Source organism: Wolbachia endosymbiont of Listronotus oregonensis, from assembly GCF_031205055.1.
Lineage (GTDB): Bacteria > Pseudomonadota > Alphaproteobacteria > Rickettsiales > Anaplasmataceae > Wolbachia.
The window spans coordinates 519,045-576,715 of sequence record NZ_CP102118.1 but is presented as its reverse complement, the minus strand read 5'-3'; the positions used below and the strand labels follow the sequence as shown (position 1 = coordinate 576,715).

General features: G+C 34.2%; 36 protein-coding genes and 5 pseudogenes (2 of these 41 cut by a window edge). 9 read left to right on the top strand and 32 right to left on the bottom strand.

Going from position 1 to position 57,671, the window contains the following annotated elements; genetic code table 11:
• A pseudogene (gene secA / locus NMD99_RS02900) lies at positions 1-1,831 on the top strand (preprotein translocase subunit SecA) (it extends 829 nt beyond the left edge of the window).
• A 3-nt stretch (positions 1,832-1,834) separates the two neighbouring features.
• On the opposite strand, the gene NMD99_RS02895 reads toward secA, so the two are convergent.
• The 8 genes from NMD99_RS02895 to NMD99_RS02860 all read right to left on the bottom strand — a co-directional run bounded on the left by NMD99_RS02895 (position 1,835) and on the right by NMD99_RS02860 (position 9,182).
• Positions 1,835-1,969, bottom strand: coding sequence for a hypothetical protein (locus NMD99_RS02895; protein ID WP_272897552.1), 135 nt, complete (start codon positions 1,967-1,969; stop codon positions 1,835-1,837).
• A gap of 659 nt (positions 1,970-2,628) precedes the next feature.
• On the bottom strand, positions 2,629-3,648 hold the full coding sequence (locus NMD99_RS02890) for an IS110 family RNA-guided transposase (RefSeq protein ID WP_309165827.1): 1,020 nt from the start codon (positions 3,646-3,648) through the stop codon (positions 2,629-2,631).
• A gap of 96 nt (positions 3,649-3,744) precedes the next feature.
• Positions 3,745-4,479 carry an ankyrin repeat domain-containing protein gene (locus NMD99_RS02885; protein WP_309166733.1) on the bottom strand — a complete coding sequence of 245 codons (735 nt, stop codon included), beginning with the start codon at positions 4,477-4,479 and terminating at the stop codon, positions 3,745-3,747.
• 308 nt (positions 4,480-4,787) lie between these two features.
• Entirely contained in the window at positions 4,788-6,350 is a 1,563-nt protein-coding gene (gene guaA / locus NMD99_RS02880) for a glutamine-hydrolyzing GMP synthase (protein WP_253309400.1), read from the bottom strand.
• A 105-nt stretch (positions 6,351-6,455) separates the two neighbouring features.
• Entirely contained in the window at positions 6,456-6,962 is a 507-nt protein-coding gene (locus NMD99_RS02875) for a DUF2924 domain-containing protein (protein ID WP_253309401.1), read from the bottom strand.
• Positions 6,963-7,363: 401 nt separating this feature from the next.
• The gene (gene gatC / locus NMD99_RS02870) at positions 7,364-7,717 is read right to left on the bottom strand and encodes an Asp-tRNA(Asn)/Glu-tRNA(Gln) amidotransferase subunit GatC (protein ID WP_065094978.1); all 354 of its coding nucleotides are present in this window, start codon (positions 7,715-7,717) and stop codon (positions 7,364-7,366) included.
• Positions 7,707-8,633, bottom strand: a complete 927-nt coding sequence (locus NMD99_RS02865) for a ribose-phosphate diphosphokinase (RefSeq protein WP_253309402.1) — start codon at positions 8,631-8,633, stop codon at positions 7,707-7,709. Before NMD99_RS02865 ends, gatC begins: the two co-directional genes overlap by 11 nt.
• Positions 8,634-8,984: 351 nt before the next feature.
• Positions 8,985-9,182 (bottom strand): hypothetical protein, encoded by a 198-nt coding sequence (locus NMD99_RS02860; protein WP_264688305.1) that lies wholly within the window; start codon positions 9,180-9,182, stop codon positions 8,985-8,987.
• A 180-nt stretch (positions 9,183-9,362) separates the two neighbouring features.
• Between NMD99_RS02860 and sdhA the strand changes: the two are divergent.
• A pseudogene (sdhA, locus tag NMD99_RS02855) lies at positions 9,363-11,156 on the top strand (succinate dehydrogenase flavoprotein subunit); the annotation flags it as partial.
• An 11-nt stretch (positions 11,157-11,167) separates the two neighbouring features.
• Here sdhA and NMD99_RS02850 read toward each other — a convergent pair.
• The 8 genes and pseudogenes from NMD99_RS02850 to ychF form a co-directional block, all read right to left on the bottom strand.
• The gene (locus tag NMD99_RS02850; protein WP_309166727.1) at positions 11,168-13,033 is read right to left on the bottom strand and encodes an ankyrin repeat domain-containing protein; all 1,866 of its coding nucleotides are present in this window, start codon (positions 13,031-13,033) and stop codon (positions 11,168-11,170) included.
• Positions 13,034-13,146: 113 nt separating this feature from the next.
• On the bottom strand, positions 13,147-13,440 hold the full coding sequence (locus NMD99_RS02845; RefSeq protein WP_309166725.1) for a hypothetical protein: 294 nt from the start codon (positions 13,438-13,440) through the stop codon (positions 13,147-13,149).
• 313 nt (positions 13,441-13,753) lie between these two features.
• The gene (locus NMD99_RS02840) at positions 13,754-15,997 is read right to left on the bottom strand and encodes an ankyrin repeat domain-containing protein (protein WP_265016411.1); all 2,244 of its coding nucleotides are present in this window, start codon (positions 15,995-15,997) and stop codon (positions 13,754-13,756) included.
• 436 nt (positions 15,998-16,433) lie between these two features.
• A complete protein-coding gene (gene gmk / locus NMD99_RS02835; protein WP_253308926.1) occupies positions 16,434-17,042 on the bottom strand; it encodes a guanylate kinase in 609 nt (202 codons plus the stop codon).
• Entirely contained in the window at positions 17,026-18,831 is a 1,806-nt protein-coding gene (locus NMD99_RS02830; RefSeq protein ID WP_309166928.1) for a pentapeptide repeat-containing protein, read from the bottom strand. Before NMD99_RS02830 ends, gmk begins: the two co-directional genes overlap by 17 nt.
• Complete coding sequence (locus tag NMD99_RS02825; RefSeq protein WP_265016412.1) at positions 18,824-20,017, bottom strand: ankyrin repeat domain-containing protein; 1,194 nt, start codon at positions 20,015-20,017, stop codon at positions 18,824-18,826. The genes NMD99_RS02830 and NMD99_RS02825 overlap by 8 nt, the downstream gene beginning before the upstream one ends.
• A 421-nt stretch (positions 20,018-20,438) precedes the next feature.
• A complete protein-coding gene (locus tag NMD99_RS02820) occupies positions 20,439-20,699 on the bottom strand; it encodes a hypothetical protein (protein ID WP_410543502.1) in 261 nt (86 codons plus the stop codon).
• A pseudogene (ychF, locus tag NMD99_RS02815) lies at positions 20,692-21,785 on the bottom strand (redox-regulated ATPase YchF). The gene NMD99_RS02820 and the pseudogene ychF overlap by 8 nt, the downstream one beginning before the upstream one ends.
• Positions 21,786-21,903: 118 nt before the next feature.
• On the opposite strand from ychF, the gene NMD99_RS02810 reads away from it, so the two are divergent.
• Positions 21,904-23,010: a hypothetical protein gene (locus NMD99_RS02810; protein WP_309166721.1), complete on the top strand. Its 1,107-nt coding sequence runs from the start codon at positions 21,904-21,906 to the stop codon at positions 23,008-23,010.
• Between the two features lie 82 nt (positions 23,011-23,092).
• Positions 23,093-24,265 (top strand): CCA tRNA nucleotidyltransferase, encoded by a 1,173-nt coding sequence (locus tag NMD99_RS02805; protein WP_253309262.1) that lies wholly within the window; start codon positions 23,093-23,095, stop codon positions 24,263-24,265.
• Here the strand turns inward: NMD99_RS02805 and NMD99_RS02800 are convergent.
• Positions 24,249-24,995, bottom strand: a complete 747-nt coding sequence (locus NMD99_RS02800) for a hypothetical protein (protein ID WP_309166719.1) — start codon at positions 24,993-24,995, stop codon at positions 24,249-24,251. The genes NMD99_RS02805 and NMD99_RS02800 overlap by 17 nt on opposite strands.
• Before the next feature lie 82 nt (positions 24,996-25,077).
• On the opposite strand from NMD99_RS02800, the pseudogene NMD99_RS02795 reads away from it, so the two are divergent.
• Positions 25,078-26,308: pseudogene (locus NMD99_RS02795) on the top strand (IS256-like element ISWpi15 family transposase).
• 23 nt (positions 26,309-26,331) lie between these two features.
• On the opposite strand, the gene NMD99_RS02790 reads toward NMD99_RS02795, so the two are convergent.
• From NMD99_RS02790 to NMD99_RS02780, 3 genes are all read right to left on the bottom strand, one after another.
• The gene (locus tag NMD99_RS02790; protein ID WP_309166717.1) at positions 26,332-27,948 is read right to left on the bottom strand and encodes a hypothetical protein; all 1,617 of its coding nucleotides are present in this window, start codon (positions 27,946-27,948) and stop codon (positions 26,332-26,334) included.
• Positions 27,949-28,083: 135 nt separating this feature from the next.
• Complete coding sequence (locus NMD99_RS02785; RefSeq protein WP_309166716.1) at positions 28,084-28,617, bottom strand: HK97 family phage prohead protease; 534 nt, start codon at positions 28,615-28,617, stop codon at positions 28,084-28,086.
• Between the two features lie 617 nt (positions 28,618-29,234).
• On the bottom strand, positions 29,235-29,429 hold the full coding sequence (locus tag NMD99_RS02780) for a hypothetical protein (RefSeq protein WP_309166715.1): 195 nt from the start codon (positions 29,427-29,429) through the stop codon (positions 29,235-29,237).
• 710 nt (positions 29,430-30,139) lie between these two features.
• On the opposite strand from NMD99_RS02780, the gene NMD99_RS02775 reads away from it, so the two are divergent.
• From NMD99_RS02775 to NMD99_RS02765, 3 genes are all read left to right on the top strand, one after another.
• Positions 30,140-30,337 carry a hypothetical protein gene (locus NMD99_RS02775; RefSeq protein WP_155968442.1) on the top strand — a complete coding sequence of 66 codons (198 nt, stop codon included), beginning with the start codon at positions 30,140-30,142 and terminating at the stop codon, positions 30,335-30,337.
• Between the two features lie 305 nt (positions 30,338-30,642).
• Positions 30,643-31,542 (top strand): DMT family transporter, encoded by a 900-nt coding sequence (locus tag NMD99_RS02770; protein WP_265016739.1) that lies wholly within the window; start codon positions 30,643-30,645, stop codon positions 31,540-31,542.
• Between the two features lie 47 nt (positions 31,543-31,589).
• Positions 31,590-32,897 (top strand): UDP-glucose dehydrogenase family protein, encoded by a 1,308-nt coding sequence (locus NMD99_RS02765; RefSeq protein WP_309166710.1) that lies wholly within the window; start codon positions 31,590-31,592, stop codon positions 32,895-32,897.
• A gap of 17 nt (positions 32,898-32,914) precedes the next feature.
• Here the strand turns inward: NMD99_RS02765 and NMD99_RS02760 are convergent, their stop codons facing one another.
• The 12 genes from NMD99_RS02760 to NMD99_RS02705 form a co-directional block, all read right to left on the bottom strand.
• Positions 32,915-33,922 carry an MFS transporter gene (locus NMD99_RS02760; protein ID WP_309166708.1) on the bottom strand — a complete coding sequence of 336 codons (1,008 nt, stop codon included), beginning with the start codon at positions 33,920-33,922 and terminating at the stop codon, positions 32,915-32,917.
• A gap of 277 nt (positions 33,923-34,199) precedes the next feature.
• On the bottom strand, positions 34,200-35,243 hold the full coding sequence (locus NMD99_RS02755; RefSeq protein ID WP_264687714.1) for a threonine aldolase family protein: 1,044 nt from the start codon (positions 35,241-35,243) through the stop codon (positions 34,200-34,202).
• A complete protein-coding gene (locus NMD99_RS02750) occupies positions 35,240-36,289 on the bottom strand; it encodes a threonine aldolase family protein (RefSeq protein WP_264687713.1) in 1,050 nt (349 codons plus the stop codon). The genes NMD99_RS02755 and NMD99_RS02750 overlap by 4 nt, the downstream gene beginning before the upstream one ends.
• Before the next feature lies 1 nt (position 36,290).
• Entirely contained in the window at positions 36,291-38,066 is a 1,776-nt protein-coding gene (locus NMD99_RS02745) for an ABC transporter ATP-binding protein (protein ID WP_264687712.1), read from the bottom strand.
• On the bottom strand, positions 38,067-39,056 hold the full coding sequence (locus tag NMD99_RS02740; RefSeq protein ID WP_264687711.1) for a phytanoyl-CoA dioxygenase family protein: 990 nt from the start codon (positions 39,054-39,056) through the stop codon (positions 38,067-38,069). It lies immediately after the preceding gene.
• Positions 39,057-39,060: 4 nt separating this feature from the next.
• A complete protein-coding gene (locus NMD99_RS02735; RefSeq protein ID WP_309166704.1) occupies positions 39,061-40,737 on the bottom strand; it encodes a WG repeat-containing protein in 1,677 nt (558 codons plus the stop codon).
• Positions 40,698-43,025: a glycosyltransferase gene (locus NMD99_RS02730; RefSeq protein ID WP_309166702.1), complete on the bottom strand. Its 2,328-nt coding sequence runs from the start codon at positions 43,023-43,025 to the stop codon at positions 40,698-40,700. The genes NMD99_RS02735 and NMD99_RS02730 overlap by 40 nt, the downstream gene beginning before the upstream one ends.
• Positions 42,982-43,935, bottom strand: coding sequence for an NAD-dependent epimerase/dehydratase family protein (locus NMD99_RS02725; protein ID WP_182183380.1), 954 nt, complete (start codon positions 43,933-43,935; stop codon positions 42,982-42,984). Before NMD99_RS02725 ends, NMD99_RS02730 begins: the two co-directional genes overlap by 44 nt.
• A gap of 94 nt (positions 43,936-44,029) precedes the next feature.
• Entirely contained in the window at positions 44,030-44,809 is a 780-nt protein-coding gene (locus tag NMD99_RS02720; protein ID WP_309166699.1) for an NTP transferase domain-containing protein, read from the bottom strand.
• 120 nt (positions 44,810-44,929) lie between these two features.
• Entirely contained in the window at positions 44,930-52,354 is a 7,425-nt protein-coding gene (locus tag NMD99_RS02715) for an ankyrin repeat domain-containing protein (protein WP_309166697.1), read from the bottom strand.
• A 372-nt stretch (positions 52,355-52,726) separates the two neighbouring features.
• The gene (locus tag NMD99_RS02710) at positions 52,727-53,806 is read right to left on the bottom strand and encodes an ankyrin repeat domain-containing protein (protein WP_174516910.1); all 1,080 of its coding nucleotides are present in this window, start codon (positions 53,804-53,806) and stop codon (positions 52,727-52,729) included.
• Between the two features lie 95 nt (positions 53,807-53,901).
• A complete protein-coding gene (locus tag NMD99_RS02705) occupies positions 53,902-56,502 on the bottom strand; it encodes an ankyrin repeat domain-containing protein (RefSeq protein ID WP_265016747.1) in 2,601 nt (866 codons plus the stop codon).
• Positions 56,503-56,931: 429 nt separating this feature from the next.
• On the opposite strand from NMD99_RS02705, the pseudogene mutL reads away from it, so the two are divergent.
• A pseudogene (gene mutL / locus NMD99_RS02700) lies at positions 56,932-57,671 on the top strand (DNA mismatch repair endonuclease MutL); it runs 1,056 nt beyond the window's last position.

The window sequence follows — 57,671 nt, the reverse complement described above, 5'->3', positions numbered from 1 at the left end:
CAGTGTTCCTTACTGAAGATGGTATTTCACGAGTGGAAGAACTACTCAGGTCATACAATCTCATTCCTGAAAATTCCTCGCTCTATGATACTGACAGCATGATAATGACTCATTATATAGACCAAGCATTACGTGCACATAAGCTGTTTACTGCTGATAAAGATTATATAGTAAAGGATGGCAAGGTAGTGATTATTGATGAATTTACTGGGCGTATGATGGAGGGCAGGAGATATTCCGATGGTCTTCATCAGGCACTTGAAGCGAAGGAGAATCTTGAAATTCAGCATGAAAACCAAACTTTAGCATCGGTCACATTTCAGAATTACTTTCGTATGTACAATAAACTTTCCGGAATGACTGGAACAGCAGCAACAGAGGCAGAAGAGTTTCGTGATATATACAGACTAAATGTAGTAAAAATTCCAACCAATGTACCTGTAAAAAGAGTTGATATTGATGATGAAATTTATGGCACAGGAAAAGAAAAATTTAATGCTGTGTTGAAGTTTATAGAAGAATGCCACAAACGCCTTCAACCGGTCCTTGTTGGCACGGTAAGCATCGAAAACTCTGAGAAGCTTTCTGCGCTTTTGCAAAGCCATTCTCTTAAGCATTCAGTATTGAATGCTCGTTATCATGAACAAGAGGCGTACATAATAGCACAAGCTGGAGTGCCAGGTAGTATCACTATAGCAACTAACATGGCAGGACGTGGAACTGATATTCAACTCGGTGGAAACGCTGAAATGATTGCAAAGGTAGAGCTAAAGAAGATAAAAAATGCTGATGAAAGAGAAAAAAAATACCAAGAAATAGTCGAAAGAGTAAAAAAAGATAAGGAAATTGCTATAAAAGCTGGTGGTTTATGCGTGGTTGGAACCGAAAGACATGAAAGCAGGAGAATAGATGATCAATTACGCGGCCGTTCTGGTCGTCAGGGGGATCCTGGACTTTTAAGTTCTTTTTATCGCTTGAAGATGACCTAATGAGAATATTTGGTTCTGATAGAATGAGAAGCTTTTTACAAAAAGTAGGGTTAAAGAATAACGAAGCTATTCATCATCCATGGATCAATAAGGCACTTGAGAAGGCGCAGAAGAAAGTTGAAGCTAGAAACTATGATGTGCGGAAGTCTTTGCTTAAGTTTGATGACGTAATCAACAACCAACGTAAAGTTATTTTTAAGCAGAGAAACAATATCTTAGGCAACGAAATTAATGATTTACTTGAAGTATATAGCGAAGTAAATGAGAGCATAGTAGAAGGTATAATCCAAAGTGGCTATTATGAGGATTATATTGAAGATATAGTCAAAGAATTCCATACAAAGTATGGAATAACGCTTGATAAAGAAGATTTAGCAAAGTTTTTAAACAAACAAGAAGCTTTGAATTATATAAATGATAAGATACAAGAATTTTTTACTGAGAAAGAAAAATATTTCAACAGTCAGCACACTACAGATTTGTGGAATACGATCGTGAAGCAAATGATGATAATGACACTTGATCATTTATGGAGGGAACACCTTTCAACTTTAGAAAGCTTAAGACAAAGCATAAGCTTACGTGCCATGGGGCAGAAAGATCCACTGAATGAATTTAAACGCGAAGCTTTCTTGATGTTTGAGTCAATGCTTGAAAAATGGAAGGAACTCACCATTCATCGCTTAGCACACTTTAAGTTGGCAGACAACCAAGAGATAGGCAATAGGTTACATTCTGCTAGAAATAGCAGACTTTCCAAAGTCTCAAGAAACGACAAATGTCCTTGCAACTCCGGAAAGAAATACAAGCACTGCCACGGCGCGGTTACTGTGGTAAATTAGTAACTATGGTTGTACAGTTTGTTTATTTCCATCAACATTACTGCAGCTAACCTCACTTAGCTTACTGTTTAATGAATGCTCTGATGACTTATACGCAACCCCATAGGAAATTCCACCAACGATCAGTGCAGATGCCACAGTAATTCCAACTATTGCTAGTGCAGATAATGCAGTAGCGTAAACGAGTCCTAATGGAACTACAACAGCAGATATAACAACCCCAACGGCTCCTGCTTTTGTAGCTTTAGGCCTATGTATACATGATGGGTCTGCACCATAATTTAGCAGAAGTTCTCTAATTGCATAAAAGTCAATAATAATTTTTTATATCATTAAAAATATTTTCTGACATCAAGCCTGGCTATAGTACAAATTTTATCTGCTATTATATTATCTTACTCAACTACAAATCGCTTTATTGGCAAAAAAACACCTGTACTAAATTTTTAATGACCTTTCTAAATCAATATAGTTAATGAATATGTGGATAAGTACGTCCACACACATTAAAAGTACTTATTCACATATTCATTAAACTCATAAAAATTAAGGTGTCATACTTTCCTCATAATCCTAGTGATTTTACATAAGTTAAAGTAGCATGCTTCCAAAGTTCTCTCCGCGGTCCAATATGGCTAAAACTTTAGTTCGCCAAGCCGCACTATACTTGTTAGGCGGAAGTGGACGGCAACATGTTTCGCACGAAGTCTAAGCTTCACTTTCTGCTCTTGCTTGTCCCTTCCATCGGCATTACTATCTTCACTTTCAATAAAACTATTGTTCTATACTCCTCTTGTTTATTGATAACAAAATTCTGTTTTATCAACCAACATCCTGTGCATAATTACAGCTAATTTTCTCGCTACTGCTACAATTGCTTTTTTCATCCCTTTTTTCTTTGCTAGCTTTAATCCCCAGCTTTTTAACTTAAATTTCTTCTTATTGACTACAAGTAAGACTTGTGCAGCCTCATACAACATACTTCTGCACTCCACTGGTCCCATTTTTGATATACTGCCATGATGATTAACCTCCCCAGAAGCGTACTGCCTTGGTGTCAATCCTATATAGGCTCCAACTGTATAAGATGTTTCAAATCTATATGGATTATCTATTGCAGCTTTAAATGTCATTGCTACTATCATACCAACTCCTGGGGTAGTAGTTAACAATTTGCAATCTTCGTCTTTTTCGCCTTGTCCTGAAAGTATTTTGTCAAGTTTTCTTATTGATTCTTCTATTGTTTCCAAACTACAAACTAATGCTTCTATTGAACTCCTACTGATTTCATCCAAATTATTCATTGCATCTTGTATTCTTAAGGCAAAAATTTCAAATTTTGCTCCTTTACCGAGCTTTATTCCATATATCTTCAATAATCCTCTTATTGTTCCAATGATTTGCTGCTTGTTGCATATTAACTGCCTTCTGCTTCCAAGCGCTACCTTAATTTTGCAAGATTCGTCTGATTTTACCAATACTTCTTTGTATAACCCAGCTCTCATCATTTGTGCTATACCTCTTGCATCATTTTTATCATTCTTATTGATCCTTGCAGATAATGCTGCTGCCATATGTCTTGCATCTACACAAATTACTGGTAATCCAAAATTCCTTAATTCTTTGCACATTGATATTGATAGCTGTCCACTTTCTATCCCTATCACTTCATATTCTTTGTCTTGGCCAAGCAAGCACTTAGCTATTGCATCACTCTCACTTGCAACAACTTCTTCTTTAATAATTTTTCCTTTCTCATCAACGATACTGATAAAAGTTTCTTTGAGTGAGACATCTAATCCGCTATAATATTTCATGAGACTACTCCTACTATAAAAGTTTAAATTATTTTTGAAGAACTTATTCTACTGAATTTGTTACTTCGCGCCAAAATAATGGAGTATGTCTCTCCATTATTCAACAGCAATTACAGTATGTTTTGCCATTTCTGGATATTTACTATGCCAAGCACAACTCAAAGGGGTATATCTATTTTTATTTTGTAGATTGATATTAGCTCCATTTTTTAGTAGAAGTTTCACTGTCTTTATATGCCCGTGCTCAGCAGCATAATGCAAAGGAGTTCTTCCACCTTCATCTTGTAGATTGATATTAGCTCCATTTTTTAGTAGAAGTTTCACTGTCTTTATATGCCCGTGCTCAGCAGCATAATGCAAAGGAGTTCTTTCACCTTCATCTTGTAGATTGATATTAGCTCCATTTTTTAGTAGAAGTTTCACTGTCTTTGTATGCCCGTGTTTGGCAGCATAATGCAAAGGAGTCCCTTTATCTTCATCTTGTGCATTAACGCCTGCTCCTTCTTCTAGCAAAACTTCTACTACTTGTGTATGCCCATGCTGAGCAGAATAATGTAAGGAGGTTTTTTCCCATTCATCTTGTACATTAACATTAGCTCCGTTTTTTGTTAAGTATCTTACTACTTTTTCATAGCCATTTTCAGCTGCTATAAGTAATAAATTGCACTTGAGTATTATAAACGTGTAATTTATATCAAATTCGCTTTTTTTCCACTCATCATATATAAGTTGATTTTCCTGCTGCAGCTTATCTTTAATTCTATCAATTAAATTTTCCTTACTCAGATCTGGACTACTGTTGACTTCTTGTAGTATTAACCTTAATGTCATTTCCTTCTCCAAGATATAAAATTTTATTATGGCATATGAAGTGGATTATGTCAATGAAGAACTAAGAAACTGGTTCTTCTTTTTTCTATAGCTTTAGGTTTACCTACAATTTGAAAAACAACAAATTCGTCATTCCGCCGCAGTATCTCTAGATCCCGCTAACACGTAGCGGGATGACGAGTTACTTAACGTCATACCGTGATTTATTCACGGTATCTCAACCGCTAACAAAGCGGGATGACAGCAATCCTACGTCATACCGCCGCGGTATCTCTAGATCCCGCTGCGGGATGACTAGACTTTTTGATTTACTCCCACTCAATGGTTGCTGGTGGTTTAGAAGTTAAGTCATAGACAACTCTATTTACTCCGGAAACGTTATTAACAATTATACTGCCAACATTCTGTAAAAAGTCCCAAAACACTAGCGAATGCTGATCCTTATCTTCAAATGGAAATGCATCAGCCGTCATACCATCGGACGATGTTACAGCCCTTAAAGCACAAACATATCCGTATGTACGACCATCTCCCATGACGCCTACAGTTTTTATTGGTAATAATACAGCAAAAGCTTGCCATATCTTATCGTATAGATCGTAATTTTTCATCGTATTAATATATATTTCATCTACTTCTTGCAATATTCGCACCTTTTCTTCATCGACTTCACTTATAATCCTCACTGCAAGTCCGGGTCCAGGAAATGGATGTTGAAATATTATCTCGTCTGAAAGCCCAATTTCTTTTCCAAGTAGCCTTACCTCATCTTTAAAGAGGTAGCGTAAAGGCTCTACTAGCTTCAGGTTCATCTTTTCTGGCAACCCACCAACATTATGGTGAGACTTAATTGTACTAGTGTTGTCTGAGGCATGCCCTGACTCAACTACATCAGAGTAGATGGTACCTTGCATCAAAAAATCCACATCACCTATTTTTTTTGCTTCTTCTTCAAACACTTCAATGAAAGCGTTACCGATAATTTTTCGCTTTTTTTCTGGATCAGTTATTCCCTTTAACCTACTCAAAAATAAATTTGATTTATCAACGTAGTTTATCGGAATTTCTTTCAACATAGCAATGGTCTGGTTCTTGCGTAACAACCCAGTATCGATAAAAATACAGTTCAATTGTTTTCCTATAGCTTTATGTGTGAGAGCCGCTGCAACACTTGAATCAACCCCACCACTTACTGCAGCGATTACTTTTTTCTCTCCTACTACATTTTTGATTTTTTCCTTCTGCTTTTCAATAAACGATTTCATTGTCCAGTCTCTCTCGCAATTTGCAATATCCAAGAAGTTAGAGAGCAATTTACTGCCATTTGTTGTGGGCCTCACTTCAGGATGGAACTGAGTACAGTAAATCTTCCGCTGTTCGTTGACAATTATTGCAATTGTTTGATTTATCACACCTGATGCGATAACAGTAAATCCCTGTGGTATAGTATCAACACTGTCCGCATGGTTCATTAATACATCCACTTCAGAATTAACATCCCAGGTATCCTTTATAATGGGGGATTCTTTTAGTATCTTGATTTTAGTTCTGCCAAACTCCTGTTTGAAACTCTCTTTTACTTTTGCTCCAAAATAATGACAAATGAGTTGCTGTCCATAGCATATTCCAAGTATAGGAACGTTTGTTGCCTTATTAAGTTTTATAATTTCATGTACTACTCTACTTGTTTCAGAACAATCATCATTTACAGATTGTGGTCCTCCAGAGAGAATAAACCCATTGAATTTTGATATTGTTTCAAAACTGATGTTGCTTGGAAATATTTCGCAATACACACCCATTTCCCTGACTTGTCTTGCGATAAGCTGTGTAAATTGTGAACCAAAATCAATAATGGCAATTGCTGACAATTTGCTCCTCCATATTATTTAAAAGTGATATCTGATAATAAAGAAAATAAAGAAGTAAGTAAACTAAGACCTCTTAAAAGCTTTGATGTATGACTTAAACGTTAGCTATGATTTATTTTGAGTTGACAGAAACTTTGCACGGCGGTGACTCAGAGTCCTCAGTTTTTCTTTGGGGTCAAGGCATACTTTAAAAAAATCCCAACCGTTGCAACTTTTACCGGTAATTCTTGTGCCAGCCGTAGAAGGAGCACTATATTCTTCCCCATTGTAAATAAACTTTCCCTCATTACTGACTGTAACTTCATACATTTTCTTTTTATATTCTCCAACAAGTGTTCTACCTATAAAAAGAGCTTTAATAACTTTTTGATTTTGCGTTAAGCCATCATCATCAACTTGCACAATTTCTTTAGGTTTATCTATTTTGAGCTCATTTAGTGGCTCATTACCCACCATATTGTTTAATACTTTATTTATTATATATGTTACTGCCTCATCTTTGACTTCTTCTACCCTTTTATCTACATATTTTTCTACTTCACTACGCACATGCCTTTTCAAACTTTCAAGCAAATCCTGTAAGTCGAGTAAAGTTAATTCAGATGTTTCCATAAAAACCCCCAGTTTTATTATCACGTATCAATAATACATCTAGTATACTTAAAATATCTTTAAGAAAGGCGACTCTGACCCTCAGGTAGCTAATGTTAACTACCGATATCGTACGTGAACCAAAATCAATGATGGCAATTGCTGACAACTTACCCCTCCATATTATTTAAAGCAATATCTGATAATAAAGAAAATCATGGGGCAAGTAAACTATAGCTAAAGTGGCTTAGGTTTACCTACAATTTGAAAAACAACAAATTCGTTATTCCGCTACTTGTTAGCGCCGCGGCGGTATGACGTAGGGAAACCTTCTTGGGTTAGCTATATCTGTTTTGCCACTCTGCTGAACGGATACTTTGAAAGTAGATCTATTATAGAATTGATATGAGCCTTATTTTACCCTAATCGTTTATAACCTTTGGCACTACGAAATACCCATGCTCAGGTTTTGTATTGGACAATATCTCTTCTTTAATGTTTTGAGAATTTATAACATCATCGCGTACATGAATGTCCTTGTCTATACTGCCATAACGCATAGGAGAAACACCTTCAGTATTAACTTGTAATAAAGTATCATGTATCCAATCCAGCATTGTCAGTTCTTTGGAGTAGTGATCAATCTCGTCATTTGATAACTTAATCCTTACAAGCTGTGCAATTTTAAGCATTTCTTCCTTGGTAATTGTTATTTTTCTCTTATTTGCAAATTCTATTAGTGAAGTAATAACGTCTTCTGTTGACTTAGCTGGCATCTTTACCTCCTTGGATGAAGTGAGTTAAAATATCTACGACCGAAACAACTTCTATTTTACCAGTTTTTTCAAGTTTGTGAAGTATAGTATCCGTAATCACTAATTTATCTAAAGAAGAGGAAGAAATTTTTTCAACTGCACTTCCTGAAAGCACGCCATGTGTGATGCATGAAATTACGGACTTTGCTCCGCAATTTTTTAAAGCAAGGGCTGCATTACACAATGTTCCACCAGAGTCAACTATATCATCAACAATGACACAATTTTTATTCGCAACTTCTCCTATTATGTTCATTACTTGAGATGTGCCTGCTTTCTCCCTATATTTATCTACTACAATAATCTTATCACTTAACCCTATCTTGTACTTTTCCTCTAAAGTCTTTGCAAAAGCACGTGCTCTGCCAATTGCTCCAACATCAGGTGCAACAATTGCCAAATTTTCCGTGTGTATACAGTCAACAAATGCTTCAAAGCAGTTCAAATTAGTTATCGGTACATCAAAGAATCCTTCAATTTGACTTGAGTGCAAATCAATCACTGCAACACTACTTGCACCTGCAGTTTGAATAAGATTTGCAACTAATTTGGCATTTAAAGCAGATTGCATATCATTGTTCTTGATAATTCTATCTTGTCTGCTATATCCATAATAAGGAATAATTACTACTATCCTTTTGGCTCCTAATCTATTTACTGCATCAATTATAAGCAGAAGCTCCATAAGGTTATCATTCACAGGGGGAGAAAGAGATTGTACTATGTATACTTCTTGATTATATAGATCATTTGCTACTTCTACATTTACCTCGCCATCGGTAAACTTTGATATCCAAGCAGAGGATGGTTGAACATCTAGCCGGTTAACTACTGATTCCCCTAATTCTTTACTAGCATTACCTATTATTATCTTCATAATATACCAATTGAGCTTGTAAGATTATACAGAAATTATGAAATAATTGAAATGTAAGTTTCTTTATCTAGCATTCTTGTCGGCAAATTAGGTACCTCTTGTACAATGACCTGTCATTTTCACGCATTGTTTCAATATACAGACCCAAATTGAAACAACTATACAAAATCCTGCTTATGTTTCAAGATAAATGACTTTAATGAAATATAATTTACCTTACCACTTCGTTTTGATTCTCCAGTTCAACATAGGATAAATTACTCATACATTCTCCTAGTATTTCCTCCTTTTTATCATTATCTAGTCCACTGCTAAACCCCTGACACTTTTTCTCAAGAGCTAAGCGTGTAGCTATCTTACTGTTTCAGACGATAATTCCGGCAACTCATTACGAATCTTTTCCTGCTCTTCCTCAGAGAAATTGCCAAGGTTTTCCCTGGCCATTTCAGAAAATTTTTGAGTAATCGTTTCTTTTATCATTCCACCAACTTCCTGTTTATTTAGTGTAATAACTACCGATGGATGCAAGCCAGATAAAGACTCAACCATTTTATTGTATGTTCCACCTGAAGTAAGTAAAATAGCGAGGTTTAAATGGCATTAAGATCAAAATTATTGGATGAAAAAGTGGTTCACTAATAATGAGAATTGGTATTAGCTATAGAAAACTTGTATAGATTTTTTCTACTTCTGTGATATCATAAGCCTGTAATGATAAAATAAGCAAATATGGATAAGTCAGCGTATGAGATCATAGAACATGAGTATGATGTGGTAGTAGTGGGTGCAGGTGGAGCAGGGCTCAGAGCAACGCTTGGGATGGCTGCAACTAATTTTTCAGTTGCCTGCATTTCTAAAATTTTCCCTACACGAAGTCATACAGTTGCAGCACAAGGCGGAATTAGTGCAGCTTTAGGTAATATTGGTGAAGACGATTGGCGCTGGCATGCATATGACACAATAAAAGGTTCAGACTGGCTTGGTGATCAAGATGCAATAGAATATATGTGTAAAAACGCTGCTAAAGCTGTTATTGAACTTGAAAATTTTGGCGTACCTTTTTCTCGTACAGAAGATGGCAAAATATACCAGCGCTCTTTTGGTGGAATGACAACTCACTTTGGTAAAGGAAAATCAGCGCAGCGCACTTGTGCAGCGGCAGATAAAACTGGGCACGCAATCCTTCACACTCTATATCAGCAGTGTCTTAAATTCAACGCTGAATTTTTTGTTGAATACTTTGTGATTGATTTAATTATGGATAGCGAAACCGGAGCATGCTGCGGAGTTCTTGCTTGGTCGCTATGCGACGGCACATTACATAGATTTCGCGCACATTCGGTGGTGCTAGCAACAGGTGGATATGGACGTGTTTATTTCTCTGCAACAAGTGCGCATACCTGCACAGGTGATGGTAATGGCATGGTGGTGAGAGCTGGGTTACCACTTGAAGATATGGAATTTGTACAATTTCATCCAACAGGAATATATGGCTCAGGGTGCTTGATGACAGAAGGGTGCCGTGGAGAAGGGGGGTACCTCGTTAATTCTCAGGGCGAAAAGTTTATGGAACGTTACGCACCAAAAGCAAAAGATTTAGCTTCCCGTGATGTGGTAAGTCGTGCAATAACAATTGAAATTAGAGAGGGAAGGGGAGTTGGACCGAAAAAAGATCACATGTATTTAACTATAGCGCATCTTGATCCGGAAGTAATAAAACTCAGATTGCCGGGCATCAGCGAAACCGCAAGAACTTTTGCTGGAGTTGATGTCACTAAAGATCCAATACCTGTTATTCCAACTGTTCACTACAACATGGGCGGCATTCCAACCAATTATCATGGAGAAGTGATCACGCTGAAGCAAGGTAAGGAAGAAGTGGTAGATGGACTATTTGCAATTGGAGAAGCTGCATGTGTCTCTGTGCACGGTGCAAATCGACTTGGTTCTAACTCACTTCTTGATCTTGTGGTTTTTGGTAGAGCTGCAGCGCTCAGAGCAAAAGAGAAACTAAAATCCGGTACACCACATAAAAAATTGAGCTCAGATTGTACAGATTGGATAATAGATAGGTTTAATAAAATGCGATTTGCTTCTGGGAAGCTCAAAGTAGCAAAAATACGCAGCGAAATGCAGAACACTATGCAAAAGTACGCATCAGTGTTCCGTGTTGCTGAAGTTTTAGAAGAAGGTAAAAAAGCTATAAAAAAGGTAGCAAAAATGATGCCTGATGTTTCACTTGAGGATCGCAGTATGATATGGAACAGTGATTTAGTTGAAGCACTGGAGCTTGCTAACATGATCCCACAAGCGGTTATTACCATGGAATGCGCAGCCAATCGAGAGGAGAGTAGAGGTGCTCATGCTCGTGAAGATTTTCCTGAGCGTGATGATAAAAACTGGATGAAACACACCATAGCGTGGCTTGAAGAAAAGAAAGGTCAAATTAACGTAAAAATTGATTATAAAAAAGTGGCTGAAAAAACTCTGAGCGATGAAATTGACTTCATCGCTCCGGAAAGAGGGTATACTAGTTATATTGTTAACCCATCTGCGGGAGATTTTGTTGATGTATCTTTCATTTCACTTTTTGGATTTCTTGCACGCTTTGTCTGTCGGTCATTGTCAGTAGAGTTCTTTGTTTTATTAGTTAGTTTTTCAAAACATTTCTTAACACCACTAAACCCTAAAGTGAGAGCAAGACATGTAGCTATAGCAATAGCTGCGAGGAATAAAGCGGCAAGGGCCCCAATGTAACCCTGAGAGACACCATATGCTACAGCTGAAATGAAAATAACCGTTGTTATGAATATTAATGTTTGACGGGTTCTCTTTGCTGGATCTATGTACTTTCCAGCAGCAGATACTGCTTTTCCTGTAGTAGATGCTGTTTTTTCTATAAAAGAACCTGCTTTTTCAATGCCAGACTGACATTTTTTTGAAGCAGTTTTACAGTGGTATTTTTCCTCGAGTTTCTCCTTTAGCTCTCTAACCTTTTTTTGTGCTTCTTGTGTAATTCTTGGATATTCTTTTAAATTAAGTAAAGTTAGATAATACTTTTTAGTATCAAATGTTTGACCTTCCAACTCTAGAGAACAGGGATCAGCGCCCATTTCTAGCAGCATTGCACAAAACTTTGTTGTATTGCTACAACTAACTGTTGAATCAAAAATTGTTCCTTGCTTTAGATATTCAATTTTTTCTTTCCTTGCTTTTGTTTTTAGCACCGCTTGTAGAGGCGTGTCTTCTTTCTGGTTGGTAGCATTCATAGCTTCTCTCAATTTATCTTGAGATATCACTTCTTTTTCTACTAAATTCAAAATCAACTCCAAATATGCAACTTTTTGCTCTCCTTTAAGTAAAGCAATATGATGTAAAGCATTGTTGCCATTTGTGTCTTTCAGGCTAATATCCGCCCCTTTCTGTAGTAACTCCTCAAAAAGTTTTTTATCATTATTTTCAATTGCTGAATGTAATGGATTACTATCTGGAGTATTTATGGTATACCCTATAATTTCTTTAATTTTTGTTTCTGTATTGGTTTTTATTTCTGGTTCTAATTCAGACTTCTTTACTGACTCTGCCAATTTTTCTAAGAAGTTAAGATAATATATTTTTTGTTTTTCGCTTAACTCCTGTAATTCTTCTTTAGACAACTGCAAATCATCAATATTTGCTCCTAATTTGAGCAATTGTATAGCAGATACTATTGTATTGTCGTAGTGTGGTATAAGTTTTTTAAAAGGTGTTAAAGTTTTTCTAGGTGTAGTCTCAAAACTATGTTTTTCTTTTGTTACTTTACTAAGTAACAATGCTTGCAGTGGTGTTTGACCGTTGCCATTTTTATCGTTTACAGCTTTTTCAAGTTGTGCTTTAAGTTGCTCTTTTCCTTCCTCTTTTCCTTCCTTCTTACTCACATCTAGTACTGTATTTAAAAAATCAAACTTTTGTTTTTTCTCTAATTGTGTAACTATTAGGTGTAAAATATTATTTTCCTTTTCATCTTTTGCACTGCTAATATCCTTACAACCTTTCAGATATTCTTCAAATTTCTTGCGATTTCCATTTTTAATTGCTTTGAATATTGGCTGTTCCTCATCAGTATATTGAACATTGCTGTTCGTTATCCCGTTGGTTTTCTCCACTTCTTGGTTTTCATTTGCTGTGTAGGAAATTGGTATACCCGAAATGTGGTCTTTCTCATCAGCAGGATCATCTTCAGCTTCGCTACTGTTGCCGCTTTCGATTCCACTGTCTCCATTGTCAATCGTCATCCCGTTGTCTTTCTCTACTCCTTGCCCTTCACTTATTGTGTTAGCACTACTGATTGAATGCTTCTTACTAGCGTTATGATCATCTTCAGCATCGCTACTGTTGCCGCTTTCGGTTTCACTCTCCATACTCCCTCTACGACCAATTTCATTTTGATCAACGTTATCAGGATGATCTTTTTTGCTGCTCTTGTTAATAGCTTCTGAAATTACTTGTTCTATTTCCTCTTTTTTTGTTGGGTCTAGTTTTTTTGACTGTTTGATTTCTTTTTCAATGCTGGAAGGAAGTGTTGAGTATAATACTTATAATATTTTTCTTGTTCTTCAGGTGATTCTCCTAATTTGGTTAACACTTCGGTTAATATCTTAGGACTAGCCCCTTCCTTGAACAATCCCTTGCATTTGTTGAGAGTCTTGTCTTTCCCAACTTCTGGGTGTAGGTGTTTGTGCTTTCCTTTTGTTACTTTTTTCGTTATAATGCTCAATAATTCATTGTTGTGTACTAACTCACTAGATGTAGAATTTTCTTTTGTCATACCAAAGCCTCACTAAAAACTAACTATTTGTGTATCTTTGTAGTTGTAAGTGTCAACAATTTGAGATTGAGAACTAACAACTAAAAAGCTAGATTTAAATTTTAAAATGTTGTATATGTAATTGAAATACAGGCAGAAGAGCGTTTCTGCTAGTATCATAGTTAAACCTCACTTCAACGATTATCTACTATTTTAAATGTTTAGTTTTAAGAAAGGATAAATATTGGTATATAGCTAAAGTGAACAGGTGCAAAATGTGCTATACCGCGGCGCTAACGAGTAGCGGAATGACGGCATATCAAATTGTAGCTAGCTATAGAACGTTCCCTACTAGCTTATTCATGAATTGACGTAGTATTGATACATCGCTCATTTTAGTAGCTGGGTTTTCTGTATATTCTGATTGACTTGATGATTTTTGTACCTCTTGCTCTTCTAAATCGTTGGACTTATTTTCTATATCCTTAACAGAGTTATTGCATTGTGTATCATTTTTTGGTGCGTTATCTTGAAGTGTAAGTTGCTTTTCTTCAGTAAACTTTCCTTTAATTTTTCCAAATCCTTCATAAATATTTTCTAAATTCAAGTAAATAAGATAACAAACTCCAATAACTGCTATAATAGATGAGGCAGTTGCAATTGTAATACTTCCTTGAGAAGCGCTGAATATTACCGCACAGGCTAAAGCAGTAAATACAAGCGTTGTCACTACTTTACAAACAACATTATTGACATACTTCACAATATCGCGTGCTTTTAACTTCTTGCCAAAATTGCACTTCAGTTCAGTTCTCATATCATCTGGAATAAGCGCTCTACCCATTGATTTCTCTATTCCTTTTATAATTTTATAATACTCTTTGCTCCATAATCTTTCGGGTAGTATTAACTGCTTTGGGTCAACACCATTTTGCACTAATTTTACACAAAACTTGATCGTGTTATCACGGCTCTTAGGATTGACCAAATTATGTTTATCTTTTGTCGTCTTAGTAATTAGCGCTACTTGTAGTGGTGTGCGTTCTTTTTCGTTAGTGGCGTTTGCAGCTTTACTAAATTTCTCTTTTTCCACCGAATTTAAAATCAACTCTAAACATGTAACTTTTTGTTCTCCTTTGAATGAAGCAATATAGTGCAGAGCATTTTTTTCATCTTTATCTTGCACGGTAATATCTGCACCGTTTTGTAAAAATAACTCTAAGGCTTTATATCTATTTGTTTTTTCAAATTTCTTAAGTGATCGGTTCTCACTCTTCTCTTGTATGCGCTGGAGTACCAGATGGAGCGGTGTTTGCCCTTCTTTTTTATCATTTACAGCTTTTATAAATTGTTCTTTTTGGCTTGCTTCTAGCAATATATGGAGAAGTTTAAGTTTTTGTTTTGTTTCAGGTTTAACAATCAAGTGTAAAGCATTATTATCATCTGTGTCTTTAAGGCTAATATCTGCCCCTTTTTGCAATAGTTCTTTAAAAAGTTCTTTATCATTATTTTTAATTGCTAAATGTAATTGATAATTATCATTACTATCTGGAGTATTTATGGTACGTGGTATAATTTCTTTAATTTTTGCTTCTGTATTGATTTTTATTTCTGGCTTTAATTTAGATTTCTTTCCTTGCTCTGCTAATTTTTCTAAGAAATTACGATAGTATGTCTTTTGCTCTTCTTTTAAGCCTTGTAATTCTTTTGTAGATAATCCTAAATTATCAGAGCTGGCTCCATGCTCTAACAATTTTGTAAGAAACTTAAGTGTGTTATCATTATTTTGGATCGTATGAGACTCATGTTTTTCTTTTGTTATCTTGTTAATTAGTGCCACCTGAAGAGCGTCCTGATTTTCACTATTAATGAGTTGTGCTAAATCTTCCTTGGTGACCGTTTTTATTAGGATACCCAGAAACTTGCATTTCTGTTTCTTTTCGAGCGATGCAATAAGGTGTAAAATATTATTTCCTTTTTCATCTTTTATGCTGCTAATATCCGTACAATCTTTTAGATATTTTCTAAATTTCCTGTTATTTCCATTTTTGATCGCTTTTAGTAATTGAACATTATTATTCGTTATTCCGTTGCTTATTTCTACTTCATGATCATCTTCAACATCGCTACCGTAGCCACTCTCTGTTTCACTGTCCCTACGATCATTTTGGTTGTGGGTAAAACAATATTTGCTATTATAAGTAATTTCTGAAATTGCTTGCTTTACTCGCTCTTTTGTTTCATTTGGTGTTTTTTTCGATCGTTCTATTACTTCATCTAGCACTGGAAGGAAGCATTGGACATAATACCTATAATATTTTTCTTGTTCTCTAAGTGATTCTTCTAATTTAGTTAATACTTCAGAGCTAGCACCTTCCTCAAATAACCTTTTGCACTTCTTGAGGGTTCCATCTTGACCTCTTGGTTTTTCACGCTTGTGTTTTTCTTTTTTTACCTTTCTCTCTATAGTGCCATACAATTGCTCGTCTTTTCTATCCTGCTCTCGCTTTTTATTTTTATCTATGCATTCGTCTAACTTATCTGCATTAGTAGCTAGTGCGCTTAGATCTATACCCATACTAAAACCCCAATATTAAAAGCTATTTAAGTTGTCAGCACTAAACTAACAACCAAGAAGTTTGACTTTTAAATTGAGCTAAACGTTGTATATGTGATCAAAATATAGGTGGAAAGGCAGAAAACTAGTTTCTATTAGAAAATCTGTTATCATAGTCAAATCCTCACTTGAACAGTTGTCTACTATTTTAACCATTTAATCTTAAAAAATAATAAATATAGCTAAAGTGAGTAACTGCAAAACGTGCTACTGGCTAAAATATAGCTAAACTGACTTACGACAATTTGAAAAACCGTCATTCCGCTACTCGTTAGCGCCGCGGCGGTATGACGGTCCGCTACGTGTTAGCGGAATCTATGCTGAGATACCGCGGCGGTATGACGGTTCGCGGCGGTATAGCTATAGGATAAGAAACTATAGCTGCAGATCGATGCTTTTATAAATCTTCCAGACTTGGTTTTTCTTTTAGTTTTTTAAGTCTTTCTTTATTTAGTATGGAGCTTATCTCTTCTACACTTTTATCAATATCATCATTGATTATTACATAATCATATTTATCACGTTTGCTTATCTCTTTTTGAGCTTCGGCTAATCTGCGCTCTATTTCATCCGCACTGTTGCTATTACGCTTTTGCAGGCGTAACCTCAGCTCTTCCATTGAAGGGGGAAGTATAAAAACACTTACAACTTTTTTTCTCATGAGCTTGAATAAGTGAAATGCCCCTTGCCAGTCTATGCTTAGTAAAACGCTTATTCCACTGCTTAAGTTTTGCTCTATAAAATCTCTTGGTATACCATAAAAATTCTCAAAAACTTTGGCGTATTCAAGCATCTGACCAGCTTCGCATAACTCGTGAAATTTTTCTTCGGTAACGAAAAAATAGTCTTTTCCATTTATTTCGCCAGAGCGAGGCTTGCGCGTAGTCGTAGAAACAGACCTAACTAAATTAGTTGATCGCTCAAGTAATTTTTCTGATATAGTAGTTTTTCCAGCTCCAGAAGGAGAGGATAGAACCAATAATATGCCCTCACTTTTTATGGTCATTTTTCTTTGCATTTTTTAACATGGCGCTTTTTGGATCAGAGTTTAAAAAGCTAGAACCTTCTAAATTAGAATTTGATAAGTTGGTGCCAATGAGAGAAGAGTTATCAAAGACAGTATAGCGCAAATCGGTTTTTTCAAGATTTGCCTTATTCAAATTAACGTTTACAAACTTTGCTCTACTCAATGTTGAATTAGAAAAATCAGCATTTTCTAAATTCATATTCTTAAATTCAAAGTAAGAATAATTTACATTAAATTTTTCACCCTGTGATATTTTCTCTTGCAAATCTCCAATTGAAGTTATAGCATTTCCTAACCCTGCAAGTTTTTTCTGCCCTTGATTGTCAATCAAAATTGAATTATCAAACTTGCAATCTGTTAAATGAGCATCAGCAACTGAACTTTTATATATGCTTGAAGAGTGAAAAGACATATCACTAATTGTTGAATTGCTCAAATTGCTAAGAAAAAAGCTAGTTTTCCTAAAGGCATTAGCGTGAAGCAAAGAAGATCTGAAATCGCTTTCAATAAAATTTGAATTAGTTACTTTTAAATTGGACCAGCTCGAATTATCAGCTAATAAATTAAAGAATGTTGAATTTTCTATTTCACTGGAATCAATATTATGGTGAAAAAGTGTACTGTTATAAACTTGAGAGTCTTGGATTTTTATCTTATACATTGAAGTTGTAGAAAGGTCTGAATCTTCTATCTTCGCAGAGGTGAATAGTGAATGGTCAAAAAATGAGCCATTCATGTTAGAATTCGCAACTTTAGTATTATGAAACTTTCCGTGACGAATGTCAGCATTAGAGACATTAACTTGATGCAGTTCACTAAAACTAAAATCAATATTGGATAAATCAGCATCCTGAAGACTTGCTCCAGAAACATATACATGTTTTATCTTGGAACCATTTAGTATAGATTGAACAAAACTTGAATTATCGTCATTCACATAGGAAATTTGTGTGTTGCTTAAATTAGCTTCGTCGAAGTTACTGTTAATTATGATAGAAGAATTAAGGCAGGCATCGGAAAGATTGCTACCTGTAAAGTCTGATTCTTTTAACTCTGCACCATATATGTTAGCATTTTTTAATGAAGAAAATTGTATCTTTAATTTATATGCATCCACTCCAAAGAAACTTGCATTATCAAGGTTATTTTTCTGCATAACAGTATCGTTTATTTCACTATCATTAAAATTTACGTAGCTAACATTCGAGTTTGATAAGTTGGAGAGATTCATTTGCACATTCGAGAAATTAGTATGCAAACCAATTACGTTGTGCATACTTACTTTTTTGAGATCGGAACTGATAAAATCAGCATAACTAACATGAGACTGATCAAATACGATATCTGTTAAGTTTGCAGAAACAAATTTTGTAAAACTCAAATTTGTACCTTTTATTTTAATGCCACGTAAATTAGCATTGGAGAAATTAGCACCACGTAAATCAACATCAATGAAAGACACGTCGGATAAATCGGTGTTAGAAAAATCAGCACCAATCAGACTTACTCCATCAAAAACAGATCCACTTAGGTACAATTGGCTAAAATTAGCTCCATTTAAGTTAGAGCCAAAACCTTTCTTAAAATCTTCTGGCACGCCCTCTTTGTGGCACTGCACCAAAAATTCAGCAAAGTCTTTTTTACTGTAAGATACGTATTTTGCATCATGTAGAGCGTTTAAAAAATCACTAATCTGATTTTTTTCATCATTTGTTTCGTTTCCATAACATAAATGACCAACTAAAATTAATATCAAAAATCTAATCATCTTGCTTATCGCACTGCGACTCATTGTTTTCTTTCGTTTTCACAGCCCAATCGTAAATTGCTGAGCTTTCTTTATTGTCTATTTTTCTATCCTCCAAAAGGTGTGGCATCATTTCGGCAATCGCATTTATTATATTGATCTGCTTTTTTTCGATTGCTATATCAATTGGGGATTGAAAATTATTATTAACTACTCTAAGATCAGCGCCTTGTAATAAGAGAAAGCGCACTATGTCTACCTCACCTTGTTTAACTGAATAAATGAGAGGAGTATCACCCAATTTATTTCTAAACCTTAGTATCTCTTGAGTTGTTAATCCAATTTTTTCTAGCTTACTCATTATTCCTCTTAAGCAAGGTAAGTTATTTTTCTTAATACAGTAAAAAAATTGCTTACTGTAATCATCAATAAATACAGTTGTAGGAAGATGCTCATTAAGGCTATCATATTGTCGTTTATATATTGACTTGCTTTGTATATCTTTATGACCCCATTCTTTTATTGGTTCTCTGTTTAGCTTTGTCCATTTTTGTAAATTTTTCTTTTCACTTTGCTCTTCTTCATCTTTTTTAGTTATAGGTTTTACTCTATTGCGGTCCTTAGAATTATTGTTTGTTTCTTTCACTTTTTTTTCTTCAAACTGATTCTCTACTTTTTCTTTTTTTCCCTCTAATAATTGACTCGCATCACTTTTTGAAAGTTCATTATCTTTTATATCAATCTTCTGATCAGCTTGTAGATTTTTTTGCGGGTCAGTTGTATTCTCATTTAAATCAGCACTTAAAGGCAAAGGCTCTGGTTTCAAATCTTTATTCACTTCTTTATTGGCCACATTTGGTAAATTTCGAGCAAATTCGCCTGTACTTTCTTCTAGCTGGTCATTTGGCAAACCTTTATCAATCCTTTCACCTTCACTTATAGTTTTTTCAACCACAGAAGCTTTATTCTCGTTGTGTTGCAGCTTCTCTTTATCGGTTACTCTTTTGCTCTCAGCCTCTTGTGTTTGTTTAGCATCGACGTTGCTTTTCAACTCATCTTTTTGATTTGTCCTATCTTGCTTCCTTACACCTACATTTTCGTTTTTATGAACTGATTCAATTTTCTTTTCTTCAAATTGCTCTACAGCAAATAGGCTCAGTGATCCAAATACAACAACTAATAATACAAAGTATAAAATACTCTTCATAAATATTCCAAGCATAAGCTTAATTAAGATGATACTATAATCAAATGATTAATCTACAGTAAAAAATGCCTTAGGATTTAATTTATAAAAAAACAATAGATTTTTTGTATCTGTTCAGGGGCATCGCAAATATTGAAGCAAAGTGGTCAGTGCTTACTGTACGAACATTGTGATTTGAGAGCAATCTCCGCTAGGGAGGATGTCATCCCAGTGCCCTGACTACTTGGATCCAGGAATTTTGATTAGAGATTAAGTTGGTGAGTATAAAAGTAGCTAACCTTATGTTAAAACACAATATTTTTGGTGAGGGGTTGTATTAAAAGCTGGATTCCAGTGTCGAGCACTGCCGTCATAAAGGAACCAGTGTCAGCTACTTGCATGACACCCTGACAACCGTCATCCCGCTACTTGTTAGCGGGATCTATGCTAAGAGATACCGCGAATGAATCGCGGTATGACGTAGGACTGCTGTCATTCCAGTCTGGAATCTAGTCTTTACTGGGAGAAGAAACTCTCCTTCTACAGTGTATCCGTTTAGGGGAGGTATCTGTTCAGATGCATGGCTAATGTACAAATATTGAAACAAAAATTCCAGTGCTCCCTTTCTTGTCATCCCAGTGCCCAGACACTGGGATCCAGAAAACTTAACTTTAAATAAGTGGCTGCATAATAAACTACACATTAAACCTAAAGTGCATTATATCACCATCTTGTACGATATAATCTCTGCCTTCAAAGCGAATTTTTCCTGCGTCTTTGCAAGCTGATTCACTTCCATACTTTATGTAGTCTGCAAAGCTTATAGTTTCTGCTTTTATGAAGCCTTTCTCAAAATCAGTGTGGATTACACCTGCTGCCTTATCAGCTGTTGATCCTATTTTTACTGGCCATGCCCGTGCTTCTTTGGGGCCCACAGTAAAGAAAGTTATCATACTCAGCACTTCATACATAATACGCGCTACCCCATCAAGGCCTGATTCTTGTAAGCCAAATTCTGATAAAAAACTCTGTTTTTCCTCTTCACTATCAAGATTTGCAATATCTGCTTCAAGTTTTGCTGAAATGCAATAAAATTTGCTTTTATTTTCCTCCGCCATTCTCTCTACCTTTCTAGATAATTCATTGCCAGTTATAACATTTGTATCTTCAACATTGCAAACGTACATAACGGGCTTTGTTGTGAGCAATTGAAGCGACTTCATCTCGGCTTCGTCCATGTTTTCCAAACTTCTTGCAGGTTTACCGAGTTTTAAAGTAGCTAATACCTCTTGCATTAATTCAAGTTGTCTCTTTAGCTCTTTATCACCTTGTTTTGCTTTCTTTTCCAATTGAGGAAGCCTTTTTCTATGCTGTCAATATCAGCTAGGATTAATTCCATTTCCACCACTTCAGCATCTGATATTGGATCTATTTTACTGTGTACATGGCTGATATCGTCATCCGTAAAGCACCTGAGCAGATGCACGATGGCATCAACTTCTCTGATATGGCTTAAAAATTTATTGCCGAGTCCTTCACCTTTGCTTGCGCCCTTTACAAGACCTGCAATATCCACAACTTCTAATTGATTATAAATTATCTTCTCTGAACCGGCAATTGCTGCGATTTGTTTCAAACGCTGATCTTTTATCGAAATCTTGCCTATATTTGGCTCGATTGTGCAAAAAGGATAATTTGCAGCTTCGGCTGCACTTGACTCTGTAAGTGCATTAAATAAGGTTGATTTTCCTATGTTTGGTAACCCAACTATACCACAGTTAAAGCTCATATTTGCTATTTAAAGCCATAATTATTGCACAATTTAAGAATTTCTGCTATACTTAATTAGTTACTTATTGACAGTTTTGTTGGTATAGTAATATATAGCTTAAATTAAGGTAAAAATTATGCTTCAATCTAGGGAACGGAAATTACCAACTAATAGCCAAGTAGTTAAGTATAATACTGCGGGCGATGGCAATTGTTTTTTTCATGCTGTGTTTGGTGATAATAGCTCTGGTCCATATAAAGCTGAAAGAGTGCAAGATATGAGAATGGAATGGCACAAATTTTTAAGTCAGTTTGAGTCATTGGATGATGCAAGTATGCCAGCTCCTTTAAGAGATCATCTAGAAAATGTTTTTAATATGTTTTTAAACAAGCCAGGGGATTTAACTGGTAAGTCTGATAGAATAAAGGAGTTGGTTGAGCAAACAAATAGGAAAATTAAAAATGCTGAAGGTAATGTGAAGAGGTTAGTAAGTAAAGCTGTTAGCAAATTTAATATATCGCATGATCAAGCTATGCGTGATTTAAGAGAATATGCAGAGGCCCTTGGTGAAAATGAGTACGATGTCCAATATAACAGTGAATTTATTACACGCTCATTTCTTGACAAACCTGAACTCTATCAAGCCTATCTAGAAGCAATAGAAAGTAAAAGTTATTTTCCTTTCATTGGAGAAATTAGTATGTTAGCTTCTTTAGCTAACATTGAAATTAATGTCTACTACAAAGATAATAATAGCGAGGAGCAAAAAAAGTTTGAGCCAGATCCACAAATGATAAATAATGATGATCAGTTAAATCAGGTATTTAATCGTGAGAGTTATAAATTAAATGACGAGTTATGGGGTAGTAAAGAGCGAGAAACAATATATCTTGGAGGGAATCATTACTCTAGAGCTGAAATTGTAACTCAAGAATTAATAAGACAGCAGCAAGAGCAAGAAGACTTTCTATTAGCAAAAAAACTTCAGGTAGATGAGATCTTGGAATATTGTAACGTTTCAAAGGATATCTCTGAGAGAGCAAAGGTTGAGAAGAGATTTGATGAGTTATTGGCAGAAAATGCTGATAGAAAAATTGATGTTGTTGTAGGGCAGTGCGTTAGTGATATAAAGCAATACATAGAGCGCTCTGAAGAGCAAGACTCTTTGAACCCATCGTGTGGTATTGAAGAAACAAGGGTGGAAAAAGCATTTCATCATCAGCAACCAATACTTGTAAAGTAAATTTTCATAGCCCTGTATATTTTTATATAGGGCTTTTGCAAGCATTTCATATAATATGAACTTGCAGTACATACTAACCTAAATGCAAGTTGACCATGAAACTAGTTTAATCATCGATGCCATAGAGAAATTTGGTGGTGAGGCTAGGCTTGTCGGCGGGTGTGTGAGAGACTCAATTTTGCAGCGTGATGTCCATGATATTGATCTCGCTACCAATTTGCTTCCTGATCAGGTGATGAAAGCGCTAAAACTCCGTAATATAAAAACTATTCCAACTGGCTTAAAACATGGAACTATAACTGCGATCTTAAATCAGAGGTCTTTTGAAATTACAACATTAAGGCATGATGTGAAATGTGATGGCAGGCATGCGAAAGTAGAATTTACTAATAATTGGCAAGCTGATGCTTCAAGGCGTGACTTTACATTTAACGCTCTATATGCAGATAAGCATGGCCATATATATGATTACTTTGGTGGTATAGAGGACTTAAAGGCGCGAAGGTTAAACTTTATAGGCAACGCTGAAGATAGAATTGAAGAAGACTATCTACGTATTTTAAGAGCATTTCGTTTTCATGCAAAAATATGTGTCGGAGATTTGAGTGATGAAATACTAAGCGTATGCAAAAAGCATTCGCATATGATCCAAAACCTCTCTGGAGAGAGAATAAGAGATGAAATACTTAAATTGCTGGAGTGCAATGATCCTTTTCCAACACTTAAGAGCATGCAAGAATCTGATGTTTTGCAAAAGATTATCCCAAAAGAAGTAAAATGCGAAATTCTGTCTTCGTCACTTCTTTTCGGCACTGATGCACTAGTAAAATTAGCGTTACTCCTTAGGACCACCAAAAATGACAGGCTAAGTCTTGGAGAATATGTAAGCAAATTTTTACGTCTTTCAAACAAGCAAAAGAAAAAGCTGCTATTTTTACTATCCAACGATATCAAAACAGAACTTTCAGAAAAAGAGCAAAAAAAATACATATCTTTATTTGGTAGAGAATTATATTGTGATTTAGTAAAAATTTGTGGTGTTGAGTCTGGAGAAAATGTTGATAAATACATTTCGTTTGCTAATACATTCAATATTCCAAAATTTCCTTTATCTGGCGATGATTTAATAAGTATAGGTCACCAGCCAGGAAAAAGTTTAGGTAGGAGCTTGGAATTGCTAAAACAACATTGGGAAGACAGCTCCTACACTTTAACAAAAGAGGAGCTGGTGCTTTATGCTAAGAGCCTACTCTAACTGCTTTCCAACTGTTCAATGAATGTATGCTTGCAATATTAGTGTGACTCATCGAGGAATTAGGTGTGTATTCTTTTTTAGCTTTTTCTGTTAATTGGTATTCGTTTACTCCTCCTTGAGTTTGATTACACATTTTCTGATCTGGAGATAAAAATTTATCTCTTATACTTGGTGTCAGTTGTAACTCTTGAATCTTATTTGAAAAACATTTCATTTTAGCCTCTGTTAATTTTCCTGTAACAATTTCTTTAAGTAATTCTCCTGAGTCGTTATTATTATTATTCTTGCTATTAAAGCTGTGCAAGATAGAGTCTACAATCTTATTTACCCCTTCTTGTTTGTTAAATTCTAATTTTTTTACACATTTTACAACAGAAGATGACAACTTGGCTTTTAACGTGCCATCTCGTGGTTCTTTACCTACATTTTCTCCAATGTTACAATGTTTGTTGACAACTTCTTTAACCTTGGCTTCTATGATCTCCCTTGCGGATTGTTTTAAATTACTTTCTAATAATTTAAGTAATTCTTTACTTTCAAATTTTCCACTATTTTTATTTGATAGAGATTTTATGGTTTCATCAAGCACGTTATGGCAAAAGTGCTTTTCTTTAAATTCAGGAAAACCTTTTTTTAACTCCTCGTTTTTCCTAGATAAAAAGTCATCAAGATTCTTATCCCTAAAAAGCTTATAGAAAACCTTTGAAACGTTTGACTGAGTTGATTTCATAGAATAATTAGGGAGTGTTAAATAAACTGTGTCAAACCGAAAAAAAAGTAATAAATTGATATAAAAAAATGGAGGTTTGACAATGAGTCAGAAAGTAGTAAACAGAACTACCGGTTTGGTAGATTATAAAGAATTAGAAACAAATATCCTGTCGTCTATACGAGAAGGAAGACCGTTGACAGGAAGAGATGGAGCATTAACACCGTTTATAAAAAAGTTGCTGGAGGTAAGCCTGGAAGGTGAAATAGAAAACCACTTGTCGGCTGAAAGCGAAGAGAATAATCGAAGAAATGGGAGGAATGCAAAGACTTTACGTACAAGCGCAGGGTCATTTGAGCTTTTGACGCCAAGAGATAGGGAAGGAAGTTTCGAACCACAAATAGTCAAAAAAAGGCAAACAAACTTACATCCAGAGCTTGAAACGAAGATTTTGAGCACATTTGCCAGTGGTATGGGCTATAGAGATATAGTGTCACATGTTGAGGAAATTTATGATCACAAAATATCGGTGGCAGAGATATCAAGTATTACTGACAAATTGCTACCAGTAATCAACGAATGGCGTAGTCGCCCGCTGCAGTCTGTATATCCGATAGTTTTCATGGTTTTTTAAAGTCAAAGAGGACGGGCATTGCGTAAGTAAATGCATGTATAACATATTAGGCATAGATCAAAATGGCAAAAAAGAAGTATTAGGTTTTTATTTGGCTGAAAGTGAAGGAGCTAACTTCTGGTTGGGAGTGCTAAATGACCTCAAAGAAAGAGGAGTAGAAGATATCCTTATTGCCTGCGTTGATGGGCTGAAAAGCTTTCCTGCAGCTATAAACAGTGTCTTTCCTAATGCGGAAGTGCAGATGTGTATAGTGCATCAGATACGCAACTCACTGAAGTATGTGGCCAGTAAAGATGCGAAGAGTTTTTTGAGCGATTTAAAGAAGGTATATCAAGCTTCAAGCAAGGAAATTGCCGAGAATTATCTGTTGGAATTGGATGAAAAATGGGGCACAAAGTACCCTATGGTTATAAAATCTTGGCAGAATAATTGGGAAAACTTGTCTGGTTATTTTAAGTATTCTGGTCCAGTTAGGAGGATAATCTACACCACCAATCCCATAGAGGGGCTACATAGGCAAATTAGGAAATTCACTAAGACCAAAGGCTCATTTACCAGCATAAATGCCTTGTATAAGCAGGTATATTGTGCTATAAAGAAGGCAGAGGAAAAGTGGACGATGCCTGTACATGATTGGGCATTAACTATCTCTCAACTTGATGTTTTCTTTCCTGGCAGATTGAAAATTGAGTTGAACTAAAAATGCGGTTTGACACAGTTTATTTAACACTCCCAATAATTAAGTGATTTTTTAGTAGATGCTGGCTTTAAGCTTATTATACTTGATCCTTGAGCTTTTGTCTGTTCTTGTGTATCTTTCTCTGTTAACTTCCCATTTTGTTGTTCATCTTCAGCTGTTGAATTTTCAACTTGCTGTATTTTCAACTCGTAATTTTCTCCAAGTGTGTCTGTATGCGCTTTAACAGATGACATTGCAACACTTCTTACTTTTTCTAATTCTACATTCAGATGTTCAACTTGCTCTTGTAACTTTTTATTATCCCCTTGTGAAGACTCTAATTTTCTCTCCAATTCTGCCTTTAGTCTTTCTATTTCTTCAGCTTTATTTCCTTCTAAGATCTGCTTTTCTTCTTCAGTAGCGTTTAGCTGACTGATTAAAATTTTTAATTTATCTTCTAAGTCAACTTTTTTTCCCTGTAGTTGTTGCTCTTGATTATTTAGTGGTAGTTGCTGCGCTAACAATTCCATCACGCTCAAAGAAGTTTTATTTAAGGTATCACCTATTCCAGCTAACTCCCATTCTTTACTTCCTTCTAAGATCTGCACTTGTTCTTGCAACCTAGCAATCTCATTTTCTGAGCTCTTTTTCTCTACTTCAGCAGTTCTTAATTGACTTCCCAAGCTCTCTAATTTGCGTTCTAACTCACGCTGACTTTCCTCATGCATTTTGCGTTCTTCTTTCATAGCTTTTAACTGCTCCTCTTTTTCACTATTTAAAGCATTAATTCTGTCTTTTAATTCAACATCTTCCTTTCTTTCTTGCTTCAATTCTGTTTCTTTTTGCTGTAGACAATTTATCTTCTCCAATTGTTCTGTTGACTCCTTCTCTTTTACAGATAAATTTTCCTTGAGTTTTGTTACTTGCGCTTGCAAATCTTCATTGTCTTTCTTAACAGCCTCATTTATATCTTTATTTTTATCGATAAGTGATTTAATGAAAGCTTCTTGCTCTCTTATTCTTTTCTCTTGATCAGATATAGTGCGCTGTTGTTCGTTATTTTTAGCATCCATTTCCTTTTTATCTTCATCTAATCCTTCATTTAACCGCATTAAACTATTTATTTTCGTGTCTTTTTCTTTCACCTCTACCAACTCTTCTTTGCATTCTGCAAGTTTAGATTCCAAATCCTCATTTTCCTTTTTTAAGAAGGCATTTTGTAAACGCTCAAGTTCTAGTTCCTGACTTACACCTTCCTCCTCTATGCTTACTTCTTCCATACTATCGTATTCTTCATCAATGAGTTCATCATTTACTATAGTATCAAAACAACTCTCATCAGTGAACTCACTATTTTCTTCAGTTTGAACCTCTCCATCCTTACTTATTACTTCACTCTGGCTCCCTTTTTCTGCAACCTCAGGTTTTAAGTCAGCTCCAATATTTTTATCCGTTGTTTCAACACATTCGGTCTGCATTGTCGTATCTTGAAATGTTACTTTATTAGATAGAATATTTTCCGCCCATTTGTTCCATTTCTTTGGTAGTATTCGTCCAATCGTTTTTAAGTACAACCAAGCAAATACAGTAGACCAACTGTATTTTTTTTCCTTTCGTTTAACATTAATTTCATAATTAACCGTATTGTTAGTATTTAGCATAAAATTACCTTATTTTTTAACTTCGATTTACAGAAAATTTTAACAGTAGTAAAGTTATATATATTAGTATAAATGTTAAATAAATACTAACGCAGGTATCAAATTATGGTAAAGTCTTTGCCCGCCTAATACACTTTAAGCAGAAATGTACATGTCTGTAAGTACAGCATTTGCTTTTTCTATCGCTCTTGCTAACATTTCCTGTTCATTGTTCTGATCTTTCACATTGATTACCTGAGCAGCTAAGTTTGCAGGAAAAGTGACCAAACTGACTTCCCATAATTCCACTTGTTTTAACACTCTAGCTCCGCTTTTATGATCAACATCATACTCTATAGGTATATAGCCGATGGAAAGTCCATTGATTACTCCAGTTTTGAGCATTAAGTACGCTTCCTTTGCTTTTTGGATGCCCAAAAGTAAGTGTGCGGTTATATACAGGCCAACATCATTTTCGCAAATATCTATAATATTACCTATAGGTTCACCTGGATTGTGCTGCCAAAGGAGTTTTATTTTATTTCTGTTTAAATTTTCCTTAAATGCTCCGGGTAAGATCAGGTCATTTTGTTTATCAACTATATTAAAAACGCTAGCATAACCAGAAAATACACCGTTTTCTCCTATGCTTTTTATTGACAATGGTGAATAGAGAAATTTCTTATTCATAAAGCCTCCTGTAGTATTGGGAATTTTGTTTGCACAATGCACTGCAATGTCAAATCTATTATATGCAGTTCTCTAAAAAGGGGAAGCACTTTTCTTAGTTACTAAAAACGCTAACTGGAATCCAGATTGGACACTGGGTTATAAAAGTATAGCTTCTACATCATACTGCCGCGGTATCTCTAGATCCCGCTAACAAGCAGCGGGATGACGGTTGTCAGGGTGTCATCCCAGTGCCCAGACTGCAGTTCTCTAAAAAGGGGAAGCACTTTTCTTAGTTACTAAAAACGCTAACTGGAATCCAGATTGGACACTGGGTTATAAAAGTATAGCTTCTACGTCATACCGCCGCGGTATCTCTAGATCCCGCTAACAAGCAGCGGGATAACGAGATGCCACCGCGAACCGTCATACTGCCGCGGTATCTCTAGATCCCGCTAACAAGCAGCGGGATGACGATTGTCAGGGTAGCTGTCATCCCAGTGCCTCTCTATAATGTCATCCCAGTAGCCCCTATAATGTCATCCCAGTGCGTGACACTGGGATCTCATTTTACTTTATGACGGTGTCATCCTAATACCTTCCCCTGTCATCCAAGTAGCTAACACTGGGATCTCATTTTACTTTATGATGATGTTATGAAAGTAGCTGACACTGGGATCCAGAAGACTTAATTTCAACCAAATAATAAAGGCTAGATTCCAGACTGGAATGACATCATAGGGGCACTGGGATGACAGCAGTCCTACGTCATACCGCGATTCATTCGCGGTATCTCTTAACATAGATCCCGCTAACAAGCAGCGGGATGACACCTCTCTTGGGCTCTTTTAGCTACAAACGTTAAGAAATTTACCAAACGAAAAAAAAGGCAAAAGAAGCCCTAGTCATTGTCTATTTTCTGTATTGGCGTTTTTTAAGTCTTAAACACTGCAATTTAGCTGCTTTTAAGTGCAACTAACCTTAACTAAAATGTTTAAGAAATTTACTAAGCAGAAAAAAAGGCAAAAGAAACCCCGTGGTAATTAGTGTTCACTCTCTAATCCTGCAAATTGGCGTACTATACTGTCTTAAACGACTTATAAGCGCGTTTCAGCTTGTGTGGGTAAAAACCCAGAAATGTTGTGAAGACATAAGGTGCACATAGTGCAAAAAATTAAAAATAAGACGCCAACTACGTTGTTTTCTTGCTGTTTAATCTGCACAGATGAAGATAACTGAATACCTTCACTATCATGATATGTATAACAATGTTACAAAAAATAATATCATAGAATTCAATAGGATAATTCCTAGAAAACCCCTACATACTAAAAAAAGCAAAATGCTGTTAAAATGAGCTTAAGAATAAATAGCAAACATCTAACATAACAATTCTATTTGTAAATCAGGTGAGACTTATCCTATAGAAAGCTTTCGAACTACGCAAGCGTATCTTTTGCCTTTAGTATTTCTTTAAACCTGCTGCAAAAGAGTAGGAATGGTTATAAAATAGGGAGGTATAGCAAGAGAATAGAGAGGGAAGATGAGCTTAAACTACCATAATCTAAAAGAACATCCGAGAAATTTTCGAGATGTAACAGGTTTGAAAATAGAAGAATTCGAAAAGGTTGTAGAAAAAGTGCGCCCAGAGTGGGAAAAAGTTCAAGAACAGAAGAAATGCCATGGAAGAACGTCAAGATTGCCTGTATTGGAAGATAAAATACTCTGTATAATTCTATAGACCTGCTGCAAAAGAGGAGATATTTAAAGAGAGATGTAGCAAGAGGGAAGATGAGCTTAAATTATCAAATCAACGTTATTCTACTTTACCTCACTAGCATTTTCCTTACCTTGAACCTTACTATTACTCACAAATATAAACATTCGTTACGTAGTTCTTAATATGTCTACAGAGACGAAATTTCCCGAATTATTTATAATGGACCCTTACGATCACATTCTGGGACGTACATCAGAAAACTTTTATATTATTAGTTTTGTAGTAAAATTATATGAGTACATCGTATCTATTAAATCAGAAGCTTTATGGATTACAGATTGAGAGCTTATTTGTTTGGGGTTATCTGGTTTATACTTAGCTTACTTAGTAGTGTAGCTAATGATACTATATCAAAATATCTAAGTTTACATCTTCAGAGTTTTGAAATAATTTTTTTCCGCTTTCTGTTTACCACTATTACCCTTGTACCTTTTATGTTTTACTATGGAATAGAAGCTTTTAAAACAAGTCAAATATCTATTCAAATAACTAGAGGAGCACTGTTGTTTTGTGGAATGGTCTTATGGACCTATGGATTGAGTACTTTCCCCATAGTAACTGCAACGATTATAAGTTTTTCTATACCATTATTTGTTATATTTCTTGCAATCCCTTTACTAAACGAAAATATAATTTGGCAAAGATGGATAGTAACTATTATTGGTTTTGTTGGTATTGCTATTACTATCAAAGCTCATAGTGAAGACTTTAATCCTAAAATTCTTATTTTTATTGTATCTGCATTAATCTTTGCTATATTAGACATACTTAATAAGAAACTTGTGATAAAAGAGTCAGTAATAAGTATGTTATTTTATTCAGCTCTAATGACAACTGTTTTTTCTACTCCACCTTTGTTATTTTATTGGCATATGCCTTCCTTGTTGGAATTAGTATTACTGCTGATTTTGGGAATTAATTCAAATCTAATTTTGCTCTTTATGTTAAAAGCTTTTACTCTTACTGATGCTACTGCACTTGCACCTTATAGGTACATAGAGCTAATAATTTCTGCAATAGTAGCATACGTTATATTTAATGAATTACCTGATAAAAGTGCTTTATATGGTACTTTGATATTAATACCATCAACCTTATTTATAGCTTATTCGGAAGGTAAGGCAATTAAGAAAAATAGTGTAACAACAAAAGTTTATAATTGTTAATGGTATTTATTTTAGATGCTAAGCTATATTTTTAAGGTGATAATAAAATGCACATAACTATTATAGGAGTAGGGTATGTAGGATTAGTATCTGGTACAATGTTATCGGAGCAGGGCCATAAAGTTGATTGCATTGACATAAATACTGAGAAGATTGAACTTTTGAAATCAGGGAACATTCCTCTATATGAACCTGGATTAGCAGATTATTTAGAGAATAATATAAAGTCACAAAGGATAAGATTTTTCGATTCGTATTTTCAAATAAATCCCAATACAGAAGTAGTATTTATAACTGTAGATACTCCATCAGACTCCCTAGGAAATGCAAATTTAAAGAATGTATATAATGCAGTAAGTGAAGTTTCTGAGAGAGTTAATCAAGATTGCTTAATAGTGATAAAGTCAACTGTTCCTCCTGGTACTGCAGAAAATATATATAATTATTTATCTAATAAGGGCTATAACTTTGATTTGGGGGTTAATCCAGAGCTTCTCAAGCAAGGCTCTGCAGTATCAGATTTTTTATACCCAGATAGGATAATAATAGGAGTAAAAACTAAGCTAGCTAGGGCAAAACTAGAAGTTATATATAAATCATTTATAGATAAGAATATTCCGTTAATGGTCACTGATACAGTTACTGCTGAAATGATTAAATATGCTTCTAATGCTTTTCTAGCAACAAAGGTTGCTTTTATCAATGAGATGGCAGGTTTATGTGAGCTATTAGGAGTAGACATTGACCTTTTAGCTAACAGTATGGGAATGGACCATAGAATAGGTAAGGAGTTTCTCAAAGCTGGTCCAGGATTTGGAGGATCATGTTTTCCTAAAGATTTATCGGCCTTAATAAGGCTTGCTGAAGATCACAATGTCAAGCTACAAATTTTAAATTCAGTTAAGGAATCTAACTATAATCATATAACAAACATTGCTAAAAAGGTAGAATATCTATTAAATGGAGTCCAAAATAAAAAAATAGCAATATGGGGGCTAACTTTTAAGTCTGGTACTGATGATGTAAGAAATAGCCCAGCTATAGATATTGCACAATTGTTAGTGAATAACAAGGCTAAAATTACTGCATATGACCCAATGGGGATGGATAATGCTAGGCAAGTTCTAAAGGATATAGAGTACGCGGACAATGCTATAGGGGCTGCAAGGGACGCGGAAGCCTTGTTATTGTTAACGGAGTGGAAAGAATTTAAAAATCAAGATTTTGCAAGTTTAAAGAGTATTATGACTGCACCTAATGTTTTTGATTTCCGTAATTTATTAGATAGCGAGCTGTTACTAAGATATGGTTACCATGTTTATTCCTTGGGTAAAAAATCTATCTACAAAGTTTAACTGTTGAGAAATATTTTTTACACCGCTTTACTTAGTTTTTTAAGGTCTTTGCTTGATAATATGGAAAAGCAAACGAGTGCAACAACAGAGCAAATGGAAAAAAATGAAAACATAATACTGTTACCACAGTGCTTAACAAGTACTCCTAAGAGCACGCATGAAAATATTGAACTTGCAATATACCCAAATAATCCTGTTAAGCTTACAATTGCACATACATTATTTTGTGAAGCAATTTCTACAGCTATAACACCTGTCAGTACTTGAACTCCAAATATAAAGAATCCTGATAAGATTGCACCAAGGTTCATAAGAATTATGTTTTGACCAAAGTTCATTGCAATAAAAGTGAGTGCTATACCCAACATGTAAAGTAATGCCAGCAAGCTTCTATTTTGAAAGAAGTACATATCACTAATTCTTCCTGTGATTAAAGTTCCAAGGATTCCACCTAAATCATATACACCTGTTATTAGTGAGGATTGTACAAGAGAAATTTGTAATTTATCCCTTAAAATTATAGGAAACCAAAAGAAGATTCCCATTTTTATAATATAAGCACAAAAAGTAGCACAACATAGAAACCATATGGAACTTGTTACCTTGATACCTATTTGAGATTTATGCACCTTATAATAGGTAGTAAAGTTGGCACTTTCTTTGTAATATGCTTTTAATATTATATAAATTCCAAAAAGTAAGCATAAGAGACCAGAGTACAAAAATGCACTCTTTGCATCATACATTTTTATTATACTTGGTAATACAATTAAAGTAATACAAGAACCAAGTTGCTGAGATGCGCTCATAACTCCCCATGATGATGCAATTGAAGAGAGGCTAGAGTTTGTAACCATAAACTTGGTAATAGCTGGCCAACCTAACCCTTGTGTCCAAGCTAATAATATTAATGTTAACAGTAATAAAGTTAGATTATTATATGATAAAGTTATACCAATGGTTAATAATCCAGTTGCAATATTGCATAGCCCAAACATAAATAGTGGATTATTTTTGGAGTCCATGACTATTCCATTAACGAATTTTGATACTCCATAAAAAAAGAAAAGCAGGCAAAAAAATAGCTTAATTTTACATGGTCAGTATCTATTAACAGTGGTAGAGCAATTGGTATACTTTGTCTTGATAAATAAAGCAGCATATATCCACAGAAGAATAGTAAATATTGAAAGAAGACAAAGTTCACACCTATTCCCAAATAGCTCTATGCAGATGCCAGCATAATACTATATTGGTATAATATTATTTGACAAGAAGTTTGCAAACAATTAGTGCAGAAAATTACTTACTTAGTATCTTTCTTATAGCAGATACAGTAATATTAATATCTTCATAGCTTATATCTCTATGTGTTATAGCTCTGATTTTACCTTTGATGTTAGCCATTCTAATTCCATAATTTGTTATTAGTACGTTTATTAATTCTTGAGTAGATATACAATTATTACGTAATGAGAAATACGCTATATTAGTTTTGTATAGGTCAATATCAATTATAACTTGATCTATGGAGTCTAGGCCTTCTATAAGGTGCTGCATTTTTTTATGATCTTCTTCTAAAGAATTTACATTATTACGTAGAGCATATAAACATGCAGCTGAAATAATGCCAGCTTGGTGCATACCTCCGCCAATTTGAAACTTATAGTACCAAGCTTTTTCAATAAACTCTTCACTTCCAAGCAATATTGCGCCCATTGGAGCACCTAATCCTTTACTAAAATCAATGAATACCGAATCAAAATAACTTGCATACTCTTTTGGAGATATTTTAGTATGAGCACAAGCGTTGAACAGTCTTGCTCCATCTAAATGAGTGAATACGTCATTCTCTTTGCAGAGACTTGAGATCTCTTGAATATATTCTAAAGGCCACACAGCTCCACCACCAAAATTTGTCGTTTGTTCGATAGAAACAAGCCCAACTCTCGGAATATTTCTTAAACTAGGACGAGTAATAAACTCAACAATTTGTTCTCCAGTAAATATTCCTCTCGTACCTTTGATTGGCAAAGGAGTGGCATGTGCCTGGGCTGCGATCAAGCCAGATTGTACTATGAGCGGATGTGAAGTTTCATCAAGCAGCAAGTAATCACCAGGTCTTTGAATGTGTACTTTATAAGCAATTACATTGGACATTGTTCCTGAAATCAAAAAGATTCCTGCAGGTTTACCTAATATTTTACATGCGGTTGCCACTAATTCGTTCACAGTTGGATCTTCACATGCAGCTTCGTTTCCAACTTTTGCTTTAGCCATCGCTTCCCTCATTTTAGCTGAAGGGTCAGTGTTTGAATCGCTAAAGAAATCTATTTTTATTCTCATATTAAATTTAACACAACCTCCTTTATAATTTCAGCAGCTTTCATGATGTCTGTTTCCTTTGTGCCAAGATGGGTAACTGCTCTTATATGAGACTCGAGCCAAGGAAAAAGTAATAAACCATAAGCTTGGCACTTACTCAAGAAAACCTCATTAGTTACATTTAGTGCTTTTATACTAAAGCTTACTATATTAGTTTCTGGATAAGGTAGTACCAGTTTTATGTGTGGAATTTCCTTAATCTTGTCTGCAAACAGTTTGGCGAGTTTATTGTCTTCTTTAAGCCTAGAAATATTGTTCTGTAGTACATACTTTGCTGCATTAGCACAATACCCTATCTGATGATAACCACTACCTAGCCAAACCTGTAGCTTTTTAGCCCTTTCAATTATCTCTCTTTTACCCATAAGCATTGAACCAAAAGGAGCGCCAAGTCCTTTAGTAAAAGAAAAGCTCATTGTATCCACATATTTAGCATAATCTGCTAAAGCAATATTTGTTTCGATATGAGCATTAAATATTCTTGCACCGTCTAAATGAAGATTTACATTGTGAGCTTTTAAAAAGTGATATAACTCGACTTGTTTTTCAAAAGGATAAATTTTACCATTAAACCCATTTATACTATTTTCTATAGAAACAAGACTCACCTGAGCAAAAATTTTATACCTCGGCTTAGAATTAATAGCACATTCTACTTCAGCAACATCTAAGATTCCGCTATTATTTCTAATACAATTAAATACGATATTATTTACTTTTGCATTGCCTGCACTATCGAAAAAATTAACGTGATAATTATAATGAGTTATTAGTTCATCACCAGGACTTGTTTGACTGGCAATGGCTAATCTATTTGCAAGCATACCGCTGGTTACAAATAATGCCTCTTCTACTTTGAATAATTGTTTGCAATATTCTGATAAGTCATTACAGCTTTTGTCTTCACCATAAGCAAAATCTCCAACAGTTGCATTACTTATTGCATGTATAACGTTGGAGCTCTGCAGAGTTGTAGTGTCACTTCTCAGATCAATAATTTTTTCCATCTTATTTTTTGCCATTCAAACAACCAATTTGAGCATTCCAAAGTTCCTTGTAAAGACCTTGCTTAGAAACTAGTTCAGCATGTTTACCATCTTGGACAATTTTTCCTTTGTTAAATACTAGAATTCGGTCCATGTGTAAAAGTGTAGAAATACGGTGTGCTATAGTAATCGTAGTTTTATTTTGCATCAGTTTAAATAAACTCATTTGAATTGTTTTTTCTGTTATAGAATCTAACTGACTAGTTGGTTCATCAAGAAATAATATTGGAGCGTTTTTTAAAAATGCCCTTGCTATTATTATTCTTTGTCTTTCTCCTCCAGATAGTTTGATGCCTTTTTCTCCGACTGTAGTTCCATATTGATCTGGTAGAGTCATAATGAAATCGTGAATACCAGCCAGCTTTGCAGCTCTCATTATTTCTTCGATAGTAGATTGAAGTCTACCATATATGATGTTTGCTAAAATAGTATCATGAAATAACAATGGGTCTTGAGGTATTACAGATATTTGTTGCCTCAAAGAACTCTGTGTAACTTCTGATACTATTTGATTATCAATCTCTATATTACCTTTTTTAACATCAAATAGCCTTAGGATTAAGTTTATAAAAGTAGATTTACCACCTCCAGAATAACCAACTAGACCTACCTTTTCGCAAGGATTAATGGTAACTGAGAAATCTTGAAATAATGGCTCCTGACCTTCATAAGAAAAAGAAACATTGTTAAACGTTATTCTTCCACTTAATAAATTTAATTCTTTAGCATTTTCCTTATCTTGAATTTCTGGTACGGTATTCAAGATTGGCAATGCATCTGAAACTTTGCCGAAATGAGTAGAAAATTGGGTAAGATTTCTAGTTAGATGGTTAAGAAACTCTATAATCGATATATTAATTCCAAGTACAAGGGCAATATCTCCTATTGCGATCTTGTTCAATTGATAATCATGAATTAAAAAATACAAGTTTACTGCTTGGAGTATATCAAATGAATAGCCATATATAAACCAAAGCCAAAAGTATGCCCATTGTAATTTTCTCTCTGCAATAGTTCTTTTCTTGCATATTTGAAAAAATTTGTGTCTCTCATGTGCTTGCTGAGAAAATAACCTTACTGATATAACATTTAAAATACTATCTGCTATACTAGCTATTACTTTTGAATTTTGTTTAGAGTAATTATCAGCTAGTTCAGTAAGTACACGAAAGCTGAAAATCGAGACTAAAATAAAAATGCTTACCCAAGTGAATGTAGCGATTGCAAACTTTATGTTTACTAATGATAAGGTATAAATAGCTAAGACTAATGCTATACTGTAACCGAAAAAACAATCTATAAGCAATCTTATTAACTCTATCACACTATCCATTAAGCTACTGACCTTATGTACTAAGCTTCCAGATAAATTGTTCTGATAATAGGAATGGTCTTGTTGGAGTAGCCTACAAAAAGATATATCAGCTATTTTTTGACGCATTAAGGTAAACATTCGAATGTCAACAAAATAGCCATAGAATCTAAAAGCAGTAGTGATAAGTAATGCCATGCCAAGATAAGCGCTTACAGGTAATAAAAGATTTTCAATTACATTACCTTCCTGATATTTTACAGCTGTATCTAGAATATTTTTTACTAAATACTTTCTAAAAGACAAATCAACAGCTACCACCAGAGCAACTAAAGACATTATAAGTACATTAAGCTTGAATTTAGATACTATATTCAAGATGAACATCAATACACATTTGAAGCTATCAACTCTACTTCTGTTCATTTACAATGCTAGCTCCACTACTTTGACTTTTTTATTGAGAAATACAAGTAGTGAAAACCATAAATTTTTGTATATTTTTCCTGAGATGTCTCCAGCATCATGTAGTGCTGATGCTTGATTTAGAATAAGCAGCTTATATAAATCTCGCTTAGCCTCAGTAGTGTCGATCTCAGAGATATTTTTAGTTGTGTCTGCAATAAAGGCTAACCAGCTCTTGATAAGTTCTTCCATGTTTTTTGCTTTTATACTTTCCTGGTAGCCAAACAATGACAAGCATTCTCTCAGTATAGATTCTGTTAACTCACCACAATTGAGTATACCAAAAACTGAAGGCTGAGGTTTTGGCACATAGGGAAGGTCTTGATCTTTTATAATCCACCTTGTTACATAAGCAAATCTATCTTTAGCATCTGTATTCTTATCACTACCATGCCATAACCGGGAATCAAAAACTATTGCATCTCCTGCTGAAATAGGTAGTGACTTAATTTTGTAATTTTCTCGGTTATTTGAGTGCTGATCAAAAAAATATGGGTACCAAAAATCAACTAAAGGCTGTATTTCCCATTTATGACTGTTTTCTATAATTTGTAGTGCACCTGAAGTTTCACTGACATTATTCAAAGCTAACCAAACGGAAAAGTGGTAAGGATCATTAAAACTATAGGAGATGTCTTGATGGAAGGGAACTGCATCTATTAAATCAGCAGTTTTACATATAACATTTGATTTTTTCTGCAGTATCTGACACTGAAGTGATTTTTCAAGGTAATTTTTAATAATTTTATCTAATGCTTGAGAGATAATTCTAGTTACTTGAGATGACGTGCCCCATCTGCCGGTACAGTTTAAGTAGTCAGAAGTTGAAACACTTAGTTCTTGGGATAGCTTTGATATCTTATTTGTTATATCACTTAAAGACTGAGTTATTAGCTCTAAAGGAACCAGATTTTTGATAATAAAAAAACCATTTTTTTGTAATGTTTCCATATGATTAACACCTGACATCAATAACTGATAAGTAATCTGTTAAAGGTATAACAGCAAAAATTTTGAATCCTTTTACTTGTTTGAGTATTTTTTCCCAATCCCTTAATGTTCTTAGTTTACCTCCTGTTTCAACCATTACATTAATATCTACAGAGCCTCCAGCTGGAGAGCGGTAATCTAAAATAGTTTCTATCAATAAAATACGAGATATTCCTTTGACCAATTTTAAATAAGATAATACTTTATCATCATCATAATGCTGTAGAAAGCGGCAAAAGACACCTAATTCATAATTTGTAGCTGATAGTTCTTCCTGAGTTATAAGTTTGACTTTTAAATTTTCTACTAACTGTCTTGGCACTTTATGTTCGTTATATAGGCCTATGGAACCTTTATTGTGTATATCAGAATAAGCAAGAAATAAAGAGTGTACACCAAATAGCAATATATTCTTAGCACCATCTATATTAATCCTAGAATTAAACTCTTTAGTATCAAACCTAGAATATCCTAGCAATGCTTGGTAAAACGCTATTTTCTTATCTTCTGATGCTTCTCTTTCCTTAAAAGATTCAAATGAAGAGATTGACTTCTGTTTTAGTATATCGGCAATCTTTAACCAATTCTTTTCAGCGGCAACTCTCGCCCACATTATTGATGCTTTTGGCAAAAATGGTATTTCCTTAAAACACTTACCTTTTAATGATAGTTGCCACAAGTCGTTGTTCTTATCATAATCAATAAACCCTACTTCCCACAACGCCCTTAACAGCCTTTCTAGATTTGGTACGATAATGTTTAACTTTTGAGATAAAACCGGCATAGTTGCAGGTAAAATATTTAACAAATCAAGTTCAATAGCAACGCTTGTTAGGTACGTTTTCCAAAAGGCTGAAAGTTCTGCAGAAATCCTATGCACTTGAGATTCTTTACCTAAATCAAAAATACTAAACTTTACATTTCCGGTAATATCGATTTGTCCTAACACACCTTCAAAAGTTTCAACTTTTGCCATGCCATTATAGAATGCTTCTACCATTTTAAATCTCTGCTGGTAAACAGGATTACCATTAATATCTATATGAAACCAACCATGTTGATCTTCTGCAATAGAATATCCTTTATGAAAAACATTAAGTTTTTTATACCATTTATTATGTACTAACTTTCCATGATGATTAATATGTGTAGCTTTACCATCCTTATAGACTACAGCGATACCATCCTTAAAATCTCCAACATAATCATATTCCTCCTGATAAATCCTGTTGCCATTTAAATTAATATGAAAACATTTATCATGTCTTCTAACTATACAAGCATCTTCCTGATAATTTCCAACCCATTGATACGACTGTTTATATACTCTACATCCAGATGAATCAATATGGTAACACCCTGTATCATCTTCTACGGCTGCTCTATTGAAGTAGAATCCAAAAGTTTTTAGAAATCTATGATGATAAACTGCTTCTCCTCTTACATTGATATGATAAGCACCTGTCTGATCATAAACCGGTGCAAGACCGGGCTCATGAAATTTACCAGCCTTTATAAACCTATTTTCATACAAAGGATTTCCTAGTAATTCGTGAAAACTCTCACACGGTGAAATTTTAATAGATTTAAGATTATCTTTGATTAATTGATCAAAGGTTTTCTCATGTTGCATGTTTTGCATAATTTATAATTTAAATAATTCTTTTGTAAGCTTAGGTACTCACTACTCTGCCATATTTCCTCGAGTTTAACCTCATTAACATTACCAAAATTTCCTAATGTCTTACGGAGTTCATCTGGAGCACAGCAAGGACTAAACTTTCCTTCATTGTTTATCCATGCTTCTTTACCTAAAAATGGGCATTGACCACCTGGAGCCAAATCCTTAATACCTTCTTGAGAAAGGATTGTGAAATTTTCTAATTTTATCTTTTTACCATTTGGCAATAGCATATTATCTCTAAGTTCGTATAACCTTCTCACCTCCGTGTTCCATCTACTAATTGCTAACTCATCTCTTCTCATAGATAGATCCTTAATTTCCTCAAAATGTGCCCAAAGATGATGTCCTTTAACTCTATCTATGCCGTTTTTTATGGCCATCTTAACTATGTCATAGAGTTCATGTAAATTACTTTCCAAAAATGTTAATTGTAAAGTAACGGTACACCTTTCACCTGTATCGCTAAAGTATTTATCTCTAACTTCAAGGAAAGTTTTTAAGTTTTCTGTCACTACTTCCCATTTTGAACCTTTCATGATTCTTTCATGAGTTTCTTTAGTTGCCCCATTCCAGGAAATCTTAACATCAGATAAAATTGGTACCAATAGTTCAGCCCATTTTCTAGCTCCTTTAATGGGAAAAGAACCATTGGTCGTGAGGTTAAGCTTCAGGCCGAACTCATGGCACAAATTGATTATTTCATCAAAGCTTTTGTACATTAAAGGCTCACCCATAGTAGAAGGAATGATTTCCCTTAAAGGTGTACCAGCTGCTTCTTTAATTACTTTTCTGATAGTTTCTATTGATAGTATCTTAGGTTTTATTCCTTTAGCTTTCTTCTCTTCTTTAACTTTACTGTATGGTGAAAAACATTCGCACATTATACAAGAAAAATTGCAGTAATCTGGATTAGTATCAAAAGTAATTCTCCAAGGACCGGGTTTAACAGCTACTGATTTGCCTTTCTTTTCAATAGCATTACGGTAAATCTTGTTAAGTTTTTCAGTATGCTCACTTATAGAAGGTATATTTCCATTTTCAGTATAAGGATAGCCTTTTTGGGTAAGTTTATTGTATAACTCCTGATTTGTAGATAGGACTTGCATTTTTTCTGATAAACTACTTGCATCTCTGTGCTTAAACAATAGTCCATCTCTTACATATTCTGCCATGCCACCATAATCGGCTGTTATAACTGGTATTCTAAGTTGCTGTGCTTCATGTATTACTAACGGTGAATTTTCACCCCAAATTGAAGGAAAGACTATTGCATCAACTTTATTAAATACGTCAGTAACTATATTCTTATTATCATAACTTCCCATCCACTCTATTCTTTCTTTAACAACAGGTGAAAACTGATTGGCAATCGCTTTTAAGGCTTTAGTTTCTTCTCTTGCTGCTCCCCAAATTCTAAGTTTTACTTTAGATGATAAGTGAGAAAAAGCTTTCAATAATAGATCAATACCTTTTTCGGGAGTATGAGTACCAATATAACCGAAAATAAACTCTTTTTCTTGTGCTCTATTTCTATTCTTAAGACGATTGAGATCAAAACCATAATCAAGATAAGAAATTTTGTTTATCGGAACATTAAAATCCTGAGTAAATTTGTCCATCAAGAATTTCGATGGGGAAATAAAGTAATCTATATAGTCTATTATTTTCCTTGTGTGCTTCATTCTAGTTGCAACCCATTGTTCCCAATAATTTATGTCTAAATTCAGGAATTCTTTATCTCCTGTAAAATATCCTTTGTAACATTGGGTTGCACATTTTTGATCCTTTTGTCCATCACAAAGCCGTAACAAATCTTCAGAATTGCGTTGAATAAACCTTCCTCTTGGACACATTAACCAAAAGTCATGTAGCGTAAAAATTGTAGGTATATTTTCTTTAAAAGCAATTTCTGGTAAAGTAATTGATAGATGATTAAGATGACCAAAATGTATAAGATCTGGCTGAAAGTTATCTATTACTCTTTTAAATTGTATATCTACTTCTTCATTGATAAATTTGTAACGATATTTAGCTATGGGTATATTAATTAAATGCAGTAAGATTCGAGAATCACTACGATCTAGGACTGTAGTGTAATAAAAATCAGGTAAAAAGCTATTTTCATACCTAGTAAATACTTGTACCTCATTGTTATTTGCTAGTTCATGAGCAAGAGTTTGGCTATAAACCTCTGAACCAGCACTATAATAAGGAGGGTAACCATGAATAACTTTTAATATTTTCATATATTACCATATCTATATTGTTAGGATATTCTTGTGTATTGTTTTGTAGACTTTTTATAAATTTACTTAATCCTACTTCTAATGAATGTTTTGGAGACCAACCAAGTAGCTCTTTAGCTCTAGTAAAATCACCATAGAACTTAGTTACGTCAAAATTTCTTGGAGGATAAAAATCAATTCTAGAATCACTTTTCGTGACTTTTAATATTGTTTTTGCTAAGTTTTCTAAAGTACATGGGCTATTAGTAGTAAGATGAATAGCAGGAAGAGAAGATTTTTCGCTTTGTAAATATTTAACAGTTAAGCATATACCCTCTATAACATCATCCAAATAGGTAAAATCAAAAACACATTCTTTACCTTCTATTTTAATTGGATCACCTCTTAATGCATTAATACAGAGTGCAGGAATTACTCTACTGTTATGATCTAGTAAACCACCGTATACATTTGAAAAGCGTAATATTGCTACATTAAAATCTTTTGAACTTGTTATTTGTTCCTCAATAAATGCTTTACCTTTGGCATAATTATTTATTGGATCGATACTAGCAGATTCTGTAACTGGCAGTTCCTTCTGCTCTCCATAGACTTCCCTACTACTTGCATATATAAACCATGGTTTATTTGAAAGTGACTTACATAACCCTAAAAACTGCATTGTACCATCAACATTAATTTTTCTACACAGTTCAGGATAAAGTTCACCATGTATAACTCGAGAAATTGCAGCCAGATGAATAATTCCTGTACACTTAGCAAGTAGTGGTACTATATCTTCTGAAAAAAAACTGAGTGGATTGTTGTGAAACCTAATATCACAGCTTATTACTTCATGGCCCTGGTTTTCTAACTTTTTCACCAAGGTTGACCCTATCAAACCTGCAGCACCTGTTATTAATATCCCCATGTATACCCTCTCACTACAACTAGGAAAATTTGTCGTACCAATTATCTTACAAGTAAGAATCAAAAGGTATTATAAAACCAGTATAAAACAAATGTCAACTTAAATTAATGAATAAGAAAATGTAGTTATGAAAGAAAAGTTGGCCGCCTTTTTTTTGAAAATAGTGTTCGGCTTTAATCAAATCCTCTTTATTATTTACTCCCATTGCTTCTCTTTCATCAGAAACTACATAACCTACACTCAAGTTATTGTTTGCTGCAATGGGTACTATATCATTAAGACAATATTCATTGGTCGAATTATTAAATTTTATTTCTTTTACTAAGGTAAAAAGATCTTTAGCATATGAAACTATTATTCCAGAGTTTGCAAGAAGCATTTTATCTCCATTTTTTAGGATTTTTTGAACATTTCCGTAATTATCAATTACTAATCTTCCATATTGTTCATCTTGACTATTGAATCCAAGAAGAACTAAATTATTATACTTTAAACAATCAGTCATTTTCATAACTGTATCACTAGATATAAAGGGAGTGTCTCCATACTGTATTAAAACTATGTCTTGATCAGATAACTCCTCCAGATTTTCTAGAGCAATTTTAACTGCAGTGCCAGTACCTGTAATATCTTCTTGAATTATTAGTTTTATATTGTATTGATCGATTATACTTTTTAGGGTATCAAACTTTTCTAAATCTTTTAGAAGGGAGTTGTTAACAACAATTGATAAGCTTTTTAGACTCAGCAATTTTGCATTAGAGATTATATGTTCTAAAAGAGTAAGATTTCCCACTTGGTGCAACGCTTTTGAATATTCAGAATTCATTCTACTGCTCTTTCCTGCTGCTAATATTATCAAAATGTTACTCATACATGACTTAGGGATTGATTAGATAGTAAGTTAATTTATAATTAATAAGATGTAAAGCCCACTATAATTTTCTAAATGATCTAGATCTTGGCACCCTCATTAGAGTTTCATTTAAGAGAGCTATAACTTCAAACTCTTTACTCTATTTTCTACGCTGACATCTTGTAAACTCTGATCTGGACTTTTTAATATTTCTAATAATCTACTTGCAAGGTTTAAGTGTTTATTGATTACTGCAACCTGGACTAATGACTTGCCTTGATCATCACGAGCATTTGTTACAGCTACGCGCTCATCGGGTTTTATTGCTTTCAGCTTACTGATAATTTCAACATTACCATTTTTTGCATTCTCAAACAGCTCTTCTACTAATTTCAATAGGTTAGTAATATTTTGGTCTCGAGAAAGATCAAGTGGTGCTTTACCTTCTTTATTCTTGATGTTATAAATTGCACCATGTTTTAATAAAGATTTTACAACTTCCAAGGAGCCACCTTTAGCTGCAACATGAAGTGATGTAGTACCACTAGAAGTAGTTTTAGCATTAACAAAGTCATTTAATTTATCACGACTGATATGTTGTAACAGAACCTCAACAATTTCTTTGTAACATTTGGAAGTAGCAGTGTGTAATGGTGTATTACCTTTATTAGTAACTTGACTAACATTAGCTCCATTTGTTAGTAAGATGTTTACAATATCTATGTGTCCATTGCTAACAGCGTAATGCAACGGTGTTCTTCCATCAATATCTTTATCGTTGGCATCAGCTCCATCTTTTAACAGACGCTGAACAGTTCGTATATCACCTTTACTAGCAGCAATGTTGATATCTTTCTGCAGATGCTGGAGAACCTCTGATGCTTCGCTACCCTCAAGCTTAAATCTAAAATTAATCATCTCTATCTTTTTTAAAATATCTAAAACACTCGGATGACTTGGTCCAAAAACAGCTTTTCTTTGATCAAAACTTTCTCTGTAGACTTTAAGTGCGCTGATCCATTTCCCTTGAGCAAAAAGTACATTTGCTATGTTGTATTGAGTATTCAAGGTTTCTGGGTGATTTTGTTGTAAAGCTTTTTTCTGGATATTTAAAACCTCTTGAAAAGCTTTCAAGGCTTCATGATATTTATTTTGATTGAAGAGTACCCCAGCAATGTTATGTAACGTTCTCAAGGTATCAGCATGATTAATACCTAAAATTATTTTCTTCTTTTCAAAAACCTCTTTATAGATTTTTAAGGACTCTTCGTATTTACCTTGGTTAGCTAGTACCATTGCTATATTATTTTTGGCACTCACAGTGGCTAGATCATGTGTACCTAGTGTTTCTTTCCTCTTTTCAAAAACTGCCCTATTGATATTTAACGCTTCTTCATATTTTCCCTGTTTATCTAATACTAATGCCATGTGAAACTGAGTATTTAAGGTATCTGAATGATTTGACCCTAGTATTTCCTTTTGTCTCTGATAGACTTCTTGATAAATATTAAAAGCTTCTTCATCTTTCCCCTGTCTATGCAGCACTAAAGCGATTGTACTTCTTGTACTTAAAGTATCCTTATCGTTTAAATCCAGCATTTCTTTTTGTTTCTGAAAAATCTCTTTAAGCATATTTAAAGCTTCTTGGTAAATTCCTTGCTTATATAGCACTTTGGCTATATATGTCTGAATATCTAAAGTACCAGGATTGTCTGGTCCTAGTATTTCTTTTCTTCTTTCAAATGCGCTTCTGAAAATACTTAAGGCTTTTTGGTAATTGCCTTGATTCAAGAGCACTAAAGCTGTATCAATCTGAGCGGATACGTCACTTTGCGATATCTGCTTCAACTGCTCGACTTTTGAAAAGTTACTATGTACTGCAGCAACTACTAACGTTTTGTTCTCTCTATTACGAGCACTCATCACTGCTTTTACTGTATCAATATCCTTTATCTTATTTAGGTCATTAATAACTTGAGCATTACCATCTTTAACCTTTTTAAATGATTCACTGACTAGTTTAAATAAGCTAGTTATACTTTTATCCACAGTAAAATCTGATGGTGTTTTCCCACTGTCAGAGACAGCATTGTATACTGCACCATTAGATAATAGGGCCTTTACAACTTTTAAGTGAGAGAACTTAGCAGCATAATGCAGAGGAGTAAACCCCTTGTTACCAACCACATTAGGATTAGCTTTATTTTGTAATAGAATATTGACAACTCCATCATAGCCCTTCCATGCAGCATAATATAATGGTGTTACACTATCAGCATTTTTGGCATTAACAAACGCTCCTGCTTTAATGTAATTCTCAACCTCTGAAGAGCTATTACGTTTTACAGCCTCAAATAATTTCTCAGTTGATGCTAATAGATTGATAACGTCTTTATCGTTAGTCATTTCTAATGGTCTTCTACAAAGCTTGTCAACAGCGTTATAAACTGCACCATTTTTTAATAAAACTTCAATAACGTCTTTATAACCAAAATTAGCAGCAATATGCATAGGGGTTAAGCCATTAGTATCTTTAGCATTAACGTCAGCACCTTGTGCTATCAAATACTTTACAACTTCTAACCGACCTTTCATTGCAGCATAGTGTAGTAATGTCTGGTTAGCTGTACCAAGCTCATTAATACTCAACCCCTTGCTAAGGAAAAACTCTACGGTATCTTTATAACCTTCTCTAGCTGCAATGTGTATAGGCTTTGATCCAGAGGCATTTTTAGCATTAATATTAGACCCTTCATCTACTAGACATTTTACCATTTCCAAGTTACTTTCCTGTGAAGCAATGTGCAGTATAGTCCAATCATCATTGCCTTTAGCATTCATATCTACTTTTTTATACTGCAGTAACATTTTAACCACTTGCAAATGACCATGTGCAACTGCTAATTCTAAAGGTGTTCTGCTCTTATTGTCCTTAACATTAACTTTTGCTCCATTACTTAATAGGACTTCAATAACATTAACATGGCCGTGTCCTGCAGCTATATGTAGTGGAGCACCTTCAACATTTACAAAGTTAACGTTAGCCTTGTTTGCTATCAAAATTTCAGCAACTTCTTCATGGCCTTCTTGTGCCGCAAGATATAATGGTGTTGTACTATTAATAGTCATAGCATCAACATTGGCTCCCCTTGCTATCAGAGCATTTACTATTTCCTTGTGGCCTCTTTTAGCAGCCAAATGTAATAGTGTAGCATCTTCAGGACCTTTCATATTAGTACGGGCCTTGTTTTTTAGCAAAATCTCTACAATATCCCTATAACCAGCGAGCACTGCTAATGATAAAGGTTCACCACCTTCTGCATTAACACTAGCTCCATTTTCTACAAGAACTTCAACGATTTCCTTATGATTATGCTTAATAGCAGAAAGCAATGGTGTTAGGTTGTTACTCTTAACATTAACATTGGCTCTATTTGCTACCAAAATTCCAACGATTTCTTTATAACCTTCCTCCACAGCTACATGTAATGGTGTACTACCTGCAATACCTTCCATATTAACTTTGGCTTCATTTTTTATTAAAAGGTTCACAATATCTTTGTGACCCCCTACAATAGCTGCATGTAAAGGTGTAAGACCATAATTAGCACTAGTATTGACTTCAGCTTTACTTTTGATTAGAAAAGCAATAGCGTCTTTATGTCCACTTAGAGCAGCTACATGCAATGGCGTCATGCCATCATTAGTTCTAGCATCAACTTCAGCTTTATTTTTTATTAGAAGATCAATAATATCTTTGCTACCATTCATCGCAGCTGCATGTAATGGTGTACTACCCTTAATGTCTTGAGCTCTAACTTCAGCTTTATTTCTTATTAGGAGTTCAATAATATCTTTGTGACCTTTCAGAGCAGCTACATGTAATGGTGTTAGATTATTATTGGCTTTATCATTGATTTCTACTCCATTTTTTATTAAAAGCTCAGCAACTGCCTTATGACCACTCTCTGCTGCATAGTGTAATGGCGTAGCATTATTTTTATCTTTAGCGCGAATGTTAACCCCATGCTCGAGAAGAGCAACAACTATCTTCAAGTGGCCACTCTGCACTGCAAAATGTAGTGGGGTTATACCTTCCACAGTGGCAATACTAGCATTTGCCTTATTTGTCAGTAAAGCCTTAACAATTTTCTCATGTCCATCTTTTGCTGCGTAGTGCAAAGGTGTGTTATTATAGGTTTTGTCAACAACATTAACATTAGCTCCATGCTTCAATAAAATATTAGCTATCTTTTCATGACCGTTTTCTATTGCATAGTGTAATGGTGTACAACCATCTATAACTCTGGAGTTAACATCGGCTCCTTTGAGAATTAAAGCATTCACTACTTCTAGGTGGCCATTTAGTGCTGCTGTATGTAATGGTATTCCCTCCTTATCGTTTCTTGCATTAACATTTGCCTCATTTTTCAGTAAAAAATTAACTAGCCCTAGATAACCACTTTCTGCAGCTATATGTAGTGAAGTAAAGCCACCCATAGTTTCGTTGATGTCAACATTCGCTTCTTTTTCCAGCATAATCTTAGCAACATCAATATGATTGTTTTTTATTGCATAGTGTAAAGGTGAAAAACCAGCTATATCTTTGGTATTAGTATTAGCATTATTTTTTAGTAGAATTTCAACAGCATCTTTGTGACCATTTTTAGCTGCAATATGTAGTGATGTTTTGCCACTATTATCTAGATCATCAACATATACACCTGTTTTTCCTATAAAAAATTCCACAATATTTTTCCTTCCATATGCAGCAGCAATATGTAGTGGGCTTTGACCATTAATATCTTTAACATTAACGTCTAAATTTTGATTAAGAACAAATTTTATAATTTCAAGACTAGGTCCCTTAGCAGCAAAATGTAATGTAGTCCATGAGTTAATACTTCTAGCATTGATGTCTGCTCCTTTTTTGAGATAACTCTTTAAGTCTTCAAGATTTCCTTCTTCCAACGCAGCAAACATTTTTTCCTGATTAGTAATAGTGATAAGGTTTTGATCGTATTTATCTTTCAGCTTGGAAGGATCATCTCTTACCGACTTGCCAATTTTCTTCTTACTTTTTATTACATTTTCTGAAATAAGTTTTTTAGCGTTCAAGATAACTGCTATTGAGGGATCAGATAACAATACATCAACTAAGGTATTATCGTGTGCTAAATGATTACGCAAACATTTTCCAGTTAATAAAGGAGTGTTATCATCTAAAAAAAGTAGATTGTTTTCTAGATGCTTCTCTGATCTACCTAAAATTGACATTATATCCAGAACAAGCATTTCTACTACTGCTTGCAACTTTTTATTCCTCTTGTAGGAAGGAAGCTTTTCAGTTAACTTGCCACTTAATGCGTTATTCCTCAAAATACTTTTCAGTTCAGATAACTTCAGTTCAAGCTGGTTATTGTATTTTTCTTCTGTTATGTTGTAAGCCTTCCTTTGTTTATGTATAGGAATAAACGAACCTTTCTCATTCAACTTGTTTCTTAATTCCTCAATCCATTTAAGGTCACCTGTTCCAAGTTCAGCAATGTAAAAAATCTCACAAGTTAATCTATTTACTTTATCAAGGTTGTCATCCTGTATTCTTGACCTAACACTATGAGAAATTTTCATTGATAGTTCGGCTATTTCTTTAAGATTGTGAGACTCTATTTGGGAAGGAATATTCTCTAGTGTTTTATTAGCAAAGAATTTTATTCCTCTAATAACATTATGGTCAATCTTATTGTCATTCAAACCAACATCTAAGCTCTTTAATGATATAAACGCCGTAACATAATCAGTTCTGATATTTTTTGATTTAGTTTTTGCAAAATTGATTATGTTATCAATTTTATTAAACAGCTCCTTTTCATAATTCGTCTTTTCAGTTATATTATTGCTTAATTCTTTTATGAGTTTTTCAAGCTTATCATGTTCCATCACTTTAAAACTCTCTGTAATCATTTCATCTAATTCAACGTTACTAAATATTCCAGCAACTTCTTTTATCTCGTCTAAGTTTTCACTACTGGTAATTTTCTTTAGCAACATTATGACTATTTTAATCTTGTTATTGTAAAGAATATCAGTAATTACATTATCGATTCTTTTAGTATCATTTTGAACACCAATAAAAAAGTTAACATCTGTATTTTCCTCAATCTCTGTTCTTTTAGAGAGCGAGTAAGCATGTGATAGTGAATTACGTAAATCTATAATGACTTCTCTTGTGTTCTTTGGTAATGATAGTAGAAGAAGCTCGCTTGTAGTGCTAGATAACTTGGGAGATTCTAGAGTGTTTTTTAAATATTCACCAATAACCTGTAAAACCCTTGTAATAATTAACTGTCCTTCCCTTTCTTTAGGATTAGCTGATAATGCCAACTTTATATAATCACTTATTTTCTCTAAAGAATGAATATCCCTAATTTGTTGATAATCGCTATACAACTCTCCAAATTGAGGATAATTGCTAACGATCTCTGCAACAACCCTCTCACGTTTTAACTTCGGGAGATCAGCAAATTTACCAATGTCCACACCTTCTATAATATCTTTTTCTTCTTTAAGTTTCTTTGCAAAATTTTCCAAGTGGTCTAGTATTTTACTTTTATTCAATGTGGCATTATAGAATAGATTCATTTCCTGTCGTTTTATGTGAGAAGAAACAAAACTGATCAAACAAAATTCCATTTCTTCCCAAGGTAGTCTATCGTAGGTTGATTTCAACTGCCGCTTTAATATATGAATATTTTGTGCAATAAATTTTGCTATGAATAAAAACTTTTCATCTACTTTTTCTGTGTTTGAATACTCTGCCTTTAACAGGCTAATATTTTGAAGTACTAACTCAATCCGCTCTCTTATGTTATTAAGATAACTCTTCACATTCTGATCTTGTCCAGAAGCACTAGAGAAAAAACGGAGGTTTATCAACTTATTTTCAACAAAAATTTCTATCTCTTCTGACAAGAATACGTTCTTTAGTTTTAATTCCTCATAAGCTCGTGAAAGAATTTCATCTAATTCCCTGAAATGAACAGCAAAATAATTACCTAGCCATTTATTAATGAGTGTATCAAGAAGTTCAACATTACCTGAACGTATAGCATAATAAAACGCATTATGGCATGTTTCATCCTCATCATCTGGTAATATAGTAGTTTCTCTGATGCCAACAGATAAATTACTGAGAATTTTACTATTATTGCCAAGTAGGTATTCTAAAATCTTTACCTTATTGTGTTTACAAGCTAAGATAACTAAGTTAGTACTCTTAACAGGATTGTTAGCATTATCATAATAGTCTCTCAAAGTTACTTGATCTTCTGCATCACTTATGTAATCAATAAAATTGCTTAATTTTTTTAAGCTGTCGACATTACCATCTGATATTGCCTCTTCGAGTTCAGTTAAAACCAGGAGATAAAGTTCTTCAGCTTTTGCTTTTCTGCGGTAGAGCTTTTTATATTCTCTAATAAACTCCTCTTTTGATGTGTAAGAACGTGATAAAAACTGTTTATCTTCTTGATAAAAACTGGTTTGTTGTTTAGGTACATGCATAAACCCTCTCTGAGATATATTTACACCAGTATTAGAATAGCAAAGTTTACTTAATATGGCAAAAATTAAAATAGCATCTTTTGTTAATAAAATATTTTTGAGAGAATATCTACTAATCCTGCAATTTCAGGACGAAAAGCCTTCACAACATTTGATTTTGGGTGTGGGAAATGTGTTGGTTGTTTAAATTTTTAGTAACACCTACTAATAATAACCCGTTTGAAAACAACAAAGAGAAATGATGATCAACTTACATAAAAAAGCACTAAGTTTAGTGTTTTGGCATTATAGCAATCTCTTATGTATCACCTCTCTGGAACCATACGACTAATTGTTGTTCATAAAAAACTCTAGTACTGACAAAAAATGTATTTATTCTAATCTTGCACGTTTGGTATCATTACTTATAGAAGTTTCATAAAGTCTTGTACCAGGCTCTACGAGATTATTTAAGGAACTTAAAGATTGAAAAGTACGTTTATTGGAATCATCAAACGCTACTATAAAGTTTAACAAGTTATCATTAGATAGATATTCAGTTATATTATATGTAGAATCATGATCCAGAATAATTTTCTTTTCTTTGGCATCTTGATCTGCCACATCTAATTTAGTATAAAATTGTATCTTACTTAACTTATTTAACAAATCTGCTCTTTCTAAAAAAGGTTTTACCTTATCTAATATGATATCATTATATATAGGATAGCGTATGGAATAATCAATTTTTGCTAGTCTTACAGATAATTGATTATTATATAGTACATGTATGTTGAAGTTATTTGTAACAAATTCATATAGTGGAAGGCTATCTTTTATTTCATCTGTTTTCATTTGAAGAATTTCACAAACACAGTCATCTAGATAACTTGATAATTTACTGTAATTACTGCATCCTTTATAAGGAGATAAATCAATAATTTTTCCGTAATCCTTATTGAAGTTCCTTACTAAAGTAAATTTAATCAACAATTTAGCGCATGCTAGATCACTTACAGCGTTATCTAAAGATGTGGAACAATTATCATAAAGCCGTCGTTCACGATTTCTTATATTAATATCAGCTCCATATTCTAATAGTTCTTTAACTACTTCCAGATTTTTACCACTTTTTTTTACAGCATGGTTCAGTGCAGTATTGCCTTTACGGTTTGTTGCATTTACATCAGCACCATGTTTCAGAAGTTCTCTAACTAATTCTAATTCCTTCCCCAGTGTTATAGCAGAATGTAGTGGAGTTTCACTATACATGTTTCTTGAATTGACTTCGGCACCACCTAACAAAAGCTCTTTAGTAATTTCTACACTACTAGTAGTATGAAGTAACGTATCTCTATTCCTTTCTACTCTAAGGTTAGCATTAGCACCTGCAGACAAAAGAGCTTTAACTTTTTCTAAGTTTCGTTCATAGACTGCTTTTTCTAATTCTTTGTTAATATTATTATTTAGCATATTTTTAAAATCCTCCTAAATTTCACTATTTTGTAACAAAATTTTTGTATATTTTCTAGATCTTGGCACCCTCATTAGAGTTTCATTTAAGAGAGCTATAACTTTAAACTCTTTACTCGATTTTCTACGCTGACATCTTGTAAACTCTGATCTGGACTTTTTAATATTTCTAATAATCTACTTGCAAGGTTTGAGTGTTTATTGATTACTGCAACCTGGACTAATGACTTGCCTTGATCATCACGAGCATTTGTTACAGCTACGCGCTCATCGGGTTTTATTGCTCTCAGCTTACTGATAATTTCAACATTACCATTTTTTGCATTTTCAAATAGCTCTTCTACTAATTTCAATAGGTTAGTAATATTCTGGTCTCGAGAAAGATCAAGTGGTGTTTTACCTTCTTTATTCTTGATGTTATAAATTGCACCATGTTTCAACAAAGATTTTACAGCTTCGAAAAAGCTATTTTCAGTAGCAACATGCAACGATGTAGTGCCTTTAACTATTGTTTTAGCATTAATAAAATCACTCAATTTATTGTGGCTTACACGTTGTAACAAAGCTTCAATAATTTCTTTATGACCTTTGGAAGCAGCAGTGTGTAATGGTGTATTACCCTTGTTAGTAACTTGAGTAGCATCAGCTCCATTTGCTAGCAAGATATTTACAACTTTTATGTGCCCATTATTAACAGCATAATGTAATGGCGTTCTTCCATCCACGTTCTTCGAATCAATGATTGCTCCATCTCTAATGGAACTCTCAATTCCTAAATAATTATTATCTTCTATAGCCTTAAATAACTTCTCAACCAATTTTAGTAATTTTATTACTTCTGGGTTTCCTCTTCTTTCCGCAAAGTGTAATGGTAAAACATATCTACCTCCTTCAGCTCTAGCATTAAAGTATGCTCCGCTCATAAGTAGAGACCTAACTATATCTAAATTACCAATTTGTGCCCCTAAGTGTAAAGGCGTAGCATTTTTATCCATTTTTGCATTAACATCCGCTCCATTTATAATAAGAGTTTTAACTACCTTAGGATGACCATATTGAGCTGCAAGATGTAGGGCTGTGCCTTTATTTTGATTTTCTTTTACATTTACATCAGCACCATGTTTCAATAGAACGGTTGCTATCTGATCATAACCTTTTTCTGCTGCAAAATGTAAAGGAGTCCAATTTGTGTGATCTAAAGCATTAATATCTGCTTCCTTTTCTAAGAGCAATTCAACCACCTCTAAATGATCATGGTCTACTGCAAAGTGTAGAGGTGTAGTACTTTTAACTGTTTTAGCATTAATGTCTGCTCCTTTATCAAGCAAAGATTTAGCAACTTCTAAATTACCATCATATGCTGCACAATGTAGAGGAGTCCAACTTCTGTTATCTAGAGCATTAATATCTGCTCCATTTTCAATCAAGAAATTCATTATTTCCAAGCGATTATGTTCTGCTGCCAAATGTAGAGCTCTTCTACCATCATCCATCTTTGCATTTATATTTGCTCCTTTTGCAATTAAGCTCTCTACTATTTTTAAAGAAAAACCATTATATGCTGCATTATGTAAAGGAGTCCAATTCTGATCATCCACGGTGTTAATGTTTGCTCCATTTTTAATTAAAAAATCACTCACCTCGAAATGACTTTGCTGAATTGCTAGATGCAAAGGTGTAAAACCTTCGTTTTTTTTAGCATTAACATTGGCTTTTTTCTCTATTAGTAGCTTCACTACTTCTAAGTGACCATTCTGAGATCCTATATGTAAAGCTGTGGAATTATCGTGGTCCTTAGCATTAACATCAATTCCCCTTACGAGAAGAAGAGACTTAACTACTCCAAAGTGATTACGTTCTGCTGCTAAATGTAGAGGTGTAAGATTCTCATAATCCTTAGCATTAACATTAGATTTTGCTTTTAGTAAAATGTCTACTAACTCTAAAAAGCCATTTTGAGACGCTAAATGTAGAGGTGTAATCTTATCATCTGTTTTTGCATTAACGTTTGCTCCCGCTTCAAGCAGAACTTTAACTATATCTAACCTACCAGTTTGTGTTCCCAGATGTAAGGGTGTAATGTTTGCATCAACTTTATGATTACCTATGCCTGAAGATCCAGCGTTAATATTAGACCCTTGTGAAATAAGAGCTTTAACTACTTCGAGGTTACCATTTTGTACTGCAGAATGCAAAGGTCTTGCTCGATCATTATTTACAGCATTAACATCTAATCCCTTTTCAATAAAAACATTTACTATATCTAGATGACCATTCTCTGCTGCTAGGTGTAAAGGTGTATTAAGTTTATCTGTTTTAGTACTAAGATCTGCTCCATTTGCAATCAAGGTGTTGACTATATCTAAATATCCTTGCTGGGATGCAAAACTTAAAGGTGTAAAGCCTAGAATGGTCTTATGGTTTACATCTGCTCCATGAGCAATAAGAAAGTTAACCATCTCTAAGCGATTTTTTGCAATTGAAAAATACAGTGGCGTAAAGCCATCGTACTTAATCTCTGAATTAATATCTAAACCTTCTCCTAATAAAGTGTTGACTAAATCCAACTGACCATTTCCTGCTGCTAAATGTAGTGGTGTAAGACTAAGATGTTTCTGAATTTCATAATTTTCATTTAAAAACTCTACAAAAAATTGCAGCTGATCCAGATTATTAGATATTCTATTAGTAAACATAAAGGCCTCGCATGAAGAATTTATGTAAAATATAGTATCTACAAGTTTTTAAGCAAGATAAATCTTCTTCTTAAAAAAGATACTGTAATCCAATCTGTATGCTTATAACTTTTTCATTTGATCATGAGTAGATCAGTTGTCTCAGCTGCAATAGAGACACCTGCCTTAAGTAGCTACGTCAATTTTCTCTGTTTTTGCCCCTTTTTTTTCTGATGAAGATGTCTTCATTCTTCTCAGTAGCCAATATTCTTTTTAAAGAATAATCGTTACGTGCACCAAGGAACTTAGAAAGAACAATAGGAAATCCACTTAAAAAGCATTAATAATTATACATAATTCTAATGATCTTCATGAAAGGGCTTAGAATAGAATTTAATAGACAATCTGATTTTAATTGATATTAAACTGATCAGACTGAGAGTTGAAAATATGGCAATAATTCTTTTAGACACAAAAACTATAAATCGTATAGCAGCGGGAGAGGTAATAGAAAGGCCAGCGAGTGTAGTAAAGGAATTAGTAGAAAATGCAATAGATGCTGGAAGTTCAGAGATAGAGATCAAAATAGAAAGTGGTGGACGTCACCTTATAACTGTGACAGATGATGGAAATGGAATAGAAAAGGACGACTTAGAACTAGCATTTATGAGGCATGCCACTTCAAAATTAAGCGATAGTGAGTTAATAGAAATCAAGCACCTTGGGTTTAGGGGAGAAGCTTTACCTTCAATTGCAGCAGTAAGCAGAATGAAATTATCGTCTAAGGCAAGTGGAGCAAAGGAAGCATGGTCTATAAGGTATGAGGGAGGAGAAAAAATAGAGAGATTACCCCTTGTTCTTTGTTGCAAGGTACATATATTGAAGTTCGTGACTTATTTTTTGCTACACCAAATAGACTAAAGTTTCTAAAAACCGAAAGGGCAGAAACACAAAGTATTGTTGATATTGTGAATAACTTAGCGATGATTAATTATAGTATTGGGTTTACTCTCACTTCCGGTAATAAAAAGCTCTTAAAATATGTTAAACAAACTTCATTATTTAACAGATTATGTGAAATAGAAGAAGAATTTCAGAACAATTCGCTGGAAGTTAAAGAGGAAGAAGAAGGCATCAAACTTACGGGACACATCTGTAAACCAACTATTAGTCGTGGCAATTCAACTCAG

What these genes read in the sequence shown, in the direction of transcription:
- NMD99_RS02890 (WP_309165827.1), bottom strand. Translation starts at nt 3,648, where the DNA reads ATGAAATATTATAGCGGATTAGATGTCTCACTCAAAGAAACTTTTATC.
- NMD99_RS02885 (WP_309166733.1), bottom strand. Translation starts at nt 4,479, where the DNA reads ATGACATTAAGGTTAATACTACAAGAAGTCAACAGTAGTCCAGATCTG.
- NMD99_RS02875 (WP_253309401.1), bottom strand. Translation starts at nt 6,962, where the DNA reads ATGGAAACATCTGAATTAACTTTACTCGACTTACAGGATTTGCTTGAA.
- gatC (WP_065094978.1), bottom strand. Translation starts at nt 7,717, where the DNA reads ATGCCAGCTAAGTCAACAGAAGACGTTATTACTTCACTAATAGAATTT.
- NMD99_RS02865 (WP_253309402.1), bottom strand. Translation starts at nt 8,633, where the DNA reads ATGAAGATAATAATAGGTAATGCTAGTAAAGAATTAGGGGAATCAGTA.
- NMD99_RS02860 (WP_264688305.1), bottom strand. Translation starts at nt 9,182, where the DNA reads ATGGTTGAGTCTTTATCTGGCTTGCATCCATCGGTAGTTATTACACTA.
- NMD99_RS02850 (WP_309166727.1), bottom strand. Translation starts at nt 13,033, where the DNA reads ATGGAGAGTGAAACCGAAAGCGGCAACAGTAGCGATGCTGAAGATGAT.
- NMD99_RS02845 (WP_309166725.1), bottom strand. Translation starts at nt 13,440, where the DNA reads ATGACAAAAGAAAATTCTACATCTAGTGAGTTAGTACACAACAATGAA.
- NMD99_RS02840 (WP_265016411.1), bottom strand. Translation starts at nt 15,997, where the DNA reads ATGGGTATAGATCTAAGCGCACTAGCTACTAATGCAGATAAGTTAGAC.
- gmk (WP_253308926.1), bottom strand. Translation starts at nt 17,042, where the DNA reads ATGACCATAAAAAGTGAGGGCATATTATTGGTTCTATCCTCTCCTTCT.
- NMD99_RS02830 (WP_309166928.1), bottom strand. Translation starts at nt 18,831, where the DNA reads ATGATTAGATTTTTGATATTAATTTTAGTTGGTCATTTATGTTATGGA.
- NMD99_RS02825 (WP_265016412.1), bottom strand. Translation starts at nt 20,017, where the DNA reads ATGAAGAGTATTTTATACTTTGTATTATTAGTTGTTGTATTTGGATCA.
- NMD99_RS02820 (WP_410543502.1), bottom strand. Translation starts at nt 20,699, where the DNA reads ATGTGTAGTTTATTATGCAGCCACTTATTTAAAGTTAAGTTTTCTGGA.
- NMD99_RS02810 (WP_309166721.1), top strand. Translation starts at nt 21,904, where the DNA reads ATGCTTCAATCTAGGGAACGGAAATTACCAACTAATAGCCAAGTAGTT.
- NMD99_RS02805 (WP_253309262.1), top strand. Translation starts at nt 23,093, where the DNA reads ATGCAAGTTGACCATGAAACTAGTTTAATCATCGATGCCATAGAGAAA.
- NMD99_RS02800 (WP_309166719.1), bottom strand. Translation starts at nt 24,995, where the DNA reads ATGAAATCAACTCAGTCAAACGTTTCAAAGGTTTTCTATAAGCTTTTT.
- NMD99_RS02790 (WP_309166717.1), bottom strand. Translation starts at nt 27,948, where the DNA reads ATGCTAAATACTAACAATACGGTTAATTATGAAATTAATGTTAAACGA.
- NMD99_RS02785 (WP_309166716.1), bottom strand. Translation starts at nt 28,617, where the DNA reads ATGAATAAGAAATTTCTCTATTCACCATTGTCAATAAAAAGCATAGGA.
- NMD99_RS02775 (WP_155968442.1), top strand. Translation starts at nt 30,140, where the DNA reads ATGAGCTTAAACTACCATAATCTAAAAGAACATCCGAGAAATTTTCGA.
- NMD99_RS02770 (WP_265016739.1), top strand. Translation starts at nt 30,643, where the DNA reads ATGGATTACAGATTGAGAGCTTATTTGTTTGGGGTTATCTGGTTTATA.
- NMD99_RS02765 (WP_309166710.1), top strand. Translation starts at nt 31,590, where the DNA reads ATGCACATAACTATTATAGGAGTAGGGTATGTAGGATTAGTATCTGGT.
- NMD99_RS02760 (WP_309166708.1), bottom strand. Translation starts at nt 33,922, where the DNA reads ATGGACTCCAAAAATAATCCACTATTTATGTTTGGGCTATGCAATATT.
- NMD99_RS02755 (WP_264687714.1), bottom strand. Translation starts at nt 35,243, where the DNA reads ATGAGAATAAAAATAGATTTCTTTAGCGATTCAAACACTGACCCTTCA.
- NMD99_RS02750 (WP_264687713.1), bottom strand. Translation starts at nt 36,289, where the DNA reads ATGGAAAAAATTATTGATCTGAGAAGTGACACTACAACTCTGCAGAGC.
- NMD99_RS02745 (WP_264687712.1), bottom strand. Translation starts at nt 38,066, where the DNA reads ATGAACAGAAGTAGAGTTGATAGCTTCAAATGTGTATTGATGTTCATC.
- NMD99_RS02740 (WP_264687711.1), bottom strand. Translation starts at nt 39,056, where the DNA reads ATGGAAACATTACAAAAAAATGGTTTTTTTATTATCAAAAATCTGGTT.
- NMD99_RS02735 (WP_309166704.1), bottom strand. Translation starts at nt 40,737, where the DNA reads ATGCAAAACATGCAACATGAGAAAACCTTTGATCAATTAATCAAAGAT.
- NMD99_RS02730 (WP_309166702.1), bottom strand. Translation starts at nt 43,025, where the DNA reads ATGAAAATATTAAAAGTTATTCATGGTTACCCTCCTTATTATAGTGCT.
- NMD99_RS02725 (WP_182183380.1), bottom strand. Translation starts at nt 43,935, where the DNA reads ATGGGGATATTAATAACAGGTGCTGCAGGTTTGATAGGGTCAACCTTG.
- NMD99_RS02720 (WP_309166699.1), bottom strand. Translation starts at nt 44,809, where the DNA reads ATGAGTAACATTTTGATAATATTAGCAGCAGGAAAGAGCAGTAGAATG.
- NMD99_RS02715 (WP_309166697.1), bottom strand. Translation starts at nt 52,354, where the DNA reads ATGCATGTACCTAAACAACAAACCAGTTTTTATCAAGAAGATAAACAG.
- NMD99_RS02710 (WP_174516910.1), bottom strand. Translation starts at nt 53,806, where the DNA reads ATGCTAAATAATAATATTAACAAAGAATTAGAAAAAGCAGTCTATGAA.
- NMD99_RS02705 (WP_265016747.1), bottom strand. Translation starts at nt 56,502, where the DNA reads ATGTTTACTAATAGAATATCTAATAATCTGGATCAGCTGCAATTTTTT.